General features: G+C 59.8%; 56 protein-coding genes and 3 pseudogenes (1 of these 59 only partly in view). 32 read left to right on the forward strand and 27 right to left on the reverse strand.

Going from position 1 to position 56,016, the window contains the following annotated elements:
- Window positions 1-585 precede the first annotated feature (585 nt).
- Genes PPGU16_RS41110 through PPGU16_RS41175 form a run of 14 tightly spaced genes read left to right on the forward strand, consistent with a single transcriptional unit; the run spans window position 586 to window position 15,420 of the window.
- Window positions 586-1,287 carry a VirB8 family type IV secretion system protein gene (locus PPGU16_RS41110; RefSeq protein ID WP_180727313.1) on the forward strand — a complete coding sequence of 234 codons (702 nt, stop codon included), beginning with the start codon at window positions 586-588 and terminating at the stop codon, window positions 1,285-1,287.
- Entirely contained in the window at window positions 1,284-2,174 is an 891-nt protein-coding gene (locus PPGU16_RS41115; RefSeq protein WP_243460786.1) for a TrbG/VirB9 family P-type conjugative transfer protein, read from the forward strand. Before PPGU16_RS41110 ends, PPGU16_RS41115 begins: the two co-directional genes overlap by 4 nt.
- A gap of 8 nt (window positions 2,175-2,182) precedes the next feature.
- Complete coding sequence (locus PPGU16_RS41120; protein WP_180727314.1) at window positions 2,183-3,478, forward strand: TraB/TrbI/VirB10 family type IV secretion system protein; 1,296 nt, start codon at window positions 2,183-2,185, stop codon at window positions 3,476-3,478.
- On the forward strand, window positions 3,471-4,298 hold the full coding sequence (locus PPGU16_RS41125) for a transglycosylase SLT domain-containing protein (protein WP_180727315.1): 828 nt from the start codon (window positions 3,471-3,473) through the stop codon (window positions 4,296-4,298). The genes PPGU16_RS41120 and PPGU16_RS41125 overlap by 8 nt, the downstream gene beginning before the upstream one ends.
- Window positions 4,295-5,599, forward strand: coding sequence for a TrbG/VirB9 family P-type conjugative transfer protein (locus PPGU16_RS41130; protein ID WP_180727316.1), 1,305 nt, complete (start codon window positions 4,295-4,297; stop codon window positions 5,597-5,599). Before PPGU16_RS41125 ends, PPGU16_RS41130 begins: the two co-directional genes overlap by 4 nt.
- Window positions 5,596-6,027: a lytic transglycosylase domain-containing protein gene (locus PPGU16_RS41135; protein WP_180727317.1), complete on the forward strand. Its 432-nt coding sequence runs from the start codon at window positions 5,596-5,598 to the stop codon at window positions 6,025-6,027. Before PPGU16_RS41130 ends, PPGU16_RS41135 begins: the two co-directional genes overlap by 4 nt.
- A gap of 2 nt (window positions 6,028-6,029) precedes the next feature.
- A complete protein-coding gene (locus tag PPGU16_RS41140) occupies window positions 6,030-6,593 on the forward strand; it encodes a toxin co-regulated pilus biosynthesis Q family protein (RefSeq protein ID WP_180727318.1) in 564 nt (187 codons plus the stop codon).
- A 6-nt stretch (window positions 6,594-6,599) separates the two neighbouring features.
- Window positions 6,600-8,222, forward strand: a complete 1,623-nt coding sequence (locus tag PPGU16_RS41145) for a type II secretory pathway protein (RefSeq protein WP_180727319.1) — start codon at window positions 6,600-6,602, stop codon at window positions 8,220-8,222.
- Window positions 8,223-8,230: 8 nt separating this feature from the next.
- Window positions 8,231-9,550 (forward strand): hypothetical protein, encoded by a 1,320-nt coding sequence (locus PPGU16_RS41150; RefSeq protein WP_180727320.1) that lies wholly within the window; start codon window positions 8,231-8,233, stop codon window positions 9,548-9,550.
- The gene (locus PPGU16_RS41155; RefSeq protein ID WP_180727321.1) at window positions 9,537-10,262 is read left to right on the forward strand and encodes a hypothetical protein; all 726 of its coding nucleotides are present in this window, start codon (window positions 9,537-9,539) and stop codon (window positions 10,260-10,262) included. The genes PPGU16_RS41150 and PPGU16_RS41155 overlap by 14 nt, the downstream gene beginning before the upstream one ends.
- 3 nt (window positions 10,263-10,265) lie before the next feature.
- The gene (locus tag PPGU16_RS41160) at window positions 10,266-12,512 is read left to right on the forward strand and encodes an ATPase, T2SS/T4P/T4SS family (protein WP_180727322.1); all 2,247 of its coding nucleotides are present in this window, start codon (window positions 10,266-10,268) and stop codon (window positions 12,510-12,512) included.
- Window positions 12,509-13,651, forward strand: a complete 1,143-nt coding sequence (locus PPGU16_RS41165; protein ID WP_180727323.1) for a type II secretion system protein — start codon at window positions 12,509-12,511, stop codon at window positions 13,649-13,651. Before PPGU16_RS41160 ends, PPGU16_RS41165 begins: the two co-directional genes overlap by 4 nt.
- Window positions 13,652-13,660: 9 nt before the next feature.
- Window positions 13,661-14,275: a type 4 pilus major pilin gene (locus tag PPGU16_RS41170; protein ID WP_243460787.1), complete on the forward strand. Its 615-nt coding sequence runs from the start codon at window positions 13,661-13,663 to the stop codon at window positions 14,273-14,275.
- Between the two features lie 14 nt (window positions 14,276-14,289).
- The gene (locus PPGU16_RS41175; protein WP_243460788.1) at window positions 14,290-15,420 is read left to right on the forward strand and encodes a hypothetical protein; all 1,131 of its coding nucleotides are present in this window, start codon (window positions 14,290-14,292) and stop codon (window positions 15,418-15,420) included.
- Between the two features lie 714 nt (window positions 15,421-16,134).
- Here the strand turns inward: PPGU16_RS41175 and PPGU16_RS41180 are convergent.
- The 7 genes from PPGU16_RS41180 to PPGU16_RS41210 all read right to left on the reverse strand — a co-directional run bounded on the left by PPGU16_RS41180 (window position 16,135) and on the right by PPGU16_RS41210 (window position 21,742).
- On the reverse strand, window positions 16,135-17,112 hold the full coding sequence (locus PPGU16_RS41180; protein ID WP_180727324.1) for a CAP domain-containing protein: 978 nt from the start codon (window positions 17,110-17,112) through the stop codon (window positions 16,135-16,137).
- A gap of 236 nt (window positions 17,113-17,348) precedes the next feature.
- Entirely contained in the window at window positions 17,349-17,714 is a 366-nt protein-coding gene (locus PPGU16_RS41185; protein ID WP_180727325.1) for a hypothetical protein, read from the reverse strand.
- 14 nt (window positions 17,715-17,728) lie between these two features.
- Window positions 17,729-17,914, reverse strand: coding sequence for a hypothetical protein (locus PPGU16_RS41190; RefSeq protein ID WP_180727326.1), 186 nt, complete (start codon window positions 17,912-17,914; stop codon window positions 17,729-17,731).
- On the reverse strand, window positions 17,904-19,091 hold the full coding sequence (locus tag PPGU16_RS41195) for a FlhC family transcriptional regulator (RefSeq protein WP_180727327.1): 1,188 nt from the start codon (window positions 19,089-19,091) through the stop codon (window positions 17,904-17,906). The genes PPGU16_RS41190 and PPGU16_RS41195 overlap by 11 nt, the downstream gene beginning before the upstream one ends.
- Window positions 19,092-19,130: 39 nt before the next feature.
- The gene (locus PPGU16_RS41200) at window positions 19,131-20,375 is read right to left on the reverse strand and encodes a hypothetical protein (RefSeq protein ID WP_180727328.1); all 1,245 of its coding nucleotides are present in this window, start codon (window positions 20,373-20,375) and stop codon (window positions 19,131-19,133) included.
- Between the two features lie 37 nt (window positions 20,376-20,412).
- On the reverse strand, window positions 20,413-20,808 hold the full coding sequence (locus tag PPGU16_RS41205) for a hypothetical protein (RefSeq protein ID WP_180727329.1): 396 nt from the start codon (window positions 20,806-20,808) through the stop codon (window positions 20,413-20,415).
- 226 nt (window positions 20,809-21,034) lie between these two features.
- Window positions 21,035-21,742, reverse strand: a complete 708-nt coding sequence (locus PPGU16_RS41210; protein WP_180727330.1) for a nuclease-related domain-containing protein — start codon at window positions 21,740-21,742, stop codon at window positions 21,035-21,037.
- A 481-nt stretch (window positions 21,743-22,223) separates the two neighbouring features.
- Between PPGU16_RS41210 and PPGU16_RS41215 the strand changes: the two genes are divergently transcribed.
- The 6 genes from PPGU16_RS41215 to PPGU16_RS41240 all read left to right on the forward strand — a co-directional run bounded on the left by PPGU16_RS41215 (window position 22,224) and on the right by PPGU16_RS41240 (window position 26,303).
- Window positions 22,224-22,583 carry a hypothetical protein gene (locus tag PPGU16_RS41215; RefSeq protein ID WP_180727331.1) on the forward strand — a complete coding sequence of 120 codons (360 nt, stop codon included), beginning with the start codon at window positions 22,224-22,226 and terminating at the stop codon, window positions 22,581-22,583.
- A gap of 126 nt (window positions 22,584-22,709) precedes the next feature.
- On the forward strand, window positions 22,710-23,138 hold the full coding sequence (locus PPGU16_RS41220; protein WP_180727332.1) for a hypothetical protein: 429 nt from the start codon (window positions 22,710-22,712) through the stop codon (window positions 23,136-23,138).
- 9 nt (window positions 23,139-23,147) lie between these two features.
- A complete protein-coding gene (locus PPGU16_RS41225; protein WP_180727333.1) occupies window positions 23,148-23,996 on the forward strand; it encodes a hypothetical protein in 849 nt (282 codons plus the stop codon).
- Between the two features lie 11 nt (window positions 23,997-24,007).
- On the forward strand, window positions 24,008-24,589 hold the full coding sequence (locus tag PPGU16_RS41230) for a single-stranded DNA-binding protein (RefSeq protein ID WP_180727334.1): 582 nt from the start codon (window positions 24,008-24,010) through the stop codon (window positions 24,587-24,589).
- A 240-nt stretch (window positions 24,590-24,829) separates the two neighbouring features.
- The gene (locus PPGU16_RS41235) at window positions 24,830-25,969 is read left to right on the forward strand and encodes a primase-helicase zinc-binding domain-containing protein (RefSeq protein WP_180727335.1); all 1,140 of its coding nucleotides are present in this window, start codon (window positions 24,830-24,832) and stop codon (window positions 25,967-25,969) included.
- 109 nt (window positions 25,970-26,078) lie between these two features.
- On the forward strand, window positions 26,079-26,303 hold the full coding sequence (locus tag PPGU16_RS41240; RefSeq protein WP_180727336.1) for a hypothetical protein: 225 nt from the start codon (window positions 26,079-26,081) through the stop codon (window positions 26,301-26,303).
- A gap of 66 nt (window positions 26,304-26,369) precedes the next feature.
- Here the strand turns inward: PPGU16_RS41240 and PPGU16_RS41245 are convergent, their stop codons facing one another.
- From PPGU16_RS41245 to PPGU16_RS41260, 4 genes are all read right to left on the reverse strand, one after another.
- On the reverse strand, window positions 26,370-26,630 hold the full coding sequence (locus tag PPGU16_RS41245) for a hypothetical protein (RefSeq protein WP_180727337.1): 261 nt from the start codon (window positions 26,628-26,630) through the stop codon (window positions 26,370-26,372).
- Window positions 26,631-26,780, reverse strand: a complete 150-nt coding sequence (locus PPGU16_RS41250) for a hypothetical protein (RefSeq protein ID WP_180727339.1) — start codon at window positions 26,778-26,780, stop codon at window positions 26,631-26,633.
- Window positions 26,781-26,895: 115 nt separating this feature from the next.
- Window positions 26,896-27,264, reverse strand: a complete 369-nt coding sequence (locus PPGU16_RS41255; protein WP_180727341.1) for a hypothetical protein — start codon at window positions 27,262-27,264, stop codon at window positions 26,896-26,898.
- Window positions 27,261-28,277: a PRTRC system protein D gene (locus tag PPGU16_RS41260; protein ID WP_180727342.1), complete on the reverse strand. Its 1,017-nt coding sequence runs from the start codon at window positions 28,275-28,277 to the stop codon at window positions 27,261-27,263. Before PPGU16_RS41260 ends, PPGU16_RS41255 begins: the two co-directional genes overlap by 4 nt.
- Before the next feature lie 1,161 nt (window positions 28,278-29,438).
- Between PPGU16_RS41260 and PPGU16_RS41265 the strand changes: the two genes are divergently transcribed.
- Entirely contained in the window at window positions 29,439-30,575 is a 1,137-nt protein-coding gene (locus tag PPGU16_RS41265) for a phage integrase N-terminal domain-containing protein (protein ID WP_180727343.1), read from the forward strand.
- A gap of 534 nt (window positions 30,576-31,109) precedes the next feature.
- On the opposite strand, the gene PPGU16_RS41270 is transcribed toward PPGU16_RS41265, so the two are convergent.
- Window positions 31,110-31,757 carry a cation efflux transmembrane domain-containing protein gene (locus tag PPGU16_RS41270; RefSeq protein ID WP_180727344.1) on the reverse strand — a complete coding sequence of 216 codons (648 nt, stop codon included), beginning with the start codon at window positions 31,755-31,757 and terminating at the stop codon, window positions 31,110-31,112.
- Window positions 31,758-31,821: 64 nt separating this feature from the next.
- Between PPGU16_RS41270 and PPGU16_RS41275 the strand changes: the two genes are divergently transcribed.
- Both PPGU16_RS41275 and gspG read left to right on the forward strand, forming a co-directional pair.
- Complete coding sequence (locus PPGU16_RS41275; protein WP_180727345.1) at window positions 31,822-32,250, forward strand: MerR family transcriptional regulator; 429 nt, start codon at window positions 31,822-31,824, stop codon at window positions 32,248-32,250.
- Between the two features lie 249 nt (window positions 32,251-32,499).
- Complete coding sequence (gspG, locus tag PPGU16_RS41280; protein ID WP_180727347.1) at window positions 32,500-32,964, forward strand: type II secretion system major pseudopilin GspG; 465 nt, start codon at window positions 32,500-32,502, stop codon at window positions 32,962-32,964.
- Between the two features lie 748 nt (window positions 32,965-33,712).
- Here gspG and PPGU16_RS41285 read toward each other — a convergent pair.
- A complete protein-coding gene (locus PPGU16_RS41285; RefSeq protein WP_180727349.1) occupies window positions 33,713-35,155 on the reverse strand; it encodes a sialidase family protein in 1,443 nt (480 codons plus the stop codon).
- A gap of 1,382 nt (window positions 35,156-36,537) precedes the next feature.
- Between PPGU16_RS41285 and PPGU16_RS41290 the strand changes: the two genes are divergently transcribed.
- The gene (locus tag PPGU16_RS41290) at window positions 36,538-37,710 is read left to right on the forward strand and encodes a DUF4382 domain-containing protein (RefSeq protein ID WP_180727744.1); all 1,173 of its coding nucleotides are present in this window, start codon (window positions 36,538-36,540) and stop codon (window positions 37,708-37,710) included.
- Between the two features lie 294 nt (window positions 37,711-38,004).
- Here the strand turns inward: PPGU16_RS41290 and PPGU16_RS41295 are convergent, their stop codons facing one another.
- Complete coding sequence (locus PPGU16_RS41295) at window positions 38,005-38,409, reverse strand: hypothetical protein (protein ID WP_243460789.1); 405 nt, start codon at window positions 38,407-38,409, stop codon at window positions 38,005-38,007.
- A gap of 511 nt (window positions 38,410-38,920) precedes the next feature.
- Between PPGU16_RS41295 and PPGU16_RS41300 the strand changes: the two genes are divergently transcribed.
- The 3 genes from PPGU16_RS41300 (at window position 38,921) to PPGU16_RS41310 (ending at window position 41,349) form a co-directional block, all read left to right on the forward strand.
- Window positions 38,921-39,463: a TadE/TadG family type IV pilus assembly protein gene (locus PPGU16_RS41300; RefSeq protein ID WP_180727350.1), complete on the forward strand. Its 543-nt coding sequence runs from the start codon at window positions 38,921-38,923 to the stop codon at window positions 39,461-39,463.
- Between the two features lie 10 nt (window positions 39,464-39,473).
- Window positions 39,474-40,589: a TadG family pilus assembly protein gene (locus tag PPGU16_RS41305; RefSeq protein ID WP_180727351.1), complete on the forward strand. Its 1,116-nt coding sequence runs from the start codon at window positions 39,474-39,476 to the stop codon at window positions 40,587-40,589.
- A gap of 568 nt (window positions 40,590-41,157) precedes the next feature.
- Window positions 41,158-41,349, forward strand: coding sequence for a hypothetical protein (locus tag PPGU16_RS41310; protein ID WP_180727353.1), 192 nt, complete (start codon window positions 41,158-41,160; stop codon window positions 41,347-41,349).
- A gap of 609 nt (window positions 41,350-41,958) precedes the next feature.
- Here the strand turns inward: PPGU16_RS41310 and PPGU16_RS41315 are convergent.
- Complete coding sequence (locus tag PPGU16_RS41315; protein ID WP_180727354.1) at window positions 41,959-42,213, reverse strand: hypothetical protein; 255 nt, start codon at window positions 42,211-42,213, stop codon at window positions 41,959-41,961.
- Between the two features lie 1,552 nt (window positions 42,214-43,765).
- Between PPGU16_RS41315 and PPGU16_RS43455 the strand changes: the two are divergent.
- Window positions 43,766-44,157: pseudogene (locus PPGU16_RS43455) on the forward strand (hypothetical protein); the annotation flags it as partial.
- A gap of 75 nt (window positions 44,158-44,232) precedes the next feature.
- Window positions 44,233-44,775: a hypothetical protein gene (locus tag PPGU16_RS41325; protein ID WP_180727356.1), complete on the forward strand. Its 543-nt coding sequence runs from the start codon at window positions 44,233-44,235 to the stop codon at window positions 44,773-44,775.
- Between the two features lie 639 nt (window positions 44,776-45,414).
- Here the strand turns inward: PPGU16_RS41325 and PPGU16_RS41330 are convergent.
- Window positions 45,415-46,581, reverse strand: coding sequence for an IS91 family transposase (locus PPGU16_RS41330; RefSeq protein WP_180727358.1), 1,167 nt, complete (start codon window positions 46,579-46,581; stop codon window positions 45,415-45,417).
- A gap of 20 nt (window positions 46,582-46,601) precedes the next feature.
- A pseudogene (locus PPGU16_RS41335) lies at window positions 46,602-47,108 on the reverse strand (tyrosine-type recombinase/integrase); the annotation flags it as partial.
- A 44-nt stretch (window positions 47,109-47,152) separates the two neighbouring features.
- On the opposite strand from PPGU16_RS41335, the gene tnpA reads away from it, so the two are divergent.
- The 3 genes from tnpA to tnpC are packed head-to-tail and all read left to right on the forward strand — an operon-like array spanning window position 47,153 to window position 49,542.
- The gene (tnpA, locus tag PPGU16_RS41340) at window positions 47,153-47,620 is read left to right on the forward strand and encodes an IS66-like element accessory protein TnpA (RefSeq protein WP_243460538.1); all 468 of its coding nucleotides are present in this window, start codon (window positions 47,153-47,155) and stop codon (window positions 47,618-47,620) included.
- Window positions 47,617-47,961 carry an IS66 family insertion sequence element accessory protein TnpB gene (gene tnpB, locus PPGU16_RS41345; RefSeq protein ID WP_180720033.1) on the forward strand — a complete coding sequence of 115 codons (345 nt, stop codon included), beginning with the start codon at window positions 47,617-47,619 and terminating at the stop codon, window positions 47,959-47,961. The genes tnpA and tnpB overlap by 4 nt, the downstream gene beginning before the upstream one ends.
- Window positions 47,962-47,991: 30 nt before the next feature.
- Window positions 47,992-49,542, forward strand: coding sequence for an IS66 family transposase (gene tnpC / locus PPGU16_RS41350; RefSeq protein WP_180720034.1), 1,551 nt, complete (start codon window positions 47,992-47,994; stop codon window positions 49,540-49,542).
- 19 nt (window positions 49,543-49,561) lie between these two features.
- On the opposite strand, the pseudogene PPGU16_RS41355 reads toward tnpC, so the two are convergent.
- The 10 genes and pseudogenes from PPGU16_RS41355 to PPGU16_RS41400 form a co-directional block, all read right to left on the reverse strand.
- Window positions 49,562-49,996 (reverse strand): annotated as a pseudogene (locus PPGU16_RS41355) (phage integrase N-terminal SAM-like domain-containing protein); the annotation flags it as partial.
- A gap of 366 nt (window positions 49,997-50,362) precedes the next feature.
- A complete protein-coding gene (locus tag PPGU16_RS41360; RefSeq protein ID WP_180727359.1) occupies window positions 50,363-50,665 on the reverse strand; it encodes a cyclic-phosphate processing receiver domain-containing protein in 303 nt (100 codons plus the stop codon).
- A 29-nt stretch (window positions 50,666-50,694) separates the two neighbouring features.
- Window positions 50,695-51,222 carry a phospholipase D-like domain-containing protein gene (locus PPGU16_RS41365; protein WP_180727360.1) on the reverse strand — a complete coding sequence of 176 codons (528 nt, stop codon included), beginning with the start codon at window positions 51,220-51,222 and terminating at the stop codon, window positions 50,695-50,697.
- 484 nt (window positions 51,223-51,706) lie between these two features.
- Window positions 51,707-52,378 (reverse strand): Lar family restriction alleviation protein, encoded by a 672-nt coding sequence (locus PPGU16_RS41370; protein WP_180727361.1) that lies wholly within the window; start codon window positions 52,376-52,378, stop codon window positions 51,707-51,709.
- Window positions 52,379-52,466: 88 nt separating this feature from the next.
- Entirely contained in the window at window positions 52,467-53,165 is a 699-nt protein-coding gene (locus tag PPGU16_RS41375; protein WP_180727363.1) for a DUF5131 family protein, read from the reverse strand.
- 159 nt (window positions 53,166-53,324) lie between these two features.
- Window positions 53,325-53,621 carry a hypothetical protein gene (locus PPGU16_RS41380; protein ID WP_243460790.1) on the reverse strand — a complete coding sequence of 99 codons (297 nt, stop codon included), beginning with the start codon at window positions 53,619-53,621 and terminating at the stop codon, window positions 53,325-53,327.
- 89 nt (window positions 53,622-53,710) lie between these two features.
- Window positions 53,711-53,893, reverse strand: a complete 183-nt coding sequence (locus PPGU16_RS41385; RefSeq protein WP_180727364.1) for a hypothetical protein — start codon at window positions 53,891-53,893, stop codon at window positions 53,711-53,713.
- 15 nt (window positions 53,894-53,908) lie between these two features.
- The gene (locus tag PPGU16_RS41390; protein WP_180727365.1) at window positions 53,909-54,478 is read right to left on the reverse strand and encodes a hypothetical protein; all 570 of its coding nucleotides are present in this window, start codon (window positions 54,476-54,478) and stop codon (window positions 53,909-53,911) included.
- 61 nt (window positions 54,479-54,539) lie between these two features.
- Window positions 54,540-55,760 carry a DUF1173 family protein gene (locus PPGU16_RS41395; protein WP_180727366.1) on the reverse strand — a complete coding sequence of 407 codons (1,221 nt, stop codon included), beginning with the start codon at window positions 55,758-55,760 and terminating at the stop codon, window positions 54,540-54,542.
- Between the two features lie 130 nt (window positions 55,761-55,890).
- Window positions 55,891-56,016: the 3' portion of a hypothetical protein gene (locus PPGU16_RS41400; RefSeq protein ID WP_180727368.1), read on the reverse strand. 204 nt of this gene lie beyond the right edge of the window; only the last 126 of its 330 coding nucleotides appear in the window; its start codon lies off the right edge, out of view — the gene reads right to left on this strand; the stop codon is at window positions 55,891-55,893.

Here is a 56,016-nt window from a genome sequence, read left to right on the forward strand (position 1 = left end):
GCTCGCCCGCTCGCGCGATCTGCAGGGTTTTTTGCATTCTCAAGTAAAAATCCTTGTATATAGGAAAGAAGGTGGCAGCAAGCAGAGATGTAGGCCTCAATGACTTTTATCATTGCAGTTGCAAAAGCTAATGTCACATAGCTTTGCAAGGCAAATTAATACCAAATCTACTCCAATTGCTTCGCGACGGTCCACGACGCAGCATTATCTTTGCAGTTTCGGAAACAGGTACCTTAGCCGGATCAGGTCACTTTTCGACTCGGTTCGAGTCGTTGCAGTTAGCTCGATGGAATTAACCCGTTGAAAAGTCGACGGAACGTGCTGCGGCAATGGGCACTCTCGCCTGTATTCCGCCCGTGAAACCGTGAAATCGATAACCCAGCGAAGTTTAGCCCCGAAGGCAACGACCTTCGGAGCCAAAAGCTCACGAATTTATGCGTCATTCTGGCTTAAGCACCTGAGCCGGCTCGGCCGAGATGCGTGAATCAGGCCCGGCTTAAAAGCAGCTGTAAATCGCATCTCTTTTGCATGACTGGCTTCCCCCAAGGCTGATTGAATTGAGTCGGCCCAAATGGATCGACCGTCATGCGCTTATTCCGCAGCAAAAAGCAGATTGCCCTCTCAACCGCGCCTGGCGGTTACTCGGAAGACGACCCCGAGAAGATCATCTTCGACATGGGCGCGCGTCTTCGCATCGAAGCCAACCACTGGAAGACGTTCTGCTTCATCCTCGCCATCGTAACGGTGGGTGCAGTCTATAGCCGCAATCCACCTCCCTCCGTCGTGAAGGCATACGGGGTGTCCTCGGACGCCAACGGCCACGCCGTGGTGACGCAGCTGGCCGCCTATAAACCGGACGATCAGGCGATCCGCACGTCCCTGCGCGAGACCGTTGAGCGCTGGTTCACGATCGAGCCCGTTCTGACGGACGACATCCAGACTTCTCGCATGGCGCGGAACATCAACGGCGTTAAGGCCATGATGGTGGGGAACGCGCGAAATCAGTTTGGCGACTGGATCAAGGGCGACGCGCCGTTCCAAGCCATTGTGCTTAATCCGAAACTGGTGCGCGAAGTGCGCGTAACAAATGTCGCACTGCTCGAGGACTCTACCGCGGTTGTTGAGTTCACAACGACCGCGACTCAGTCCCCCACGGATCGGCCCGTCGTCCAGAAGTACGCGCTGACCTTCCGCTATCAGATCGTCCCGCCAACCGCCGAAGACGCACTCGGTGCGAATCCGTTCGGGCTGTTCTATCCGCTGTTCTCGATTCAAAAGACCCAATGATGATCGCCTCCCGCACGCTTGCCTCGTGGGTCGCCGCTTTCGCATGCGCGGCCGCCGTTTGCCCGTCCGCGAACGCCGCGAAGAAGGGCACTGCCGCGCCGGCACCATCGTTCGATCTTGCTACCGCGATGAGCGATCCGATGAGCCCGGCGAATCCGTACAACGCTGGCTCGGACCCGGTCACCATGCCCGGCGACGCACGCATGGCAGTGTTCCCATACAGCCGGGACCAGATCTACCGGATCATGACGGCGCCGTTGAAGAACACGACGATCGAGTTGGCGAAGGGCGAGCGCCTCACAACCGACCCCGCGATGGGCGACTCGGTCCAGTGGGTCATCGACACCGATGGCGAAAACCACGTCTTCGTGAAGCCGGTTAAACCCGGCCTCGTCAACACGCTTCACCTGACTACCAATCTGCGCGAGTACGACATGACACTCGTGTCGTCGCCGATGGGCGGTCTGTTCTATCAGACCGTGCGCTTTAACTATCCCGGCTCCGTCATGGCAAAGGTTCGTGCCCGGGAGCAGGCGGGCGGCAGCGCTTCCGGCACCGGACGCAGCGGCGACTCCGACGCGCAAACGGATTCTGGCCCGATTGGCGTCTCGCCCGACAAGCTCAATTTCGACTACACGATCTCAGGATCGGCATCGTTCCGCCCCGAAACGGTGTTCGACGACGGCAAGTCTGTGTGGCTGCGTCTGCCTGCCGACGCGCCGTTCGCCGTGCCTATCGTCAAGGACCACGGAGACGTGGTGAGCCCGAACTTCATCCGACGCGGGCAGTACATCGTTGTGCAGGAGATTGCCAACGAGATTGTGCTGCGCGCGCCAAACGAGGAAGTCACCATCAAACGCCGTCGCCCTGGTCTGTTTGGCTTCTGAGAAACGTCATGAACCAACCGAACGGTCAACAGGACAACCAGCACGCGAGCCTCTTCAAGGGCAAGTCGCCACGCAACGCTCTGTATGCGGTCGGCGGTGTCGCGGCGGTAGTGATCGGCGCGCTCGGCTTTTACTATCAGGTGAAAGAGAGCGCCAAGGTCGACGAACAGGTGGCGCTGCAGAAGAAGGCCAAGGCTGCGGACGTTGTCGACAAATCGCACAACACGCAGGACCTCAATAAAACGATTGAGGACCAGATGAGCGATGCGCGCAAGATGGCGGCCTCTGAGGCGCGGGCCGCGGCTGCCGCGCGCGCTTCGTCGAACGCGGCAACGCCGAACGCTGCGCCGGCGCTGACGGCCGATGGCTTTATCAATGATCAGCAGACAAAGCAGATCAAGGCCGAATCCGATACGGACGCGATCTTCGCGTCTCCGATTTTCAAACCCGGCCTGAAGGTCAAGGATACGGCGCCGACGGCCCCCAATCAGGTGCAGGGCATTCTCACGCCCGCACAGGTCGCAGCCCAGCAGGCGGCAGCCCAACAGGCGGCCGCTGGATCGGTCGGCGATCGCGTCGCATCGGCACTCGCAGCTGCGGGAATGGGCGGACAGCAGCAGGCTCGCGCCTACTCCAGCCAGGACCACGACTCCACGTTCATGAAAAACGTTTCGGCGCAGTCGGGCAGCGACCAGGATTTCCCGCGTGCCGGTTTCGTTGGACAAGCACGGGGATGCGTGTTGTCGCCACCGCACCACATCGGCGTGCTCGCGACCGAGCGGCTCAATTCCGATCGTCCGGGCACCGCCTCGTTGATGGTGGAAAAAGACGTGTACGACAGTATCCGTGGCGACTGCCTGATGATCCCGAAGGGCAGTTTCATTACGGCGCCGTATAGCTCGGACATCCAACCCGGGCAGGAAAGCATTCTGGTTGCAGGGACGGAACTGCGTTTGCCAAACGGCAAGCATGTGCCACTCTTTGGCGCACAGGGCGCGGACGGCGACGGCTCGGCGGGCTTCTCGGGCGACGTCAACAACCACTTCCTGAAGATCTTTGGGACGTCGTTTCTCGTCGCGATCCTGCTGCGCAAATACGACGGTGGCGAAACGTCCACGACGACGGGCCCTCTGGGCGTGACGCAGGTCGGCAGCACGGCAGGGCAGGTTGCTGCGACGACGGCCCAGTCTGTGCTCGAGCGCTACAAAAACATCCCGCCGACGATTACCTCGGACCCGGGCCAGCGCCGGTTCATGCTCAAGGTCAATCGCGACATCGTGCTGGAGCCGTATCGCGATGAATAAGCGAGCCGGAAAGCACCGGATCTTCTGCGTGTTGTTTGCTGCGCTTGCCGCGTGCGGACACGGCGCCGACGCCGCGACGATTGCAGAAGTGATCAGCCCGACGAGCGTGGTTCTCGCTCAGGAAAACGCACGTGCACTGGCGACGCTCGGCGGGAAGCCCGTGTTCTGGTGTGGCCTTCACGCATTTGAAGCGTGGGCGGCTCCGCTTGTGGGTCAGGCCGTTGCAAGCACACCCGATACGGGCATCACGGTTTCGGTCGATTCACGCGACGTGTCGCTCGAGCAACTGCTCATCAGGAAAGGCTGGCTGCAGCCGGCCGTGCTCGATGACGACGCGCAGGCTGCCATCACTGAGGGCCGCGGCGGCTGGGCATGCGCAGGCGCGACTGCGCCGTTCGAACTGATGCACACGAGCGTCGATCCCAAGGTGCTTGCAGGTATCGCGTTAAACGAATCCGGTTTGAACGGACGCGCGTGGCCCTGGACGTTAAACATCGCTGGGCAGGGATTCTTCTTCAAGACCCGCGAGGACGCTTATCGCGTTGTCCAGTCGCTGATCGCGCGCGGTCGCGGCGACTTCGACATCGGCTTAATGCAGATCAACTGGGGCTACCACTCGCGCCGCTTTGCATCGCCGTGGGATGCGCTGGCGCCGGCGACGAGCATTCGCGTCGCTGAGCAGATTCTCTCCGAGAACTACAGCAAGACGCACTCCGTCGCGAAGGCCATCGCCTATTACCACAGCGCCAACCCGGTCCCGGGGCAGGCGTATCTCGCGCGTTTCGCGCGGCATCTCAATCAGATCCAGGCCGGACTATGAAGCACATTGTCTCCCGTGTTGCGCTTGCGTGCGTAGCGTTGCTCAACGCGATGGCCGCGCACGCTGCAAATACCGACCCGTTCGACTTCGACTATGAGATTTCCGGCGGAATTACGGAGCGCCCAGCCCTGATCTTCAACGACGGCTCTAAAACTTATATCCAGCCGCGTGCAGGCCAGGTCATTACGGCAACAGGCGGACACCCGGAAGGTCCGTATGTCGTTGTCGACGGCACGCCAGAGTCGGTCACGTACACCGTCGCTGGTAGAACCGCCGCGGCTCGGTGGACGCGGGCGAACGCATTTATAGGCGTTGGGGCACGCGGCACGCTCGCCTCGCTGCGCGATGATCAGCCGCCCGCATTCGACGGCTTCACCAACCGCCTCGTGCTGATCGGCGCGCATGGAGCCCTCGAGCCCGTGCGCGCGCTGAAGGCGACGATGCCCGTCGCGAACATCGTCAAGGCGCTGGTGCCGCAAGGCTGGACGGGTGCTGCACAAAAAGATGTCGACCTGACCGACGCGAGTTCGTTCGCGACGCGAGCCGGTGAGAACTGGATGCAGGCGCTCGACCGGCTGATGACGCAAAGCGCGCTGTATGCGGACATTGATTTCACGACGCGTCATATCCGCTTGCATCGCGAAGCGCCGAAATCGGGTGCGCTGAACTACGCCGCCGGTGAAAAATTGCAACCCGACGCAATCGCGCAGACTGTGGCTGCGAAAGAGGATGCGGCAAAAGCCGACGCCCCGACGCCGCGTGGCTCGTTGCTGGCCGAATACTTCGGCGCGCAGGCGATCCGTGATGGTGACGACACCCACACACAGATCCGCTTTGCGTCGAAGCCGGTCCGCGAGCTGACCTTCAAGACGCCCGAAGGACGCTCACTGCATCCGAAATGGAACAGCGACACGAACGTCATGACCGTGGAACGCGCCGAGCGCATTGTCGTGTCGGACGGCTCGCAAGCGGTCGAGGTGGGGCGATCGGCGGGCACAGTCTATGACTTCGATCAGACGAACCCCGCTCACCTGCTGGCGGTGTTCGACAACGATGGGCACACCTATTTCAAGTTCGCCGATTCGGTCATTCAGGTCCACGTCGCAGATGTGAAGTACCTTGGCTCGGGCGAGCAGAAGGGCCGCTACTACATGTTTAACGGCACGTCCGAACAGTTCATCGTGACGGCCGACGGCAACACCGTGAACGTTACGCGGCGTCACGACGTGAAGTACTTCGAGCGCCCGGCACCGGGCTCTACCGCGACGCAACCTGCGGCAACGGCGGTGGCGAAATCATGATGAATCTGACTCTCATCGTTGCTGGCGCTATCGCAGGTCTGTGCTGTGTGAGCGTCGCTCGCGCAGATTGCCTCGATGACGCTGCCGCCTATCAGCACGTCAATAGCCAGCTGGTGCGCGCGATCGCGCAACAGGAGTCCGGCATGCGCGCAAACGCAATGAACGTCAACCGTGACGGCAGCGAAGACATCGGCCTGATGCAGATCAATTCATCGTGGCTGCCGAAGCTCGCGCGGTACGGCGTGCGCCGGGACCACCTATTCAACGCGTGCGTGAACGCATACGTAGGGGCGTGGATTCTTGCTTCGAACATCAAGCAATTCGGGCCGACGTGGAAAGCCGTCGGCGCTTACAACGCCGTCTCGTCGCAAAAACAACTGATCTACGCGAACGCAATTTATCGCCGCCTGCAGCGGCAGGGGCATTGACCATGAATCTGACCATCCAACACAACAAGTGCATCCGTGTGGTTGCGCGTATGTTGCCCGCCCTCGTGCTTGCCGGCGTATCCGGCTGGTCGCACGCGGCAGTCGATCCCGACCAGTCGCGCGTGCCCACGCCCGCCGGTGACGGCTGGCAGATTCTCTCGGGCGCGTCAGGTGCGAAGCCTGCTCCGACCGCCTCCGTCGCTGCTGCACAGATCGTCTCGACCACACCTGCGCCCGCGCCGACGATTCCGACTTCGACCGCAGTGACGCCCGTCGTCCTGCCCGGCAATCCAACGCCTTCCGTCCTGACATTTTCGGTGTCCCCTCAAGACGTGAATTTGCGCAACGCGCTCGATCGCTGGTTGCAGACGCAAGGCTGGCAACTCGCGTGGAAGGTCGATGACGATCTGCCGCTCGAGTTCAACGCGACTTTCTCGGGCGACTTCACTTCGGTCCTCGTGCAGGTGATGAAGGCAACCAATCACATGCGCGTGCCTACGCGCGTCTGCCGCCATACGAACAACGTGATCCGCGTCGTTGCGCGCGCGGCAAACTGCCAGGAATAAAACGACATGCGCCTGTCCTTCATCCGAACCGCCATCGCCGCTGCTTCGCTTCTAGCCGTCGCCGGTTGTGCTGTCACACAGAGCGACATCAACGCTGCCTATGACGCGGCGAACAAGACAGGGATCGATGCGCTCGACGGCGTGCCGGGTTCCATGTCGCTTGTCGAGGATGTGCCGAGTGCGTTCCTGGGCGACCGGATGGTGCCGGTGGCGTACGAGGCGACGCTGCCAGCGGTTTTCCGCGAAAAGCACGTGACCATGCCAGCAAACACGGACATCAATCAGATCGCATCGTTGATCTCGACCGCGACGGGCTACCCGGTTCACCTGAGTCCCGATGTCTTCGTGCCGCGTAGCTCGCTCGTGCCGCGCGAATCGGCATCGGGTGATGGCAAAACCGCGGCGGCACCGGTAGCGTCTGGCGCGAAATCGTACGAAAAGCCGGTCTACACCCAGCCGTTCACCGGCACGGCCGGCTCCTACATGCGGGCGATGACCGACGATCTCGGCCTCGACTGGTCATTCGACGGTTCCACCATCAACGTTAGCCGCTTCGTCACGCGCATCTTCCAGATCGCGGCCATTCCGGGCAAGGTCAAGATCAAGTCGGTCATGTCGAAGGGCATGGATACGACGACGGGCAACCAGTCCAACGGGACGGGCGGATCAACGGGCGACACAGGGTCTTTCTCAGCGCAAACGTCGACCGGCCGCGACGGCGAGTTCGATCAGATCCAGTCGATCAGGGACGCGCTGGACAAGCTGCGCTCGCCGATGGGACGCGTGAACGTCAACCCGCAAAGCCGCCTCGTGATGGTCTACGACACACGTGAAGCGGCTGACCGGATGGGCAAGATGCTGGCTGGCGAGAACGCCGTGTCCACGCGCCAGGTCGCGATTCGTATCCGCACGCTGCAGATCGCGCTCAATCGCGGCAGTCAGGCAGGCGCCAACGCAGACGTGGTCTTTAACGCGATCGAGGGCGGCCTCGCCAAATACGCGATCAGCTTCACATCGCCGACTTCATTGTCCACGGGTGGCGGTTCCGTTGGCCTGTCGGTGTTGCGTCCGAACGCGCCGTTCTCCGGCACGAACGCCGTCATCAACGCGCTGAACCAGTACGGCAGAACAGTACAGGACAACACGCAGACAAAGCTCACACTCAATGGCCTGCCGGTGTCCATTGCGTCATTCCAGAGCGACGACTACCTGCGTTCGACGAGTTCCTCCGCGGGCAGCCTCACGGCGACCTCGGGCGGCGTACCTGGCCTCAATCCAGGTACGGTTACGACAGGTGATTTTGTGAATATCCTTCCGTCTGTCAACGACCATAACCAGATCGTTCTCGCTTACTGGAGCGACAGTTCGAAGCTGAACGGCCCCTTCACCGAGAAATCGGTTGGCTCCGGACAGACGACGCAGACAATCCAGCTTGCCCACACGATCGGGCAAAAGGATGACCAGACGGTGGCGCTCTCCGACGGCCAGACGGTGGTGCTGTACGGCGAGATGACGGATCACTCGGACAGCACGACGAATGGCGGCCTCGCGGGTATTACCGGTCTCTGGAACAAGAGCCGGACGTTCCAGGTGATCATGCTGACGGCCACTGTCGTTCCCTCGATGTGAGTCGCAGCATGCATATCACTGATCCGCTGCCGCGCGAGAAGCATGCGCGCCTCGTTTTCGGACTCGACTGGCGAGCTTATCCGGCGAAGCAGGCGAGGGCGGAACGTCGCCGCTATGCCGACGATTTCAGCGCAACACACTATGCCGAGTACAAGGTCGGGAAGGAATCGATAGGCGGATTCTGCTCGCCCGTCCTCGTCGACATGAAAGGGGCGAAGCTGTTCTCCGGTGCAACGCGCATCGCCTTGCATGAACGCGTCAAATCGAAGCCTGCTGTCCTGGTCCTGATCCAGGATGACCAGCGCGTCTACGCGGTGTTCGTCGTGCGTGGCGCTGTGCGCAGCGACGAAGTGCTGAGCGTGCCGCAGGCGTTCACCCGCCGCGCGGAGATCGAGAAGGAGTGCGAGCGGCTGAACCTGAAGCTGACCACGCTCGGTACAGGTGGGGCGCTTGGCGATGTCGACGAGTCGTTCGGCGCGGCCGCGCTCCTCGACCAGCGCAATGTCGGCCGCGTCGCAAAGCTGCCGGTCAGTGTTCCGACGCTTGTTCCCGTCGTTGTCTTCGTTGGTGCCGTCACATTGGGCGCGATGAAGGTCTTCGGTGCCTTCGATTCGACGGGGACCGCGCAACACGTACCCACCGTTGAAGAGATATACGCGCAGGCTGTGCAGAAGGCTTTTTCCGGTGCAACGCCTCGCGCCAACGAACTGGGCCCCGCGATCCTGTCGACGTTGGGCCTCGAGGAGACCGTGCGAAGGGGCTGGTTGTTCGAAGACGCGACGTGTCCGGCCCGCGGCACCTGCACGCTCACATTTCGACGCTATGGCGGCAGCTTCGAAGACTTTGCGCGCAATGCGCCCGCATCGATGCATCCGCTTCGATTCGATGCGGATGGGCTTCACGCGGGCGGCCGGGGACCGGCGGTGCCGAAGGTTAATGCGGTGACCGTCCGCGATTCGAAGGCGTGGCCGAATGAGCAGACCTTCATCGAGATGGTCCAGACCCCGCCACAGAAGCTGTCGAAAAAGACCTTCGAGATCGACAGCTACGGCTATCAGGTGAGGATCGATCCGTCGAGACCACTCGTCACGATCGCGCCGGGGACGCCCGGACAGAAGCCGGCTCACATGATCCGCATGGGAACGTGGGAGATCCATGGCTACCGCTGGCAAGCGCCGCTCCTTTCGCGCCTCCCGTCGAACATGGGCCTGGACAGCATCGACGTCAAGCTGAAGCTCAAGGATCAGGCCAAGAAGAACAACAGCGATGCTGACGTACAGGCTGGCATCCAATTCATTGCGAAGGGGAAATACTATGTTCTCGATTAACCGGCTGATGGCACTGACATGTGCCGTCGCGTTGACGGGCGTTGCCCACGCACAGGCCAAACCGGCGGGCGCATCGCATGTCCAGCCCGTCAGCGCCCACGTGCCGACGGCGGACTTCGACGTGGGCATGTCACCCCGGTCGACCGCCGTTGCTTCGGCCGTTGTGGCTGCCTCGGCCGTCACTCCGGCAGCATCTGTCCCGGCTCCCGCTGCGCCGCCTTCCCGACTGTCGATCGACGAAATCGACGAGAAGATCCGCGCCCAGGTCTCCCGCCAACTATCCGGCGACGGAGACGCAGCGAAGAGCATCGGGCTGAACACACCCGCACCGCAAGCGGCACCCGCACCGGTAGTCGTAATCAAGCCGCCAGCCCCCCAGCCTGTCCGCGCACGCACAGAGGCCGTGAAGTTTGTTGGCGCATTCAACGATGCGACGGGATCGTCGGTCCTTTACGAATTCCGCGGTGCCTTTTACCCCGCGCATGTTGGCGAAAAGCTGCTCAACGGCTGGCGTGTATCGAAGATCAGCGGCTTTCTCGTGACGGTCACCGATGGCGAGGGAAAGAAGCCCCGCACGTGGACGGAACCTATCGCCGGTGGGGTGGCAACCGCTGATCCGCAGGACAACAACGCACCGGCGCGAACGCTGAACGACCTGTCGGGCGGGTTGCCGCCGCCGCTGCCCGCCCCTCTCACCCCGACCGGAGGTTGAAGCATGAGCATGTTTTCTGGAATCGAGAAGGACGAACCGTCGTCGCGCGGCCTGCTCGGTCGCTTCCGCGCGCTGCGATCGAGCTTCACCGAAGAGTCTCCTTCGTCGATGCCGATCGCTGGCTCGGACGGCAAGCCTGAGTCCGACCGTGAGCCCAAACTGAGGTCGAAGAGCAAGCCCCTGAAAGCGGAACCGGTGGAAATGACGCCGGGGCAACCGATGACGCTCGGCATGCGGCTTCGCATGGGTGACGTATCCGACGTCGAAGCATTTGACGACGTTCCGGCCGGAGATGCGGACCGTCACACGCCGGCGGTGACGGCCAATGAAGCCGACTCCCGTCCCCGTGACCTGGCTGCGGACGTGCAACCGGAGCAGGCGATCGTCGAACATCTGCCGCTTGTAGAGCCGCTGGCAAAGCCGCAAGCAGTTGAGCGTCCGCTTCATGCGGAGCACAACACCGCGTTGGGCGATCGAGACGACGTGGAAACAGTCCAGTCGCCGGTTTCCGATGCTGCCCGCGCCGCGGCCGATGACGTGCACGAGGTTCGCGCACAGGCCGATATCGCCAAACGCGCGCCGGATTTCACGGCCCGCGGCCTGCCCGACTTGGCGGCCGCCGATGCACTGACGTTCAAGCGCATCCTGAGCGGCCGCGGACCCGACGCGGCGCTGCGGATCAATGACACTGCGCGCCGTGAGTTCATTGCCGTCGAGATTCAGGCGGGCATGTCGATCGTCGTGACCACCCGCAGCTTTCACGAGTCCGCGCTCTACGCGACCTATGTGATGGATCTCGAACGCGCCGACATCAAGGTGCATGAGGAGCTGCTGGCGAGCGCCGACGTCATCGCTGCGATTTACGCGATGGAGCGCAATCGATCTGCCGCGATCGTGCCGGAGTCGTCGCGCGCGATCGGCACGTTCCGGGATGTGATCGAAGCGGCCCATAGCTACGGCGCGAGCGACGTGCATTGGGAAGATCGCGATTTCTCGTCGGAAGTGGAGGTCCGTTTTCGCGTCGACGGCGATCTCTACACATTCCGCCGGCTGAGCAAGGAGATGGTGCGCAAGTCGCTTGCCGCTGCGTATCAGGATCTCGTCCAGCGCAACACGAACTCGGGCGAGACATTCCAGCCGACTGCACCGCAGTCCGCGATGATTCCGCTCGTTGTAGCCGCAGACCCGCTTAACCTGCGTTGGCAAAGTTCGCCGCTCGTTGGCGGTTACGACGTGGCCCTGCGGATGCTCGACGGTAACTTCAAAAACCCGAAGGTGCTGCTGCCGGAGCAGATGGGCCTGGAAGAGAGCCAGCTGGCGATCATCGAGGCACTCGGGCGCGTGAGCGGAGGCGCATCGTTCGCCACCGGAGAGACCGGCTCTGCAAAGAGCACGCTGCTACGCGCGATGTCGTTCCGCATTGATCGGCGCGATCTGCGCAAGCAGTTCGCCGTGAGCGAGCCGTCGGAATACCCGATGCCATGGCTCTCGGATATCTCGATTACGCGCCGTCCGGATGAGACAGACGAAGAGGCAAGCCGGAAGTACGCCGAGGTGATCCGTACGTTGATGCGTATGGACCCTTGCGACGTGACCGTGAACGAGATCCGGGACCATGTGGTTGCCGCGCTTGTGGTCGAGCTTGCCCTGACGGGACACCCGATCCGCTCGTCGCTGCATGCTGACAGTCTGATCGGCGCGGTCATGCGCCTGGTCGGCGGTCGGCTGCAGTTGCCCGTCGACGAGGTTGCATCCGAGAAATTCCTGAACGCGGTCAGCAACCAGAAGCTGATTCCGCTGTTGTGTCCGCGTTGCAAGGTTCCGGCCGCCGAGGTGATGGAGAAAGCGCAACTTGAACTGTTGCGATCGAAGTTTGGGCTCGACACCCGCGCCATGGCATGTCGCAACTTCGATGGTTGCGAACACTGCCGACGCAAGGGTCTTTTCACCCGTGCTGGAAAGGTCGCTGCGGGCGCGAAGGGGCAGACGCTCGCGATGGAGATCTATCGCCCGACGCCTGAGTTTCTCGACCGCGTTCTCGTCCGCGACTGGCGCGGAGCGGAGAAGGTCTGGCGCAATGAGCGCAGGACAGGTTTCGACGATCCAGACATGACAGGCAAGACGATCTATGAGCACGCGCTGTACAAGGCGTCGCAGGGGATTATCGATCCGCGCTTCATCGACGAGAGCATGCGTACGTTCGAGAGCTACCGCGTGTTCCCGGACCACGCTGGAGCGATGCCGTCATGATCCGTCGTCTGATCTATTCCATGCTGATGGCGCTGCCACGCGATTACCGTCTCGCGTTCGCGAAAGCCCGCTTCCGGAAAGCGCGCGAGACCTTTTATGAAGAGACGAAGCTCGACGTCGCAACGAAGGGTCTGCGCAATCGCGAGACGTTGCTTGAGCGTCTCCGTACGCTCGAGAAGCGCCACCGCGAGCGTAGCCAGATCGTGTGGATCGTCTACCACGAGATTGGTCGTCGTATGGTCGCGGGGGAGCCTTTCGCACGGGCGATGAAGCCGTTCATTCCACTCGACGAGTTCGCGCTGCTGGATCTGGCGGGCAAGTCCACGAAGGAGGACGCCGCCGAGCGCGGTCTCGACCTCGCGGGCATGGCGGCCAACGCGAAGCGGATTCTCTCCGACTCGACCTCCATGCAGATGGCGTACCCGGCGTTCCTGCTCGTCTATCTGTACGGTCTGTGCATGATCTTCGGCGGCGCTGTCTTCCCGCAGATTCTGGAAGTCAAACCGCTCAACGACTGGATGCCCTATGGCCGGATGCTGTATGCGATCGATACGTTCTGCTACGACTACTGGTGGCTCTCGGGCTCGGTCGTCGGGCTTGCCGTGTTTGCGTACTTCGCGACGATCCGCCGCTGGACGGGCGAGCTGCGCAACCGCGTCGACAACGCGCCGCTCATGTGGCGCAACCGCCGCGATCTGCGTGGCGCGCTGCTGATCGTTTCGCTCGCAGGCCTGTTCGATTCGAATCTCACGTTGCGCGCGGCGATCGATCAACTGATGGAGAACGCAGACCCGTGGCTGCGATGGCACCTTGAGCGCATGAGCCGTCGCCTGACTGCGACGCCTCACCAGCCGATGCGCGCACTGGATACGGGGATATTTTCGGAAATCATCGTCGACAAGATCACCGACGCGGCTGGCCGTGACCAGTTCATCGACGCGATCAAATCTCTCGGGCGCACCTCGTTGTCTCGCGTCGTCGAGGCCGTGCGTCGCAACGCCCGGATCACGCACTACATCCTGATGGGCATCGCGGTCGCCGTGTTTGTCGGAGTCGGGGTCGGCTCTTATGTGGCCACGGGTGCGGCGAGCTTCGACATACCTACGCCGTCCGTGAACGGTTCATCCATTTCAGAATAAGGAAAACACATGCAAAGCGAAAAGAATACGCCGGCAGTCACTCCGAACAAGGACGCGAAGGTGGCGCGGCCGATGCTGCTTCGGATGGCGCGACGCCGCCGCCAGTCGGGCGAACTGTCGATGATCGAAGGCGCGGGCATCATGGCCGCAGCTGCGGTGCTCGCGATCGCTGCGATCGCAGGCGGCAAGTACGTCTATGACCGCGTGCAGGCTGGCCGCTTCAAGGCAGAAGCGCAATTCTTCCATTCCGGTGTGCTGGATGCCACCGCGAACGACGTCGACTATTCGACCGAGTCGCTCACTTCACTTGCGCAGAACCACGCGTTCGATGCAGCGGGATCGCGCGTGGCATCGGATCATTCGACGGTGCGAGGCCTCTTTGGCGGCAACGTGACGGTGAGCCTTGGCTCGATGAGCGCAACCGATGACTCGGTGATCATCAACTATCCGGTGCCGAACACGATCTGCACGCTCGCCATGCCCGCTGTCGTGGCGGCGTATCCGATGGTCACCGTCAACGGAACGACGGTCTCCGGACCGTCGACCACCTTCGACGGTTCGACGGCGGGCGCAGCGTGCGGTACTGGAACGGCGACCGTCGCCATGTACGTGACCAAGAACTGAACGGGTAGCCGAACGTGAGCATCATCGAGATGGCCATTGTGCTGCTGGCGGCCGCGATCATGACTGTGGTCGGGATCAAGCAGGATGTCGCGAAGCAGCGCGCCGGCCTGCTGGCGGCCGAGGGGCAGAGCGAGGCCAGGATTAACGTCGCGCTTTCGAAGTGGTCGACGGACAACTTCTCGACCTTGCTGGCGCAGTACGCGTCGAGCGGCTCAGCGACGCTTACTGCACCGTCGATCGACGACCTGCACACGCAAGGCTATCTCAAGACTGCCTTTCGCGATGGCCCGTTTTGGGGCGGCACGTATCAGATTGACATGACGATGGTGCCCGCCGGATGCACCGCGGACGCCGGCAATTGTCACGTGTCATACCGCATGTACACGTCGCAACCCGTCACCCACTACGGGCAGCCGGATAGCGACGCGGCATCCCAGATCGCTCAGGCGGGCGGCAGCGACTTCGGCTATTCGAAGCTTCCGAGCCCGGCAAACATCGTCGGCCTGCTCGGAAAGTGGACGGCGGCGAATCCGGTCGGCGGTTCACCCGCCGGTGTCGTTCTCGCGACCAACGGGGATGGCGGTGACGGCGACGCTATCTACATCCGTCGCGACGGCTCACTCACGTGGACAGGCGATCAGAACGTCAATCACGTCAGCCTGCATAACGTTCATAACCTCGACGCGGAAGGGACGATCAGCGCAGCGAATGTAGGCGCCACGGGCGCAATCGCTGCGAGCGGCGCGGTAGCAGCTGGGACGACTGTTTCGACGGGCAACATCGGATGGCCGCGCACGGCTTGTCCGAGCGCCAACGCGATGACGGGGGCGAGTGACAACTCGGGCCTGATGCTGTCGTGCCAAGACGTCTCAGGTGTACTGCAGTGGATGCCGGTTGGCGGGCAGAAGCTGTGGTACGGCTATACAGGGATACCAAATGGGAACGGCACTTTCGTGCCCAACCCGAACTGCCCAGGGGGGGGTACTCCGGGGATAACTGTCTCCGGCCAAAGCCTATACACGGACCCTACGGCCGCGATCAATTACCCGACGGTGGGCACGGGACCGTGGACCGTCTATATCACCGACGGCAGCGGGTCGATCATCCCGGGCAGTGCTGTCGCATCGACGTTTTGCTCTTACTAGAAGGCTGGGTAATGACTCTAATTCTAATCAGAATAGCAATCAGGATCGGCGTGGTTGCCTGCATGCTGTTGGGTGGAAGTTCCGCGATCGCCGGGCCAGTGCGGTGCTCAGTCAACAATCAGGATTCGACGTGTGTTGGGCACATCACGACGGCATGGCAAACGCCTCCGACTTGCCCGACGGCGGCTGGGTGGACGATGATCGCGCCGGCTAGTTGGATAGGGTCACAATACTCTGCTCCGCAATGCAGTTATCAAGCTCCGCCCACTTGCCCCGGCGGCTTTCACGAGACAGTTCCACCTTCATGGGATGGAGCGAACTGGGTTGGGCAACAGTGTCAACCGAACGCGACGCAGGCGACAGCTCTGAACGCATGTACGGCACAGGTCTCAGCGGCATATGTCGCTACGTCCGACTGGGGCCAGGTTACCGACCCGACGGTCCTGAACTCGGCGGCGACATACGCTGCGGCGAACGGCATCCCGAGTTGGACAGCCCTTTTCACACGCGGGTACGACGGCCCCACTTACTCATTGCCATGCTTTGATAGAAACGACTACAGAGCCGCGTGCTATGTAAACGGTACGACAGCCGTTGGCCTGATTATTGGTCAAGCGTCGTCCGCATCGAGTGGAGCCTGCAATCACTGACTGACCTCTTTCCTCGCCCCAAAAAAACGCCCCATAAGGGGCGCTTTGTTTTTGGCGTTTTCGACTATCCAACGATGTTTCCAGTTGTAAAGGAGAAGGTGCGTGAGAAGGCTACACCGTTAATTGTGCCCGTAAGCGAGACCGTGTACTGCGAGTTCGGGGACAAAGGCGTTGTCGGATACGCGACGCCCATCCAGGACGGCAGGATCTTGTTAGGGTCTTTAGCCGAATCCAGCACCTGTAGCGTGATAACGTGAGAGGAGGAGTCGGTCATCGTAGCGGTCTGCATCACGATCGTATCAGTCTGATTCCCGGCGACCGCAACCGGCGTGCCCCAGTTGCCCGAAGTTGCTGGCGGCGTTGGAATTTCTCCGCCCGCCGAGTATGCGACACCGGTCGTTCCTTGGCAGGGGAACGTCAGCGGTGCATTCGTGATCACCGGCTTGTAATCCGCCAAGGTCATGGAGTACCACTCTTGCGGAAAGCCGTTGAAGGTTGTGGCAACCTTGCCAATACCTACTGCCGTTGTCGGCGCGACAGCGATGTCAATGTGATACACGCCGGAAATCAGGCCATACACGCTTTGTTGACCGTACTGCGCTTCCGTCCACGTTGCATTCGTATAGAAGCCACCGGAAACACCGACGAATCCGACATTCTGCGTGTAGCCGAAGTGAGCGGCCCGATCGACGTAGGTCGTGCCTGTAAAACCGGCGGCTCCCGTCGTTTCGGTATCGCTGACCACATTATTCGTAGCCTGATATTGCGCATGAGCGGCGGCAGCCTGGTCGAGCGCGGCATTTTCCTGCAATGCCGGAAACCCGCACTGCTGACGTTGCTGGTTGAGCAGATTGAATGCGGTCAGCTGGAAGCTGTCGGCAGCGTATTGCGGAGCGGTCAGGTTTGCGGGATTTGTCGTCGCCGTTGTCGTGCTTGCACCCGATGCTGGCGCTGCGCCCCCATTGCCGCCACCACCACCGCAAGCCGCAAGAGTGATGGCAGCTGCAAAAGAAACGGCGGTCAGTGCGGAAATCTTCTTCATGTCCTAAACCTCGGTGTTGTTATTGGCTGTGCCCCTTGCACAACCTTGATTCCAGTTTATCGAGCGGGTATCAAAGTCAAGTCACCGCCGATCGCGCTCCCTCTCTCGTCGGGCTGTCGCGTTGATGCCGAATAGCGGGCGTCATTCTATTGCTATCGGAAATTTTGGGTAAGGCTTGAGAGAAAACGTTTGATGCCAAAAGGAAAAAGCCCGTCCAGAGGGCGGGCGTATCGGGGTTATCGACGTTTGCGGTTGCGTCGGTGGAAAACTCGAAGGCCGATGAAAGCAGCTACCAGGGCGATGCCAGTAACGGCGGGCCCCACCTTCGCGAGCTGTGGAACGACTCTCGTGCCCATATACAGGGCAAATAGCGCGATTGCGACTCGCCCGACCCACGGCGCGTTCAGAAACGACAGGAGAGGCGAAGGCTGGCTGCCCACATACTCACCATATCCCTCGTTGGCCTTCTCCAGATCGAAGCCGGCGGCATCTACGGCGCGCTCGCTCTGGTAGAACTTCTCGTAGCGCTCAAACCGTCCGTCGCCGCGGCCCGCAAGCCACGCCGCATTGCTCTCTCGCGCCAGATACGCAAAGTCTTCCATCGTTGTGCGCCTCGTCAGTGGATGCGTCCCGCATGCCAGGCGATTGCACCGATCGCGTTGGCAATGATGCTGCCATCGGCCTCAGCGTAAAACGCGCCGGTTTCAGGATTCTGCCAACCAAACTGGGCTCGACCATCGCTGCCGAAGATGACGAGTCCAGCTGGCAATTCCTGCGGAATGGTGCTGGTGTCAGGCGTCATTGCTCGGCCTCCTCGCAGCACGCTTTTTCGCACCGAGTTGCTGGTTGCAAGCCGGGCACGTGAAGCGGCTGTGCATTTCGATCTTCGTGTCGTTGTTCGACACGACGTAGTGCGTGCTGCACGTGCGGCAAGGCGCAACGGTCAGCCGAGCATCGGCAGCCATCGAGCGGATAAGGTTCCAGCCGCGATCCGGCATGATGACCCGGTTGCCGCCGAAGAGGCGGTCATAGACGTCGTTGGTGGCAATCAGTGCCTCGGCCGGATTCGCACCCATTGCGGTCGCCGACCGATACAGCCATGCGTAGACCGTGGCGTGCAGTCGATGCACTGGCGTCTCGACAAACCATGAGAGCGACGTCGCAGTGTTGCCGCAGGGCGAACTCTTTCCGTGGATCTCGCTGTACCGAATGCGCATGGAGTGCTGGTTCATGCCGAACAGGTTTGACGCCGTGGAAGCGCGCAGGCCATAAGCCATCATGGCGCTGGCATAGGCCTCATTTTTCAGTCGGCCAAGCCGAAGGTCACCCCATTGAGCGGCGTAGGGCAACTCGCCAACACGCGAGGGTGACGTCAACATGATCTGATGGGCGATTGTCTCGTCCGTCAGCGTGCTGCCGGCGAATTCCCACCAGAAGGTCGGGCTATTGAAACGCCAGCGGAACAGCGGCAGTTCCTTCATCCGGCCGACTGCAACGTGAAGCTTGTGGTGCGGGACCGACATCAGATACTTTGCAACCTCGGTCGAAATCCCGAGTAGCGGCGCACTCATCACGCTGACGTTGAGAACCTGCGTGATCAGCGACACAAAGGTCGAATTCTGCTGGTTCACGGCATAGGCCATCAGCGAGTCGAGTTGCGGCGTCTTGCGTCGGAGCACGTCGACCGCGACGGTTGTCGCTGTGTTATCGACGAAGCATCGCCAGTCCTCAACGGTCCGCAGTGTCGGCTCGACCATCAGGAACGGCGCGCGTAGCAGATTGCGAAGCGACGACTGGTTGAGCTGGAGCTGCTCGATCTCCTTGCGCTCGACGTTGAAGACCTCGTTGAAGCGGCTGTCCTGCTTGAGCAGCCATTTCATGTGGTCGACGAGACTGAAGTTTGCCACCTGGATCTGGCCCGTGAGCCACTCCGGCACGTAGAACCGGTCAATGGCGCGATAGCTTTCTTTATTGTTCACTGCTTTTTTCCTTGTGTTCTCTCAAACAAGCCTGCGGCGTCAGGCTGCCCGGACTGCTGCTTGCAATTCCCCGTGAAACTTCCCCGTGAGGTCAGCCAGGCCTGTCAGCAGGCCCTTGAATCGACCAATTGAACCGTCCGCCGTGACCAGCAGTTGCACGCTGTGATATTCCTGGACGAACGAACCGAAGCGCTCGACCAGACCGGCAACACGCTGCTCAACGGCTTCTTTCTGCTCGATTTCCGCTTCCTGCTTTTTCTTGAGTTCGGTCAGTTCTTCGAGGCGCTTTTTCGCTGCATCACATTCAGCTGTCAGCCTGCTGAGTTCCTCGAATCGGCCTTTTGTGACGCTTTCCAGGTTGCGTAAATGCTCGGGCGTGACCTCGACTTCGACTTCCTTGATCGTGACCTTTGCCTGGGCGTCGGCAAGCTCGCGGCTCCTGGCTGTGACCTCACGCTCCAGATCGGCAATGGTGCTTTGCAGACCGCTTGCCGTCTGCTCGGCCGATGCGAGGTCGACCAGCGTCTTCTTGAGCTTTTCGCGGTCGGCCTGGACGTCCAGATTGAGGCGCTTCGCTTCCTCGGCGAGACGCTGATTCTCGTTTTTCGCATCGTCCAGCCGACCGTAGATGTCGGAGAGTTGGCTGGTGGCGATTTCGAGGGCGCTATCCTTTTCCAGGAGGCGTTGCTCGTATTCGTCGATGATCTGCTTGAGCTCGCGCTTGCCCATCTCGGGCTTTTCGCGCTTGGCATCGAGGACTTTCGCCACGACTTCGTCGCTCTTGTTGACCAGCAACTGCATATCGCTGATCGAGAGCATTTCGACAGCGCCGCTGTTCGTGCTAAACCGCTCGTAGCAACGCATGTAGAGGCGCACCGAATCGCGCTTTTTGCGAAAGGTCGATTCGAGGAAGTCATAGACGACCTGCGCGGCTCGTTTGCGGATTTGTGTCGTGTCGCCGAAGGTGCTCACGTATTGAGCCTCGACCCGCGTCCGGATGTGATAGAAGGAGCCGCCGATGCGCATATGTTCCAGAAGGATCTTTCTGGTCGAGTGCGCGACTTCTTCCGCTTCCTCAGCGATCGAAGCGCGGAGTGCGTCGGAAATTTCGGTGCCGCCGAAAAACTCCGAAACCTTCTGACTGATCTCAGCGTCCGACGGCACATGAGCAAAGGCGAGGGGCAGTTCGCGTTCAAGCGAATTGTCGCTGTCGTTGCCCTCGGGCTGGGTCGGGTCGAACTCGTCGTCGGCCTCGGCGACAGGGGGGGAGTTTCGTTTGATCATGGTGCTCTCTAGATTGTTCTTTCGTTGTTCAATGGCATCAAGCTGCGCCGGCAGGTTTTACATCACTCAAGCGCAACACCATGTCGCGAAACGTGAGTTTCGAGAATTCCGCGCCATCGCCGAAGCGCTGGTAGCAGCGGATGTACAGGAGCACCACAGCGCGGGTGCGGCCGAATTCCTTCTCGATATAGCGATAGATGGCGTTCGCTACGTGCTGGCGGTTCTGCCGCGAATCTCCGTGCTCTGCCGTGTAGCGCGCGATAGCCTTTTCCATCATTTGGGAAAAGAGCATGCCGATTCGCAGATGCCCGGAGAGGCCATCGGCTAAAGCAGCGCGGACGGCGTCCCGGTCAGACAGGGCAATCAGATCGTCCTCACGACGGGCCAGGTCGGCTTTGGGACGCAGTGCGGATGACTTTTTTTCGTTTTTCATTACACAAACTCCGACTATCTTTGGATCTTGTTCGGGCGCTTTGGTCGAAGCGCCAGATGCTCGGCGGCGTGTGCAACCTGTTTTCCCCGGGCTACACCCGCCCAGAATACGCGTCGTTTCGTCGCCGCCATCCCGCTAAGAAGCTCAAATTCATATAGCTTTCACGGGTTTCGGCTAAGGAAATCCGCCGAGGAAAACGTTTCAATCGGCAACACCTACTGAAACTTTAGGGAAGACTCGGTAATTTTTTAGGGTTTTCCCTCAGTGTCGCCCTGTGCATTTCTATGGCAAGCGACCCTGTTTCGGCGACGGCGAGGATCGCCCGCCGAGCCTGCACGACATCGACCGGCAGACTGCCTCTGGCGTCGTGCCACGATTTACGGTCACGAAGCCACTGACGCAGATCGGTGGCGCGCATCAGATTGAGAGGCAGCGCCGAGGACAGGTTGCAGTGCGCGTGAGGGAACGCTGCAATGCCTTCGACCGGCCAGCATCCCGGCAGCACCGAGCGAAGGAAAGCGACCTTCGAGCGGTTCTGCTGCGTCGGCGAGCGCCGCATTTCGCGCCGGCCGTCCACGCCGATGCGTACGACACTCTGTAAATCCGGCCCGGGTTCGATCCGACCAGCCCAGTTCTTCGTCTCGACTACGAAGATGCCGAACGGCGTGACGGCAAGGTGATCGACTTCGGCCGTCGGGAAGGCCGAACCGGGCGCGTGATTGAGCAGCAGCGTGCCCGGGTGCAGGTAAAAGTCATCGCCGCACAGCCATTGAAGTGCCGCACGCAGTTCGGCCTGAACAACAGCTTCACCTTCCTCACCACTTCGCTGGCTGCGTGGGACGGGTACACGCGATCCTGTCGAATCGCTCGGGCGCCGTTTGTGGCGCTTCGCCGCAATAAAAATCACCGCGGCGGCAACGAGAAACCAGTACATGAACGTCGCTCCTTTTAGGTAGACGAGTTCAGTCTGCCAGGCTTTTGTCGAAGTCAAGTGCAGCGGGCGAGAGGTGAATGTCTTTCGGGACACTTTCACGCAGCCGTGGAAAGCTACATGGTTTAGTCGAGCTTTCCGGGTTAGACGGCCGAGCCGGCTCAGGTGACTCTCGCGCCTCGGGGTGTTCGGCTTCGAGCCATCAAAGCTGTATGACATTGGCCAGCATTCGTGGCTTGCAGCGAGCGCTCGCGCGCTAAGCTTGCTCTATCCAATGGCGTCTTACGACGCATCGAACTGCCGCGAGTGATCGCGCGCGTCTTCTGTTTCCTTTCCCGTTGTCCTGTTCAGCCTGTGCTTTCGTGCGCGCCTCGCGTGGACACGCACGAAAGCGCTCAGCGCCGAGTTTCCTTGCTCATCGAGCATCGAAACCACCGGACAAGGGTCCGGACATTCCCTGTTGAAAATTTTTCTGGAGAGAAAAATGCTGACCGTCCTGTTCACAGACGCTATCAAGTCCCCGCGCAAAGTGCTGGCACTGTGTTTCATCGCCTATTTCGCGACCATCTCGTTCGTCGTTTCGACCTTCCTCTTTTTGCTGGCCGCTCACTGGGTAGTCAAGGAAATGAAGAAGAAAGGCAAGGCCATCCTTGCAGCAGAAGCAGAAGCCGAAGCTGCTCGTATCGAGACTGAAAAACCCGCTGCACGAGCTGCCGCTGACGCGAAAGCGGAAGTGGCATCCGCTGCAGGCGTTGCCGCCAACGACAGCAATGCAAAACCGGCACCGATGAAGCAGTACGCAAAATCGGCTGTCATTCTTCCTTTCAAGACCGGCACCCGTTAATCGAGCGCCGTTACTACCTACCGTCGCCCTGGGCTTTTCGCCCACGGTGACGGCACCCTTAACCCTACCGGGAATCCCATTCCCGGACACGGGCCATGAGATTGCCGGTACCACCGGAGCAATCCCATGGAAACGCATGTGGCTGCCTGGCAGCTGGACATGTTCGGCGAATCATCGCCGGTTCACATCACCCCTCCCAAGCCCGACCCGCTGCCCGATCCTCATCTGTGGAGCGAGTCGGTGCGCGCGAAGATGGTCGACGCGCTGATCTCGCTCGCCAGCGACAGCCGTCGCGGCGACAGCATGCCCGAGTCGCTGATGGATTGCGCCGACCTGCTGTCTGAACGCCTGCGCAATCGCAAAATCGACGTTGACGACTACCGCGCGACCCTCGGCTGGATCATGGGCTACTGGGATGGCGCACTTCCCTATATCTACGTGTGCAGGGTTAACGGAGTCGATCCGGAGATTCTGCAGGACGTGATATTGAGCACGCCGCTTCTGGAGCGGGATCTGCGCGAGGTTCAACGGGTGTGTTTCGGCACGCTGCTGTAGGAGCGGATCATGCGCAACGCAGCAACGCTTTTCGCCCGCGTCATGGCGGAGGTCTTCTCTGGCAAGCCGGCCGCCAAGGCATCGCAGGCTTCCACTGTCGGCAACGCAAACACTGCCGAAGAGGCCCCATGCTCTCCAAACGCCGCACCCGCGGACACCCGATCTCCCACGTCCCACGTTGTAGGGCAGGGCGCGTCGAACGAAACGATCGTGACGATCGGCGACATCCCCCATCTGTTCGTCGACGAAGGCGACCACATCGTTCAGTTCACTCCGGCCTTCGACGACCATGCCGAAGAAACTGAGTTCGGATTGAAGATCGTCCCCGATCTCGTTCCACACTGGTCGCAACGTGCTGTTCATCGTTGTGCGCTGAAGGAGGCGGTAGCCCTTGCCATCCGTCAGGACGGTAAGCCTCAGTCTGTCGCGCCGTTGCAGCAAGGAAAGCGGGCTGGCAACGATGTGAAGCCAGCCTCACCGGTTGCGACTGAAGAGGCATTCGAACCAGAAGCCAGTGCGCCTCATCGACCGCGCCGCACCCACAACATCGACGCATCTAACGTGGTCGGTCGCATCGTTTCATGGGGCGAAGAGAAGTTTCCGGACCGCAAGCGGCCGGGACGGCACTACATCTCGTTCGCGATGCATATCGACACCAGTTCAGGTGAGCGAACCCTGCAGGGCGAAGGCCTGAAGGAAGCGATCGCTGAATGTCGCTGTGTGGTCGGTGACGTTGTATCTGTGCGGCGCACTGGCAAAGTCAAGGTGCCCGCCATCCGACAGACGGACGGCACACCGATCATGAAGGACGGCAAGCCGCTCATGTGGGACAAGTGGCTCTGGTCAATATCTAAATAGAGGAAACTCAAATGGCATCTGTCAACAAGGTGATTCTCGTCGGTAATCTCGGCGCTGATCCCGAAGTGCGTTATCTGCCCAGCGGCGACGCTGTGGCGAATATTCGACTCGCAACAACCGACCGTTACAAGGACAAGCAGTCGGGCGAATACAAGGAAATGACGGAATGGCACCGCGTGTCGTTCTTCGGTCGTCTCGCCGAGATCGTCTCCGAGTATCTGAAGAAGGGTTCGTCGGTCTACATCGAAGGTCGCATCCGGACGCGCAAGTATCAGGCGCAGGACGGTACGGACCGCTACTCGACGGAGATCGTGGCGGACCAGATGCAGATGCTAGGCGGCCGTCGCAACGATGATGAAGGCGACAACGGCTTCGAGCAGCGTGGTAGCGGTCGTGCTCAACGTCCGGCATCGGCGTCGTCTGCGAATACATCACGCAGTGCCGACAATGTCGGGACTCGGGCCCATCCCCCTCAACCCTCGCACGGCGGTGGTGGTGGCATGCGAGCACCTGCCGGCGGTGGCTTCGATGACATGGATGACGACATCCCCTTCCGCCCATACCTGAGCCGGGCGGAATGGTCTGCGATCTGATCCCGAACGTTCTCACCATTAGCTAACTTCTTCTCCCGTATCACCTCACCATCGCAACGGCACACCTAAAGGTGTGTCGTGCGGCGGTTCTTCAAACCGGCCCTCAGCGCCAGCGTTCCATATCCAACACTCCGTCTGCTGAAAAAAGCCGCCCGCCCGCGCGGACTGCTTTTTTCAGCACGCGTTTTCACGCCTGTCTCAGGCACCGACCAAACCCACTCACTTCAAGGAGAGTGACTCATGACTGTAAGAGGAAGAGAGCTGTCGCCCGAGCAGTACGCGTGGCTTCAGCAGAAGCTCGCCAGCTTCGAGCGTTCCCCGGAGCAATGGATTTCGCTTCTTGTGAGCTATGGCGTGCCTGCAGACCGTCTTACTGGCGACGCATGCGCATGCCCTGTATGCGGCGGAGACGATCGCTTCACCTACGACAACAAGCGTGGGCGCGGAGATTGGGTTTGCCGTCAATGCAACTCCGGAAAACCCATGGCGGGTGACGGCCTCCAGCTGATCACGCGCGTGAGCAAGCTCGGACTGTACCGCCTGATGCGTCAACTGGATGGTGGCCCTGCACCGCGTGCGATCAAAAGCGCTGGGGCGGCCAAGGTACCAAAGCCGAAGCGCAAGGCGGACAAGAAGTTCATAGCAAACCGGCTTGACTCGATGTGGGCTTCTGCAAAGCCCGTGTCGAGCGGCGATCTCGTGATGCGTTATCTGGGTGCACGCGTGCCCGGACTTCGTGTAGCGCCGTCGCGCGCACTTCGGCTCGGCATGCTCGAGTACCGGCATGAAAAGAAGGTCATCGGCAGCTGGCCGGGCATCCTCGCCCGGTTCGAATTGCCTGATGGCCGTCTCGGAACGCTACACCGCACATACCTTGAGCGATCGGCGCCCTCAAAAGCAACGATCATCTCTGGCGACGGCGAAGTCCTTAACCCCAAACTGAACGACATGACGCTGAATCCGCTGCAGGGCGGCGCAGTACGCCTGATGGAGCCGGTAGATGGTGAGATCGGTGTGGCGGAAGGTCTGGAGTCGGCTTGTGGTGCGTATATGGAGTCCGGTGTGCCGATGTGGTACTGCCTGAATATCGGCCTGCTGCGCCAGTTTGTTGTTCCAGAGGGCTTGGGCATCCGCGTGGTGCACATCTTCGTTGACTTCGACGAGATAGACCCGAAGACGGGTCAATCTGTCGGCGTCGCGGGCGGTCTCGAACTGGCCAAGCGGCTCAAGGCGGAAGGTTTCACCGTCTTTGTTCACCGGCCTCGCGTGCGGGGAACCGACTTTGCAGACCAGTGGTGCGCGCGTTTCGGCAACGACGTTCCGGCAGTGAACGCAACCCGTGTCTTGCCATCTGCTGTACCGCAACTCGCTGCTGCGTAAGCGGCATCGACTTTCTATCGCGGCGACAACCGCACATTCGTTAACTTGCCCGGTGGGGATATTCCCCATCGGGGGATGTCTCGTCGGGCCAATTTCTATGGAGTAGAAAATGGCTTCGTTTCAGGTTCTCGTGGGTGGCTTTGCTATCGTCGCAACCAACGGCGCCGAAGGTGGCCGTCAACGGGTAGGCAAGTCAGAGGCGGTTGCGTTCGACGTGATCGATCGGACCGCCAGCGGCAACACGGCATACGCTTGCCGCGACAAATCGTTTGTGGATGCGTGGGATTTTTGCGCGCATCGTCTTCTTGTTACCGCGACCCCTCGGCCGCACTGATCCGCTAAAGCGAAACGGCTCCCCCAGATATTGGGGGAGCCGTTTTTTTTCGTCCGCGCGTTCCGTTCATCGCATGATCGCCAGGCAAACTGCAATGACGACCGCGAAAACTTTCCACATACGCCACAGCCCGCTGGACCATATAGCGCCGGCGGCGCCAGCGAAGAGGAGCACGACGCACAGGTTGTTATTGACATGCATGCTTGAGAGCATTGCACCGAACCACCAGAGCGCGAGCGAAGCGCCAAAGATGATAGCCCGGCGCGTGAAGACCGGTAGCGCCATGAACTTCGTATAGTACCTGGTCAGTCGATCGGAAGCGTTCAATTACTCCTCCTTGTTCTTTGCGAAGTGTTCCACGACATTCAGGCTCTTCCAGCCCGCAACGCCGGCCGCGATGACGGTCGAAATAAAGAGCCACGAGCGCGGCTCGGTCAGTGGCAGACCATGGCGCACGATTTCGAAAAACTCCAGCATATTCATCCCCTCGGTGGTGATTGACGCATCGATGCACCGCGCGTCGCGCGATGAACATCGAAGTCATGAACCATCTTCGCATCTCTGTAGCGAAGTCAAGTCGCCCGCCGCGCATTCAGAAGTAGCTGCCGAAAGCATCGACGAGCTGGTCGACGTCGTGCGCAGAGCGCTCGTCGCTCTCGTTGACCAGGGCAATGTTGTTGATCCTCGGAGCTTCCGGCTCATCAATACGCGTCGGCGTTTCGGGTTGACTCCGGGAAGTCGGCGAAGCGGCAAGGCGGTTGTCTCGCGCGGCGGGGTAAATCGTGCCCGCGTCGGCCTGCTGCGCCGTTGCTACGACAGCAGCCCCCCGAAGCGCTGCTTCGGCGAGTGATCGAAGCAGCGCCGCGCGGACCCTGGCCGAGCCAGCCTGACTGAGCTTCTCGTACAGGAGAGGCGTGGTCACCGCGTCGATGACCAGCTTCATGTCGAACTTGTCGTTCATGCTTTCGCGGCCGCGCGCTCGCGGGTCAGGCCCGCCTCGCCGACGATCAGGAAGCCCTTTGCATTGGCCGTGCAGGGCGAGTCGATGACTTCGAGCGTCACGCGCGGGAACGCCTTGCGGATGGCGGCCGCATACAGTGCGCCGCCGCCGCCCGACAGGATGATCGAGCGCACGTTCGTGAGCAGGCCGACGCTGTTTTGCATTTCCTTGACCACACCGGCGATAACAGGCTGTGAGCGTTCGAGGTAGGGATCGAGGTCGATATCGTTGCCGTAGAAGAAGAATGGCTTGCGCTCACGAAGCGCCTTGTCGATCAGTTCGATATCTTCGACCTGCTCGTCCTCGTCTTTCTTGATAAGTCCGGCGATGTGTTGATAGATCTGTGAAGCGCCACCCGGAAGGCCGTGACTGCGCTTGTCGTCCATCGTGAACCCGTTGGCATAAACCCAGTCGGTCGTGAAATAGCCCACGTCGATCACCAGATGCGCGCTATCGCGACCGAACTCGCTCTGCCGGTTCGCGGACGCGGCGACGAGCGAGCCAAGCGGCTGCGGAATCACCACAACCTTGTCGATCGAGATGCGACCCGGGCCGTAGTCGAACGTGCCAGTAAAGCGGTCGCGCAACGCCCCCGAGTACTTCTTCATGTTGTGGACGGGCAGGCCCAGCACCAGTCGCTCGATCTGGGTGACGCCCGCGAAGTGGATCGCGCCGAAGAGCAGGGCGGCGTAGTTATCGGACAAAACAAAATCGTTGGACAGCGCGCGTCCTGTTTTGCCATACGCGGCCGTGAGCGAGACGTCGGGGCCCACCTCGTATTCGATCTGCTCGATGACGATCGTTGCGACCTTGCGTGCGGCGAGCACGCTATCGCCATAGCCGGACAGAGCGTGACTGGCAGCGAGCGGCGCAAGCGAAGGAAACATGCCGGTGGCGATGGTGCCGCTTGCCGCACGGTGCGCATATTTGGTGTTGCCGTAACCGACGTCGATTGCGAAGACCGAAGTTTTCAAGATGACTCCATGCGTTAGGTGAGCCGCGCACCGAAGTGTCAGAAAACTGATAGAAAACTATCAGTTTGAATCGCCTCAGTCACGCGGGGCCGACGAACTATCAGATATCTGACAGATAAGTGTCAGTTCGAATGTTGCGTCGGATCTGTCGGAGCAAACTGACACTTTTCTGTCAGTTCTACCTGGTTTCAGTCTAGCGAGCGCGAAGCGAAGTCAAGTCAACGAAAGCCGACCGGTTCTGCCCATCTTTTGACGTGCGCCGCTTGCGCACGTGGGCTTATTCTCGGCGTACCTACCGCGTCCCTGACGCATCGAATGCGAGTGCAAGGCACACGCACGTCTAGACCCTTTGCCCGCAACGGGCCAGCAGTACCCCACTGACCGGGCCGCACAGTGATGCGGCCTTTTTCTGAAGTAAATCAAGTGCCAGTCGATCCACGTTGAGGACCACTGGACAGTGCGATATCCATACGATTGGCGGCGGTTTGCCGCGTTGTGGCGCGTTGAGGACATGTGGAGAGGCCGGACACCGGACACTTTCCATGCCTCAGCAGCGTCTGTACACGCCCTTACAGCTACGGCTGGGTGCGCTCACGAAGCCCCAAACACGGCGGCGGAGATGAGCGGGCTTGGGGGCGGGGGAAGCCTTGCGGACCGGCAGAAACCGGATCAACCGCGATTCCCTGACGGAAGAGGACACGGCGCGCGCGGCCGTACACAAAACGCGTACAGGTATTACCCGGCATTTAGCACCGGTCGGAGATCCGCGAAGCGGAACACGGCTCGGAGGCGCGAAAGCGTCGTGCTGGCAGGGTAGCCACGAAGCTGCATCGCGTGGGTAGTGCACCGCGCAGCGCGAAGGCAGAGATGCCCCGCGTGGAATACGTCAGTGGTGGATTGCGCGAAGCGCGATTCGGACTGGCAGGCAGCAGGTTGGACAGTCGGATTGCATGTTCTTCCCATGCAAACTGGCCGATCGGATGGAATCGCTAAAGGATCGGAAGGCAGGACCCAAGCGACGGGGATACGGCGCAGCCGCACAGTAGCGGCGAACCGCAGGCCCGGGAGGTCGAGTGACGGTATCAGGTAGGGTTGCCGCGATCGACGGGCGACAACGAAACAACGAGGCATCGCGGCGCGGGGCCGCGGCGGAGGTATCGGATGGCCGCAATATTGAATGTGCGCGCAATAGTCAATGGATACAGGTTTGGACCTGAATTCAGGGATGCGCTGCTCAAACTTTTCGATGAGAACGTCTCACGCGTCCACAGCACTACACGGATAAGCAACCGCGCTTTGTCCATCAAGACACAGGAGTATCGCGCGGCGAAACTGTGCAAAGCTTTCAAGGAACTGCGCGAGGGCGGGTTCGCGCTTCAGTCGCCGTGGTCGCTCAAGCACAAGCACGTGCAACATCTGGTCGATACGTGGATCGCTGCGGGACAGAGCGGGGGCACGATCGAGAACAAGCTGACGTATCTTCGCGCGCTCGCGCAGTGGATGGGCAAGACGAACCTGATCGGCTCGCTTGACGACTATGCGGACCGGGAAGCGCTCGGCCTGAAGCGAAGTTATGTAGCAACAGAAGATAAATCGTGGGCGGCGCACGGTGTCGACGCGGTGGCGAAGATCGAGGAGATCGCGCAAACGTGTCCGTATACAGCCGTGCAACTGAAACTGCAGGCGGCGTTTGGTTTGCGCATCGAAGAGAGTTTTATGCTTCGACCGGCGGAAGCAGCGCGTAACCCAAGGATGCTGGCGGTGACGCGTGGCACGAAGGGAGGCAGGCCGCGTGAGGTGCCCGTCGAGACGAAGATTGGAATACTGGAAGAAGCGGCGAGGCTCAGTAACGGGTTGACGGGATCGACGGTTCCGGCCGATCGGACGATAAGCCAATGGCGTGACTGGTACTACTACGTACTTGGAAAGCACGGCGTCACCAAAAGAGGCATGGGCATCACGAGTCACGGTCTTCGGCATGAGTATCTGCAGACGCTCTATAAGGAGACGACAGGCGTGGAGGCTCCAATCAAGCGAGCTGGTGAGCGCCCAGACCCGCAACTTCACGAAGAGGCAATGCGCCGCGTTGTAGAAGCCGCGGGTCACTCGCGTCTGACGAAGTCGGGTGCATACCTTTCGACATTCGCGATGCAGGACCGGATGCAACGGAAGCTGCCGACGGTCGACGAAGCGCGGGACGCTTTGAAGGCAGCGGCTGGCAACAAGAGTCACGCGGCGAAGGCTCTGGGCATTTCCCGGCAGGGACTGTACCGGATTCTTGGCGCGGGCGAAAAGTGAGGCTAAGATTCGTCCTTCCCGTGGAATGGACCGCGATATTGTGTGTCATACGCCCCACTGAGAGAGCTGGCGTTGCCGCACAATGAATTGTCTCTCAGGTTCTGACATCGGCCCTCGGAATGTGTCAGGACTTTTTGAAGCCGGCTCTTTGCAGCCGGCTTTTTTTTGCGCTTTTTCCGTCGCTCATCGGCCAGTCTGGCACGGACGATCCCTGGTCGGCCATGAACGGACGGCCGGGGTGTTCGTCCAGTTTTGTTGGCGAACCTCCGATGCGCCCCGCTCAACGACCGGTTTGCAGCGAGCGAATTGCGCTTGGCACTGCCTCGACCCGGCCAGAAAGAGCCACCCGTGTCAATGACGAACGCCTCGCTTGGAGGTCGCTTTACGGATGGATAGCGGTCAGAGAGAACACTTCAATAGTTCGCGCGGCGCTATCCGATACAGGAATCCGTAGATTCGATCCATACGCGAGCGGTCTTGGCTTCTTGCGCAAGTAGGGGAGGGCTCGCGAGATCGTGGCGGCTGAGCGTGACGTCAAAGCCTGGCAGCATTTCGCTGTTCCCTTGCGTGAATGCGCAATTCTGTACTGGATTGGCGAAGGATATGTAGTGCGGACGTCAACGCAAGCGCCGACATGATCGCTGCAACGGCGAGGTCGGGCCAGGCAGATCCGGTCCCGAAAACTCCGAGCGTAGCCAACAGAACCGCGACGTTCCCAAACACATCATTACGGGTGCACAGCCAGACACTGCGCATGTTGCTATCTCCTTCACGGTAGCGGAACAGTAGTCCTGCTACGGCAGCATTGGCGAGAAGTGCGCACGTTCCGACAATCCCCATGGTAGGCACGCTCGGCACCGGGTCTGTGAAGAGATGCCAGGCCGCCAGACCCAGAACCCAGACCCCGAATACCAGCATCGATACCGCCTTGAGTCGGGACGCGTGCGCGCGAGCGCCGAGGCTCAATTCCAGCACGGCGAGGCTGATACCGTAATTGGCCGCGTCGCCGAGAAAGTCAAGTGAATCCGCCAGCAGCGACACTGATCTGCCACCGAGGCCCGACAAGACTTCGACGCCGAACATGATGCAATTGATAACCAGCGCGACCCAGAGCAATCTGCGATAGCCTTCGCGTTGCTGGTCGTGCCCGTTGTCACACTGATGACAGCATTGGCCCGGCATGGTGGTCTCCCGACGAATCCCGAATAGCGTATCCTGAATCCTGTAGTCACTACAGGGTCAAGCCATGACCACCATCTATTCGATCGGAGCGTTGAGCCAACTCTCGGGCGTCAACATTGAAACGATCCGCTACTACGAGAAGGTCGATCTGTTATCCGCCACTCGTCGCGACAGCAACGGGTATCGTCAATACGACGATGCCTCTATGGCGCGCCTGGCATTCATTCGGCGTGGCCGCGAGCTCGGCTTCACTATCGATGAGATCCGTGATCTGGTCGCACTTGCGCACCACGCCGAGCGGCCTTGCGCGGATGCCGATCGTATGACTCGCGCCCATCTCGATGACATAGACGGCAAGATCCGTGACCTTCAGCGGATGCGGCGCGTGCTCCGGCAGGTCGCGGATTGCAAAGGTCGGACAGCGGAGCACTGCGATCTACTCAGGGCACTCGCCGGGCCGGCAGTGCACTCCAGATCATCGAAGCGTGTCTGATTGACCGCTTGCGTTTAACGCACGACAGCGCAACGGGCTGGAGGCGATCTCGGTCGACCGCGTCCGGCATTAGCGCTGCAAGGAATGCACTTTCGCTCATCAATCGTTCCGAAGGCAGAACCCGCTCCGCACGACGCAGCCGTTACTTCACATCAAGACATTAGAATGAATGTCCGGGCTTCCGACCGTTGTCTATGCACCCGACACCGCGTTATGAATGCGAAATCCTCCTGAACGGGTTGTCAAGTTATGCAAGCAGGAAACGAACGACGCAGGGGGCCGGCAGTGCTGCACAGCCTTGCTCAACGAGGGGGCACACGGATTCGCATCATGTTCGGGGTCGCGATCCTGTCTCTTTCGAGCGCGCTGATCATCTCAAAGATCATGACGAGACCCGATGAGGCCGGACGCATCGCGGCAAAACAGGATATTGGCGAGCTGATGGACGCTCTGAATAGCTACCGTCGCGACAATGGCCGTTACCCGAGCGAGGCGCAAGGCCTGCATGCGCTGATTGAAAAGCCGCACACCGAGCCGGTGCCGCATAACTGGAAGGAAGACGGCTATCTCGAGCGCTTACCGAACGATCCTTGGGGCAATGCATATCAGTATCTCAATCCGGGTGTGCATGGTGAGATCGACGTGTTAACCTATGGCAAGGACGCCAGGCAAGGCGGCGAAGGCGACGATGCCGATATAGGCTCATGGGAATAGTCCATCGACATCCCCTCAGGGAACAGATCGGTGGTGTTCGCCGACTAATGTGCTAGCCATATCCCGTGGCGCTCGCCACAGGAGAGCGCTTGGCAGGCCGAAGCCGCTGGACTCCACACGACATGACTGGCCGGCTGGCAGACACTGCTATGGCCCGCCGGCGATTCGAACTTTGCCGGAGCGCACATTCAATCGCATCTCGAGTCGGTCAAAATTTGTATACTGCGTATCAGGCAGCAAGGTGTCTCAACAGGCACGGTATGCTCTTGTGTTACTTCGTTTTGAGCCAGCGCCATTCCGGGATTACGACTGGTCGTGAATTAATATTCTCAGCCAATGCCTTCGCATCGCAAGGTTAGACTGAAGGCTTTGAGGTGGAAGATTGCCATAACTGCCGCAATGATACGTCTCGTCAAGCCGGAGCAAGGTGGAGCGGGCGATGGCATCCTTTTTGGGCTTGTATCGATGTCCGCGTCGTACCCGCTTACACAACACTGGTCAGCTCGCCTGACATGGAATCGTGTTATGACTCGCTATAGTCGTGATGCCGTTGTGATTCTCGGAGGCATTCGCCACTGCTTCTAACTCACGGACAGTGCACTTATAGCCGCGGCCAATTCCCTCTTCAGTCGTTCCGAACTGTTACATGAGGGGGTATCGTCCGCATAGTGATATATGTGAAATCGGACCGTTCCTACATGCTCGGTTGCGTCTGCAGTTCACGACAGTCCCGCACGCTGTTTTACGGCTAAGGCTGAGCAAACACGTCAGTGCGATTACCCAGATTTCCGGAGTTCGTTTGCACGAAGAATGGTACGAACGTCGAGCCGAACGTGGCCAATCCCTGATAGTCTCCGACAAAGAAGCCCTCGGCGTTCGGCGCGGTCTTGAGGTCGAATGAGCCGGCTAGATGTACCTCATTGGAGAACGTCAATCCCTTGTCCGTCGATGTCGTTTGCCAGATATCCGTGGGTAGAGTCGCGATGTTGCCGCTCGCCAGATTGCGGAAATCGTAGTACGTCACTGCGACGGTTCCCGACGTATTGACATTAATGCTCGGATTGAATGCCGGCCGTCCCGTGGGCGTATTGATGCGGATCGGTGCGCTCCAGGTCAAGCCACCGTCGTTTGATGTGGAAAGCGCGATCTCATCGAAGTGGCCGCCATTGAAGCGTGAATCCTGCCAGACGACATAGAGTTGCCCTGTCTTCGGATCGATCGCGGGCTCGGGAATGATGTCTCCTGAACGCACAGCTTCGCCGGTGTTCGGATCAAACACCGATACGGTCTGCAAACCTGAGATGACTTTCGGCTTCGTCCACGTTGCGCCGTCATCGGTCGATTTTATGAATGCCACCTGGCCGGCCGCTTTGGAGAATGGCGGAGAGATCAGATCGAAGAAGTCATAGAGCGTTCCGTTCTGCGAGTTGACCAGGATCTGGTTGCCGATGGTCTGCTGCCTGGAGGGCAGCGTTACGATTTGGGATGGCTGACTCCATGTCTTGCCGCCGTCTGATGTCTTCGAGAACATCGATGGTCCACGGAACGCGGCCGTGTGTCGGTTGGCGTAGGGATTGGCGTTCGGCAATTCCAGCCGGTCCCACACTGCATAGGCGACGCCTGCGTTGCTCGGATTGGCCGTCACCGATTCCTTGTCGTTGAAGAATTGCAACGTCGGTTCGTTGTTGGCGATGATGATGCTCGGCTTTGCCCACGTCAGGCCACCGTCCTTTGAAACGGAAGCGAGCACCGCATTGCTATTGTTGGATTGATTGAAGGAGATCGACACGGCGTACGCAGTGCCATCGGGGCCGATCGACACCCATGGGTCGGATGCACGCTCGTAGTCAGTCCCGCCCGCGCACGCGCTAAAAGGCAGTGGCGCTGCGGTGCGCCACGTCAGACCGCCATCGGAAGACGAGCGAGCGACCAGGCCGCGGGCCCCGCCGTTGTCCCATCGGTCCTGCTGCCAAACGCCGATAAGGTTCGATGGATTATTCGGGTTCGTGGCGATCCATGGTTCGACCTCGGCGTTCAAATAGTTCGTGCCGGGGCCGCCTATGTTGCACGAGGCAAACGGACTAGGATCGGAGACAAGGACGGGCGCAGCTAGACTGGCCGGATTGATTGCGGCGAGTGCAACAGCGAGCGGAATGCCGTTCAACAGTACACGAGGCTTGTCGTAACGCATGGAAGACTCCTTTCCATTGCGGCCTGTACCTACAGCACAAAGCAGCCTGCTGGCAGTTGCGAACGAAGTGGCATGATCGCGCCTTTGCAGAAAATTCTAACGATGGCATCATCGCCGGCGCGTGTTGTTTCCGTCATCGTTCGCTCGCCATATTGGCGACCACTTCGACCGTCGTAGATAGCGAGCGCTGCTCACCGCTAACGCTTGGGTCAGGACTGTACAGCCCTCACGCACCAGAAGCTAGCTTCGCCTCACGATGATTGGACTCTTGCCAGGACCATCATTTGTCAGATGCATCGAATGGAATTTAGATTGTGGCGAAAGACCTTGCGAGAATTTTTTGTAACAATCGAAAATGATACACACTCCTATCCGTCGAGCCATAGTGGCCACCGTTCCGAAATCCACTGTACACGCGACATGGAGATCCACCGCATGTACCCAAATTCGCACTGCCTGATCTCGCGACCGCGGGGCTGAGTTCAACGAGCGCATCCGATCGAGGCGCCCGTATCGCGACGGCGACATGGCAGCACGATGAGGCTCAGCGCAGTAGCCTTCATCAGGCTGCCCAGGATCACGATGATCCATCGACCCTTCGTTCTCGTGTCCGGTCACACCACTTGTCACAGTAAAAGCAGCAATGACATGGTAAGTGTGCTCAGGACGGCGGTCATCAGGATCGGCATGATCCGCCTGGATGCGCCTGAGAATCGACGGCTGAACGACGGTGGTCAGACTGCCGCTGACCGCATTGGGACAGAAGACGGCTACGTCCCGTCATTGCTTGATGATCGACGACGAAGCATCAGATGGCTACGTTGTCGCCGACTGGGGCCTTCGAGCGGGTGTTGTCTCTAGTCGCTATTCGATATGCAAAGGCCGTTGGGTGCCGCGCCTGGGAGCCATCGATAGGCGAACCACGCCGTCAGCGCAATTGACGCCATCCAAATGGCGGCGAGTACACGGGCCGTGGTACGGTTCTCCGGCGGTTGCGCGGAGCTCAAGTGTCAGAGGGGAACCAGTCTCACGACTATCCAGATGGTCATAGTGCGCTAAATTGCTCGTCGACAGAATTGCGGGCAGCTTTGTCCGCCTTCCGTTCATTGCCCGTCATGTTACGCTCAGTCGACATTCCGAATACTGCGCGCGCGCGAGAAACGAGTACGTCAAGGCATGCTAGGGGAAGTGACCGACACCACTCACTGATTCAGCGGCGTACGATCGGATTAATGATGGTGATTTCTATCCGCACCTCGAATTCGGACGCGCGCCGAGGGGTCCATGGTGGCTGTTACAGACAATTTCAATTTTGCCGCGCAAAGTTACTGCCTGTTTTCGTAAGCTTCTGTCCACACAAAAACGATCATCAGGGACGAGTTATGAGAACGAGAATAACGCTGCTTTGCGTAGCGGCGATTCCATTTGCGCTGGCCGCATGCGGAGGAGGCGGTGGCGGCAATAGTAGCGGTGCAACTGGCACACTGCACGTGGCAATGACGGACGCGCCGTCTTGCGGTTTCGATCATGTCTACGTGACCGTCAACAAGGTACGCGTCAACGCAAGTTCTTCTGCAAGCGATACAGACGGCGGATGGACCGATATCGCACTGCCTTCACCTCAGAAGATCGATCTTCTTTCACTGACGAATGGCGTTCTGAGCGATCTCGGTCGGGCACCGCTTGCTGCGGGCCAATACCAGCAGATCAGACTCGTACTCGCGCAGAATCAGGGAAACACGGTTGCCAATTCGGTTGTCGTGAGTGGTACGACGGCTGAGCAGCCGCTTGCAACGCCGAGTGCCACACAGAGCGGATACAAGATCATTCAGCCGTTCACGGTTCAGGCCAATACGCTTGTGGATCTCGTACTCGACTTCAATGCATGCAAGTCGGTTGTACAGCGCGGTAACGGCACCTATAGCCTGAAGCCGGTCGTAACGGCCACGCCAACCGTAGTAAGTGGCAGCATCGCGGGATATGTCGCGACGGCCGAAGCCGGGGCGACCGTCTACGCGGAACAGAATGGCCAGGTGATCCGTGGCACGGTCGCTGACAGTAATGGCCAATTCATTCTGAGCCCGCTGGTTCAGAGTTCATCGAACGGCAATTACGATGTCGTGATCGTGGATAACCGGCAACCCAACGGACACGCGAACGGCGTTATTCACGCAGTGCCCGTCACGGCAAGCGCCACGACGACGATCGCGACATCGGCGGCACCGATCACGTTGCCGTCGTCCGCCGTCAATACGATTGCGGGCACGGTAACGGCATCTGCCCAGGCCACGATGCGCGCGCTGCAAAACGACGGCGCGGGATCGTATGAGGTGACATCGACGAACGCCAATCTCGACACAGGCACATACACGCTCGCCGTGCCGGCCGCTGCAACGTTGACGGGCACATACAAGGGGGCCGTGCCAGTCACGCTGTCGCAGGCTGCCGCGGCCGGAAGCTATACAGTCGAAGCCGATAGTGCGAGCGGCGCCACGCAATTTGCGGGCGCCAATGTATCGAGCGGCAGCCAGTCGGGAATCAATTTCAACTTTTAAACTGGGAGCGTGGGAGAGGCCGCAACGTCTTTCCCAATTCATGCCATGAAAATATTCATGATTATGCTGACAACAGCAGCAGCCGGATTGTCTGGCTGTGCAGTGTATTTGCCCGATGAACCTCACGCAGTCGTCGCACCGCAAGGCAAGCCTCAAGGCGGGCCAGGAAACGGATATTGCCCGCCAGGCCAGGCCAAAAAGGGAAATTGCCAGTAAGCGGGCACTTCAATGAACTACGTCGCGCGTGTGAAGTAGATCCGCCTCATACGCGTTTGCCGCGCGAAATGCTTCATGCTATTTCGACGGCGCCTGTCCGTTCTGTTCGGCGGTTTCTTCGGATGGCGTATGCGATGTACATGCCTGAAGCGCGGCCATCGCTTTTCGTGCGACGGCCAGCGTTTCCTCACACGCATTCGGCTCTTCAGCCTTGGGACATCCGCCTGCTGCTGTCACTTGTGCAAGTGCGGCCTGGATCTTCCTCAGTGCAAGTTCGGGTGAACCCGTGTCCGCAATCAGGCGCGCGAGATTGAAAGCACTGCCTGTCGGCAGCGCCACATAAGCGGGACAAACCGATTCAGCGCGCGCATCCACCGAAGACAACAACAAAACGAAAACCACGCTGACTGGTCTTTGATAACTGAAACCGCTGCGAATGACTTGCATTCCCGGCTCCTTGCGCTGCACGAGGAACATGGACATGTTTCGTGTCCGTTACCCATAGCGACATTGTCGTCGTCTCTGAGAATGCGACGCAGTAGAACGCGCCTTCGCCGAAACCCACTGTTCTGAAGAATGATTGTGCACGGCAAGGCTGATCTTGAAGTGGTTATAGCCGGGAATCCTTAAGGCTTGCTTAAGCGAACGCGTCTGCGCGTTTCACAACGATTCGCCGCGCTGTCTCAAGCCTGATACGGTTTGGGCGTGCACCGTTCCCTTAGCGGATTGAGCGCCTCCAAAGATACAAAAGCCTCACCGGGTACCTCACGCTTCGATCATGCGTGTCTGAGTTGAAACATCCGCGGTACACCCGCGTCTCCAATTGGTTCCGACTGCCGCATTTCCTCACAGCCTGCGCGGTGTGCCCGACATTGGCATGGCATTTGCGAAATTGCGTGCGCTTCGCGTCGACTAACTTCGAACAGATATACGGCGCGCATGACGGAAGCTGGTTTTGTCCGGCAACACATGAAGCGACTACGGGGGAGAAATCATGAAGCGAGACTCTGACAGCCGGGTGTCTGTCGACATCGAACATTCGAGCCTGCGGGCCAGCCTGATCGACGCGATTCGACGCGTTGGCCTGTGTGAAGACGTGCCGGCAGCGAGCCGACGTCGCCGGAGGAGTAGCAGAGCGCAACGCGGCGTAGCGGCAGTGGAATTCGCTATCGTGCTGCCGCTTCTGCTTCTGGTCTTATTCGGCATCGTCGAGTTCGGCGTAGCGCTGTACGACAAGGCGATGATCACTAACGCCAGTCGCGAAGGCGCGCGTGCTGGGGTCGTGCTGCGCACTCCGAAACCGGGCGCACAGGACATCACTAACGTGGTGCTCGCCTATAGCCGAAACTATCTGATTACCTTTGGCTCGAGCAACACACCGACGGTCAGTGTTCCTTCCGGCATTGGCGGTACGTTCGGCACACCGCTCACAGTCACTGTTTCGTACCAGTACGCAGGGTTAGGCCTGGGTGCCATGCTGTCCGCGTTCACGGGGCCGATCGTCATGACGGCCACGACGATCATGAACAACGAGTGAGGCGGCCATCATGCACGGGAAAAACAAGGCAAGGCAGCGAGGCTCCGTTGCCGTGATCACGGCAGTGAGTCTGGCTGCGCTGTTGGGGTTTGCGGCGCTGGCAATCGATATCGGCAACCTGCTGGTCGCGCGAAACGAATTGCAGAATGCCGCCGACGCTGCAGCGCTTGCGGGCGCGCCGTGTCTGTTCCAGCGTACGCAATGCAGCAACACCACGGCGACGGCGCCGGACTGGATCACGGCGACACAGAAGGCGTCGAGCTTCGCGACGGCCACGATTTCGAACAAGGTCCAGGGCGCCGCGATCAAGGTCGCGCAGGTCGCCTCGGGCTACTGGAACGTGACGGGGACGCCGGGCACGCTGGAGGCAGTGCCATTTACGCCTGGCGCGAACGATCTCCCCGCCATCCGTGTGACGATGACAAAGAGCACGGCGAACGCGAACGGCAGCATACCCGTCTATCTGGCAAGTGTTCTTGGCGTGTCGTCGCTGTCGGCCGCCGCCACCGCGACAGCGGCCGTGTCGAGACCGGGGTACGTCGGACCCGGCGGTCTCTTTCCCGTCGCGATTTCGAAATGCCTCTACGACAACTACTGGAACGCGTCGACGAATTCACCGAAGCTGGCAACGAGCGCTGCACCCATCAGCGGACAGACGGTGAATCAGACGCCCAATACGCCGTATGCCTTCCAGATTTCGTCGTCGTATCAGGCAAACGGCTGCGAAGCGGGGCAGTGGACGACACTGACCAGTCAGCAAAACGATGTGCCGTTCGTGAGAGGACTGATCGCGGGTCAGAATACCGATTCGCTCGGCATAGGCTCACAACCAGGCACGTACATCCAGCCTGGTGAGAAGAACACGCTCTTCACATCGATCGATAACTGCAGCGCCAACGGAGACCATTCGTGCGAGTACGAAACGGTGCCGGTCGTCAACAGTGTCGGGACGGGCTATCAGCCCGTGGTCGCGTTTGCCTGTGTGCGCGTCCTCAAGGCGGACAATGGATCGAAGCCGTACATACTCGTGCAGATGAGCAACCAGCCGGATAAGTGCCAGGCGTTGAACTCCGGCGGTGTGGGGCCGAATTACGGTTCCATCACGCCGCCGCGCCTCGTTCAGTAGCAAGCCACCTTCATCCGTCGTGGTGAAGGTCGCTGTGCTCGGCCACAGTTTTGGATTGCGCTTCACCGTATCAACGAGCTTTCTCACAAATGCCTCATATAGCCCGATCTTCGACGGAGTCGGATGCCCATCGAGCTGGTCGCCCGGCTTGACCATCGACGCAGCAGGCAGATTACTGATCGCATGAGCTACCGGCTATGCGACCGTTCGACCTTCGCATCGGATGGATAGTGCAATATGCGTGGCAAACGAGCGCCACGAACCATGCCCGCCACCGTCTGGTTTTGCACGCCATGGTGTGTCCGAGCCAGATCCAGTTATTGATAAGGTGTGCATATAAGAGCGGGCGCAATCATTTCCATCGGGCTGTTGCCGCCGACTCCGTTTTGTTCGAATGTCAAGATTGGTGCTAAGCACTTCGATGTCGACCTCAGCGCGAAACGGGCGGCATAGGTAAACTCGCAACCCGATCCCGGGCGTGTCGGCAACCCGTTCACCTTATCATCGGAGGCAACAATCGTTTCGACCTGCTAGACTGAAAGTTCCCCTGCAAGCCATGGAGGGAGACATGACGACTGTCTACGTCGTGAAGACTGGAGAGAAATTCCTCTGCACCGCAGAGGATGGCGATATCGGCATGGCGCCAGAGATTAAGGAAGCCACGTCCTTTCTCTCGTATGAGGAAGCGAACAAAGTCGCAAACGAGCACGCCGACCCCGGATACGAAATCGTGGCCGTCAACCGTACGAGACCCGGATGAGGAGTCTGTTCCGCGGCGCTCAGTAAAGGAATACTGGCGATCGAAAATGCGCCGTGCGATACCGTGCTACGGTCGGCCGCGTCCCAAAATACCTGAGAACGGACGGCACTACACGTCGCGATTCGCACGACGCGGTCGATACGCATATTGAACGATCGCATGCGATGCATTTTGGGGGCGGCAAGTTCGGGTCGCCCACCTTCATCGGCACACGCAACGGCATTGAAAGCGTTGTGTCTCCGGTCACGAGGACCGGCCTCCGGCGTCAGTCTCGAAATGCTGATCGAGTCACTGGACGATGACTTGGATTGGACGCGCTCGCCGCGTAATGGGCACCCCCGACCCTGTCGATACACGAGCGCGACCCAAGGTCCCCGCCGTCGGACTTGGAAGCAGCGACAGCGGCGCCCGCAAGCGACCGGACAACGGCAGATTCCGGTCCCACTTGATGAGCCGGCGTAACCAGATCCGCCGAAACACTGACGCATTCGTGAGTCCACGTTCGAGACCAGGTGTGCTCGGGTACTTCGTCGCAATGCACGGCAACTTTGCATCCGGCACGTGGGTCCGTTCGAGTGCAGATCGAGGCGGGGCGGGCTGAAGACGGCCCTATTCCGGTCGCTCCAAGACGAGCGCCGCAGCACTGCGCTCATCAGCTGTCTTCAAAAGATCAAGCAGCTGCTCGCAGTCGCTCGGAAACAGGCAGGCAAGCGCGAATTCGCTAATAGTTATGACCTGACCTCGCGGCAGCAAATCCAGAATGCCTGGAAATTTCACGCGAATGATAAATCCAAGGCAGGACAACGCAGACAACACGACGGCAGAAAACGCCACCTTTTCGAGAACTCGAAAATTCAATTCCATGATTGCACCCGTCGTATCTGTTGCGTCAAATCCGTCAAGCCACGCTTTGACCGGTCTTTCGTATATCGCGATGATGAAATGGGGTACCCAGATGTTGCCCGATCTGCCACACCGTATTGAGGAGCAGTGTGCATGGGACGCTTAATCCGGAAACATAACAGCTATGCCAAGGATAGACGCTTACATTACAATATACTTTCAATAAATCATCGAACGCAAATGGTTCTATGTCACCGCGGTGCCGCGATCTGGGCACCAAGTGTCAATGTCGATTGAATTCCGATGAATCTGAGGATGATTCATCCGGCGGCGATATTTGTGAATCGGTTGGGCGGCGGGGCGTTCCTTGGTCGGCAGCAAGATGATCGACTCGATGCAAAGGGACTCGGTGGAAGCCGAAAACATCCACGCAAAGTGGCTGGTCTGGCAGGGCAAGGGCAGGAGGGTGTTGGAACTGATCGAGGCACCGGACAGTAGGCTCGTAGTGGGAGGGATACGAGTTCAATACGTCCAGCGGAATCTGAACAGTGCGTCCAGTTATCTGAAGAAGAATGCGGGCACGTTTGGTCAACTACAGTGCATGGCATCGCAAGGGTTTGCCGATAGGGGTTAGGGCAAATGCGTCGAGCAACTGGATGGAACAAGGCGAGCAGGTGCAATGTCTTTTGCAATTGACCCGCTGTCGCCGAGATAGTGGTATCAGCCCTTGAGGCAGCCCGCGGCCCAGTTGCCGCCGCTCGTCACGTGCGCGACTGCTCCGTCCCAACTCCGGTCATTCGCGAACCTCTTTGCGGGGTCATTCCAACGTCGGCTTTCTAGCAAGCGGCCGTTCAACTGGCGGTCACCGACGTCGCATTCCGACCTGTGCTGCGGCGTTTAGCCAACTGAATACCGCACGATCAGCCCGCATCCATTATTCACGAAAGAGGAACGCTGGCGACGATTCTGAATGGTCCGGACTGCCTTAATGGGTAGGGACGTAAAGCCGAGGGTAAACAATGGCGGTGCCACGAAATTGCTGACCTAGTATGCAGAAGTTGCTATACGTTTGCAGGGTGACCTGCGTTTTGTCTCGGCGGCTCAGTTCGATAAGCCCGACGCAGTTTAGTGCTGGGCTAGACTGCACTGGGTTGGGAATTGCTCATGTAGAAGGACTTGGCTTGACATGGCACAGTCGGTGAATACCTAGAACTCGGAATGCTCGCTACGGTAGTCGGCGACCGGCGTTCTTGCTGTCATTCCCGTCCCGGAATGCTCCGCCTTTGGACTTGGGAGCCTGAACGATATGGCAGACGACGCGCAGGAAATCATCGGCAAGTGGACTGTCAGAATCAAAGATTGGGTTTGGGAGTATGAATTTTTGCCTGACGGAAAAGTTACATGGCAGGACACGCGCAGCAGTGAAAAGGGCGTGGGTCGATGGTCGCTTTTGTCAAAGTTTATCAACATATCGTGGATCGACTCTTCGACCAAGGAAAGCTGGTACCGGCCTATAACGCCTCTGAAACAACAAGGGTGGTATAGCTCGACCTACTACACCGGCAAGTTTGAGATGCAGAAGGTCATCGCCCCACCTCCCGGAGACACTGACCTCACTTGGTTCGAGTTCGAGCCGGACGACCCTGCAAGGCCTGGTCAGATCAACATCCTCGTTTCATCGCCAAGGAACGATGCCCAATATATCGACCGAGTCGTCACCGCAGTTGGATTCGGCATTTACTTGGGCGGCTACCACGTCTTTTGTGAAGGCGTTGACGTACCTGTCTTCGTGCCCGAGCAAATGGTCGACTTTGCAATTGGAGTTGTGGCCGAGGCTTCCAATGAGATTTTCAATACCATCGATGAAGCCAAGTCCGCTGCCGCCAGCAACCCACGGCAACCGTCGATCGCGTATTTTCGGGGAGCGGGGGAGCCGTCGTCGCACCAACCGTAATATGTCCGGCAAGCGCGCCACAACTCGTAGCCACGATGCTGGAGGCGCGGCGCGAGTTAGGCAAGGCAGTTGCAGACGAGCTGACAATGCTGGCGATTTCACTGGTCGGCAGCATGATCTTTAGCGCCCTTGTATCGCGGATTGTCGGTGTTAAACGTGGTGGAAAAGTGCCACCCAACAAGACTCCCAAGTTACCAAAGATTCGGGCGAAAAATGACCAGATCAACATTGCTGGCGGGTTGGAGCCGGGCAGTGATCAGTTCACCAACTTAAACCCCACCAATCCGCAGAGTGGCGGCCCGGGACGGGGCATTCCAAATCACGTCAACGGCTCGTTTGAACAGATCGCGGACTTCTTTCAACCCGGCACGGTTAAACACATCATCTCAAACAGGCTTCGCTTTTGGGACGTGAAGGACTGGAGCGCGGCAGCCAAGGGCGCCTTTAGTGTCTTGCGGTCAGGTGGACGCCTCGGGACTGGGCACCCAATGAGTGGGTTGAACGTGTGGGCCTATGAGGAGGACGTTCCTGTGATGCTCAAAGCGTTCAACGATGCTGGATTCAAGGAGGTTAGAAACGTGGGCCAAAAATCGGGATCTGGGGTGGTAATTTCCGCGGTTAAGCCATAGTCGTTCTTACGTGTTGGCACGCTCCCTTGAAATGCGGCAAGAACGACCGCTGGACTTCGCGCGGTCGCCGAATCGGCACCTTATCGTCGACTGTCGGCTCAGGCCGAACTCCCGTCTTCGAATGCGACTAAACGGACGTCCGTTGTACCTTGAAAGTCGCCTTATATGTCGCGTTGGATCGACCGGCCGCAGTGGGTCGGGAGTGCGCGTTGACGATCGGCCGCTTTCGGGAACCGAAATACCAATGACCGCTTTGCGGCGATGAGTTCGAAGCGCGGATGGACTCAGGCCGTTTAGGTTTGTTCGACGCCTGCCCTCGAGTACGAGCTCATGAGTCAAGGACAACGCGTGCGGGCAGGCGTTGAATAAACCTCGAGGAAGGAAACCGCGGAGTGGTCCGATGGGGCCAGCGTCTTCGCTATGGCGATTGATCAATCCGAGCGGTCTGTGTTGCGGGTGGACGGCGGGCGATGCGAACACCCCCAGAGGCGTGGATGGGGCAATTGAGGCGTTGGGGCGTGCGGTTCCGAGTCCGGAATACGGCTGTGCAACCGTGCATGACACCGAAGGCACAACCGTCCACTCTTCGGCCGCGATGACGCAAAGCCGACGGTTGAACTGCAGATCGACGGGAGGCGCTCATCGCTGTGCTGCCTTTGGTGGTGCGCGAATCGGTACGGTCCGCGTCAGAATGTCGATGACGTGCATCGGCGCGCCGCAATGGCGACAGAAGAAGGTCGGTCGATCGCCGGTGATCGCATCGTTCGGTGATGGGCAGAGCTTGGGCGCAACGCCGAGCAGCGTACGAATCCTGGCCAGGTTTGTACGGCGCACCGGGTTGGCGAGCAAGCCATAGTGGCGGATTCGATGGAAGCCGGCGGGCAACACATGGAGCAGGAAGCGGCGCATGAACTCGCTGGATTCGAGCGTCATCGCTTTATAGCGGGTACGGCCCTTCTCCCGGTAGTCTTTCCAGCGGAAGCTCACGCTCCGCCCATCGAAGGCGAGCAGGCGCTGGTTGGAGATGGCGACGCGATGGGTATAACGTGAGAGGTAGGCGAGCACTGCGTCAGGGCCCGCGAACGGACGCTTGGCATACACGAACCATTCGGACGCACGCAGCGGCGCGAGCCACTGCGCGAAGACCGCTCGGTCAGCAAGCTGCGCATACTCGCCGAAGAACTGAAGCCGACCGCGCTGATGAGCATCAGTGAGCGCTTCGAGGAAGAGCCTGCGAAACAGCCGTGAGAGCACACGCACTGGCAGGAAGAAACCGGGCCGACAGGCGATCCAGCGACCGCCGTTTGCTGACAGGCCACCGCCAGGGACAATGCCGTGCACATGCGGATGATGCGTGAGCGCTGAGCCCCAGGTATGCAGCACGAGCGTGGCGCCAATGTCGGCGCCCAGATGCCTGGGGTCCGCCGCGATGGTGCGCAGCGTCTCCGCGGCGATGTCGAACAGTAGCCCGTAGATGACGCGCCTGTTGTACCAGGCGATCGCACTGATCGCTGCGGGAAGCGTAAAGACGACGTGGTAATACTCGACCGGCAGCAGATCGGCCTCGCGGGCTTCGAGCCAGCGGCGCGCGGCACTTGCCTGACACTTCGGGCAATGGCGATTGCGGCAGGAGTTATAGGCGATCTCGGTTCGTGAGCAGCCTGAACAGCGCAGCACATGACCGCCCAGCGCCGCGCTGCGGCACTGTTCAATGGCCGACATCACCTTCAGCTGCCCGAGGCTCAGTGCTACCGTGCTTCGCCACGTGGGCCCGCAGGCGCGGAAGATGTCCGCGACCTCCAGCATTGGATCGGTCCGCGCGTGCGTTATTCGAGGCGCAGGCGCTCCAGGGGACTGACGACTTCATGCAGCAAGTCGGTGGCGACCTGTGCGTAGAGCGCTGTTGCTTCGAGCTTCTTGTGGCCAAGCAGCACCTGGATCACGCGAATATCCACCTTCTGCTCGAGCAGGTGCGTCGCGAAGCTGTGGCGCAGCGTATGCATCGATATGCGTTTGTCGATCTGTGCGGCTTCGGCAGCGGCGCGGATCGCGCGATTGAGTTGACGCGGAGTCAGTGGGTCGACAGGATCGAGCCCTGGAAACAACCAGCCGCCGCCGGGCATCTTGCCCTGGGCACGGGCCACGCGCCACCAGACCCGCAGGCGTTCGAGCAGCACCGGCGAGAGCATCGCATAGCGATCCTTGCGACCCTTGCCCTGTTCGACGCGCAGTGTCATGCGCTGGCTATCGATGTCGCCCACCTTCAGCGCGACCACTTCGCTGGCACGCAACCCCGTGCCGTAGGCTAGCGACAACGCTGTCTGATGCTTCAGGGTAAGCGGCTCACGAGGGCCGTTCTGGCATAGCGATTGAGGTTTTGGATAGTTTGGTATCCACCAAATTTATGGTGGGAACCAAAGTGGACAAGACGTGGGATGAGCGCTCCGCAGGCAGCGCATATAAACGGCCGAACTTTCCGACCGAATTCAAGCGGCAACTCGTCGAACAATCGTTCGAGCCGGGTGCGTCGGTAGCGTTGATCGCGCGCAGCAACGATATCAACGCGAACCTGCTGTTCAAATGGCGGCGGCTCTATCTGGCAGGAGAGTATGGTTTGCCAACGCTCCCGGAGGGCGCGGCGCCGAAACCGACACAGCAGGCACCTTCGCTGTTGTCTGTGGATGTCGTCGCTGAAGCAGCCAGCCATACGCCACCGACGGCAGTCACGACAGTACGGTCTCCAGAGGATCTTTGTGAGATCGAGTTCGACCGTGCGCGCCTGAGAGTTCGCGGCAACGTGTCACCGGATATGCTGCGCCTGCTGATTCGGGAGCTTACCCGATGATCGGCCTGCCGGCTGGCACTCGCATCTGGATCGCTGCCGGCGTCACCGACATGCGCGCCGGTTTTCAGGGGCTGGCGGCGAAGGTGCAGACCGCGCTCGAGGAGAATCCGCTGGGCGGCAACGTCTTCATTTTTCGCGGGCGGCGCGGCGACCTGATCAAGATCTTGTGGGCCACAGAGGACGGGCTTTGGCTCCTTGCGAAGCGGCTCGAACGAGGGCGTTTTATCTGGCCGCAGGCTGACGGTGGCAAGGTCCATCTGACCCATGCACAACTGTCGATGTTGCTCGAAGGCATCGACTGGCGTCAGCCGCGTCGAACGGCGGCGCTATCGGTGTTGTAAACGGCCTGGCGCACGCGTAAACTCCGGCGCATGACCGATGATGTCCCACTGCCGGATGACGTCGATGCGCTCAAAGCCTTGCTGATCGAGGCCCGCGCCCAGCTTGCCGAACGTGATATCGAGATCGAGCAGCTTAAGGCTCAGATCGACAAGCTCAGGCGGATGCAGTTCGGCCGCAAATCCGAGCAATTGGACCGCCAGATCGAGCGGCTCGAAACCAAACTGGAGGATCTGACGGGTGGGCGTGGTGCCGCCGATGTTCGCCGTGCCCGCGCGTCGGGTACGAGCGCGCCAGTCGGTACGACGGCCCCGAAGGAGGCGTTGCCGCCGCATCTGCTGCGCGAAGAGCACGTGCTTGACACTGGTTCGAACTGCCCGAACTGCGGCAACGCCATGCAACCACTTGGCGAAGACGTGTCTGAGCAACTCGCCCGTGTCGCCGCCGCGTTCAAGGTGATTCGCACAATCCGGCGCAAGGCAGTCTGCCCCTGCTGTCATCACTTCTCCCAGCCGCCAATGCCGGTGCTACCGATCGAGCGCAGCATTGCGCATCCGAGCCTACTGGCAGATATCCTCGTTTCGAAGTTTGCAGATCATCAACCGCTGTACCGGCTATCGGAGATTGCTGCGCGTGACGGCGTCACGCTCGATCGCGCCAGCATGGGGCGCTGGGTCGGTCAGTGCGAGGAGCTCTGTCGTCCGCTGACCGAGGCGCTGCGTCGCTACGTGATGGCGAGTTTCAAGCTGCATGCGGACGACACGCCAATTCCTGTGCTGGCGCCCGGCAACAGGAAGACCCGCACGGGCCGACTGTGGGTCTATGTTCGCGATGACAGTCGCTCGGGATCAACGGAGCCGGCGGCGGTCTGGTTTGCATACTCGCCCGACCGCAAAGGCATTCACCCGCAGAGCCATCTCGCCGGATTTGAGGGCATCCTGCAGGCCGACGCATACGGGGGCTTCAACGAGCTGTATGAAGGCGGCAGGATCCGTGAAGCGGCATGTTGGGATCACGCCAGGCGATATCTGTACGATGTTCATGTGCGTACACCCACCGAAGCGACAAGGCATGTGCTCGAGCTGATTGGCGAACTTTACGGAATCGAGGCCCATATTCGCGGCGCACCGCCAGGCGAGAGGCGGCAGGTACGACAGCACAAGAGCATACCGGTGTTAGCGGCCATCAATGCATGGATGACACACAAGCGCGCGACACTGTCAGCAAAGTCGGAACTGACCAAAGCGATCAACTATTCACTCAATCAATGGGACGCGCTCGTTCTGTACTGTGACGACGGTCGCGTCGAAATAAGCAACGCGCTGGCCGAAAACGCCTTGCGCTGCGTAAGCCTGGGGAGGAAGAACTTCCTCTTCGCAGGCTCCGACAGTGGAGGGGAAAGGGCTGCGGCAATGTACGGCCTGATCGGGTCATGCAAGCTCAATGGGATCAACCCCCTCAGCTACCTTGAATATCTCCTGACCCACATCGCCGATCACAAGATCAATCGCATCGGTGAACTCCTGCCATGGAATGTGGCAGACAGACTGCCCGTCCTGTCACCTCCACCGATCTCCCTCTGATCATTACCCTTCGGTCCAGTATCACTATCATCCCTCGCGCGCGCGAGTTCCATCGAACGGCCCTCGCGAGCCGCTTACGCTTCAGGTTACCTGTTGCCGCAATCAGTCGCCGGACCTCGTCAGGGCTAAGGACGACCGGCAATATGCGCGGCACCCGCACGGGCTGCATCCGGGCCATCAATTCCGGCTTCTGGAGCGTGATCTCGAAGAAGAACTTCAGCCCGGTGATCGCGGCATTAAGGGAGACGGGAGACGTTCCGCGGTCGACCAGATACAGCTGGTAGTTTCGCAGGTCTTCGACAGTCGCCGTGTCGGGTGAGCGTTTAAGATATCTGGCGAATTCACGCACAATGCGCAGATAGCCCGCCTGAGTCTTGGGAGAAAGCTGGCGCATGCGCATGTCGTCAGTCATACGCTGACGCAATGGGCTGGCGCCCGGTTGATTGGAGGTCATGATGCAGCTCCGTTTGAAGAACGAGGCGGATTGCCTCGACCTCCAACATACGGAACTGCGCTGCGGACCTCTCTGAACCCCGTACGCCTGGTCGGAGCCCCCTACCGCGCGAGCGGTTTCGTTCATCGACCCACAAGGGACAGTCGGCTTTCTCTCTAGAGCGGTCATTCGGTTCTGGCTTGGGTCTCGAGCCATCGTGTCTCCACGCGCGTTGGTCGCCCCCACTGCCGCGCTTTCGTTAACATTCTCCGCATTCGCCGGTGCAGATCGGGAGTTCGGCAGCGATTCCTTTGACGATCAACGCTTTTTCAAGTCGCCCAGTGCCGGGTCAACACGGCATCCTCTCCACCTGAGTTGAGACAGATTTTATATACCCTGTCGTCCTGCCAACGATTTAATCGCTTCAATCCCTGCCGTCATTCGCGCCCGTGCTGCGGAGTTCGCAGAATGGACGACAATTCTCGGCGGCTTGAACCCCCGGAGCGCAACAGCCTTCTCCATCCAGACAATCACGTCGTAGCCGGTCCCGCGCTCGTCATTACCTAGATCGTGGTCAAGACTGATCTCTTCTACACCCCCCGCTTCGAGAAGACGGATGGCCTCGTCGGGCCAGTACACCCTAATCCAGCCTGGCGGTGTCTCTCTCAGATCGTCGAGATAAACTTTCAATCGTCCCCCAGGATGGCCGATCGTGTCCTCTACAGAGTCACTGCTTCCGCTGTGGACTCTTCCGGGCCGACAGCGCGGCTCCCACAAAGGCCATCTACGTGACGCAGGTACTCAGCGATTTCAGAGTGCTTCTCGTCCCCGACTTCGCCGTCGATCGGCGCAGACAGCTCTTCATTTACGCGCAGCCCACCCTCGGTCATGTTTGCAGACCCGATAAGCGCATGGTATTTGCCTTTCGACTCGAAGTACCACAGTTTTGAATGTAGGAATTTCTTCGTCGTGGCGATCACGTTGACGCCCAGCTCTACAAGCAGATCTACTGCAGCTTGTTGCACTTCGGTCTTCTTCTCGTCTTTTCTTGGGCGATTCGAATAAACGGTGACTGCCACGCCGCGCGCTACTGCCCCGGCGATCGAGTCTTTCAGCAAGCCGACACCATCGAGCTTGATCCAGCCCGAGCAGATAACAACGCGGTCGGCGTCAGAAAGCAGCTTCTCAATCGTTGCCAAGTGATTCCGCTTTTGTTTTTTTGGTACGTTATAGAGAAGTGCTGGCACGGCAGGCCTTTATGAGAGTGACAGGCGGAAGCTTACAGCAACGCCGCCTGCACCCGAAGTCAGACAGAGGGCCCTTTCGCAGATCGAGACGGCGTTTTCGCCGTCGGCTTGGAGGCCACGCTCTTGCCGACGCGGACCGCTTCGACACCAGCGCGATGGAAAGGTGTGCCCGAGTTGTCGCGGGGCATTTCCTTGAGGAGCGCCCGACGTTGCAAGCGCTCTGGTGCTCGACGAGGCGGCCCACAAATAACGCTGTGTCCCAGGCGCACTTCATCTGCAGTCGCCGCGTTACGCGCAACGCAAGCGTGGGTAGTCGATTGTTGACGTTTCGGATGCTCTCGTCGAATGGCTGTTCCTGGCCGACTAGGTGAGGTCGCCAACGGCCGCTAACCGGCATTCCAGTTCTCGAGATGTGAATTTCGATGACTGACCGGTTTGGGCAGCGCTGTCTGACCGGGAACATCGAGCACAATCGACAGCATGGTCACCAGCGGTCCCGATCCGGCATGCCGTCGATTGCCACCGCAATCCGGTCCTCGAACATCAGGTCGGAGTGCTCCTGCGGTGTTGGAATTGTCGGAAACTGGATATAGCGATTGCCGTCAACGTCGAGCCACTTCACGAGTTGAACCAGCTTCCGGTAACGAGCGGCGTCGCGCAGTACCGGTTCGATCGGCCAACTGTCGATGGTCGAAACCGAGGCGTCGACGAGACGCTGGGCGAGTATCCTGAACAACGGCCCACGAGTTTCCCAGTCCTCGTCGTTGCGGGAGAGCATGTCGATGACCATCTGAGCGTCACACGCACCAAGCTCTTTTTCGATGAGGTCGCGCAGATCGCCTTCGGTAACCTCGGGCCGGGTCAAGCGTCGATTCCAGACGGGCGCCGCCTCTTTCAGGGCGTCCGCCTCGTTTTCGGCATAAGGAAACCACGGCGTCGACATGCCGCAGTCCGCGCAATAGATGCAGGCGAGGCGCTCTGTTTGAGGAGCGTACGGCGGGCGTCTGAGGGTATCGCCGATCTTGGGCGGCCCGGCATGCCGCCCAAATTGGCCGTAGTCGAAGCCGGTCTCGCCGATCTCCGCGACGACACGTTGGGAAAGGCCGACGGTAGCCCGGCCGCCGCAGTGGTCGCACGGATAGAGTTGTTCGTACATTTGGAGAATCCCGCGTTCCGTTATCTATCCTGGATTATCGTTGGACAATGGAAACGCGAAAAGGCTGATTTACATCTAGAAAGGTTCTTTATTCAGCGTCGGACAACAGAGGCACGGTAAGCCGAGGAAAGTCGTCATGAATACGGCCGTCAAGCTCGCGCCCGGCGGCCTTTTTACCGATTCTGTCCATAGTCTGGCAAAACGGATCTGGACCGAGGGGATTCCAATTTTCGTTGTAGTCAAAAAATCCGCTTTGGATTTTACCTCTATCGCGTTCGATTAAATCGCTACCGGGAAACAGGTTGCCCGGTGCCCATTCTCCCCACTGCTTGAAGTGATAGGCGACCCCGGCGGCGGTGCACTGGTCGCGCAACGACCTTGCCCATGATGGATGCATCGGGCGAGCGCCCCGGCCGCTCTCACCGCCGACGAAGATTCCGTCGATCATCGGAGGAGCCTGCAATTCATTCGGCGTTCCCCACGGGCCAATCCAGTCGTACAGATTGACGGGACCGAGCAACGGCTCCATCGACAGGAAGCGGGTGTTGACGGGCGCGTCTATCAGTTTATCAATGCGCGCGGCCGATTCATTCCATCGCGCCGGCTTTGCCCAATGCGCGTCGCTGTATATGCGTCGCTGTGCGCCGGGCCCCCAGTTCTCCCCGCGGCGCAGCCAGTGGTTCATCGACTCCGCGTAACAGTGGTCACAACACGGGCCGACTTTCTGGCAGCCTTCCCACGGCGACCAGGTCATGTCCGTCCATTCGATTGCGGTAAGCGCACCCATGGCGATCCTCCTACGCTTCGAGTTCGAGCTGGACGGCCAGCGATCCGCGCAGCCGCGCCCGCGCTTCAATACTTCCGAGCCAAACCCTAAAGGTGACTGCGTCGAGCGAAGTGCTTTGCATCGGTACGATCGCGTGGTCAAGCCGCAAGCCAGTGACGTTCAGGCGATCGAGTGTCTGCGGATCAGGTACACCCAGAAATACCAGCGCTGGACGAAGTACCACCACGTTTTGGCGCGGTCGAGCTCGGCCCATGTCGCGGTGAAGTCGAGCACTGAGCCGACAGCGCTGAAAAAGACGCAGCGGATTCCGTCGGGTGTGAGGGCGGCGGCCACGACCTGTCGGCCGTTGGAAATGGACTGTGGATCGTGCGCTGCACAGCCGAGCGCCGGATAGCGACCAGCCCAGTCGAGCGCACGTGAGATTGCACGCTCCAAAAAAAACGATTTGCCTTGCATGGATGCCTCGTTGGTTGGTGCCGCTCGAAGAGGGCATAGAGGCATCATGGCGTGCGGTATGGAAAGTCAAGATGGCGCGCGCGACGTTGTCAGGCCACCGTCGGCTGGGGGCGCTTGAGGTTCGCGATCGTTTCGAGGATGAGGGCGAGCCCGCCAACGATCCCGGTCTCGTCGTTGGGGATGTTCAGCGCCTGCCGGATTCTCGAAAGGTCGCGTGCGGCATCGCGATAGAGGTATTTGTACTCGTCTGCCTCTTCCGCATGGTTAAACAATTCCTCGACTGCCTCTCACGCCGAGTTGGGGATGTCGCGCGGCGACTGTACGGGGAACACGTGGTACTTCAGGAACACGTCGCGGATCATGGTGCGGTTTACATCGAGGTACCTGAACCCGCGACCGGCCGGCAGCGCCTGCAGAAACTCGTGCACGGATCGGGTCCACTCGGCGTTTTTGTCGTCCGACAGGACCAGCTTGCGCAATGCCTCGAGCGTGAGTCGCTCAAACTGTGTCCCTGAGGAGATGCGTGGTGAATCGGGATGCGCGGTCCTGAGACGCTGACCATCGCGCCAGGCCAGGCGAAGTGCTGCCTGGGTCGATGCCGTCTCGTTCGGATAGTGGCGCCTGACCCATTCGTGGCTCAATACGCGCTCTTCGTCGGTCCATGTGTCGCCATCGGGAAGATGTGAGACGGCTTCAATCGCGCGGTCTACCTTCGCGATGAGACACGCCAGCTGCTCCCTGAGTGCCTCAAGCCAAAGACTGATGGAGTCAGGTCTCGCATTGAGAACAAAAGGCGATGCGGCATATCTCGTGAAGTTCAGGGTATCTTGCAGAATCTCGGCGAGTTGCGGTGACATGAGTCGCGGTCTCCTGTTCAGCTTATTGCAGGTAAGTTATTCGGGCTTGGGTACTTTCAAGTCATTGACTGATGGCGGAAGGGATCAGGACGTGCTCCAAGGCCTCTCGATCGACATTCCATTCAACGGCAGGAATTCGGCGTGCGACTCGCAGAGCCTGCTTTTCTCTCTTACGTGCCTCATATGAAGCGACGCCGTTCATCCCGTAGACCTCGATGTGAGTGGCCGTGCCGGTGTCGCGCAGGATGAAATCGGGAAGCATGTCGTCTGCTTCGGACAGGCGCATGGGTTTGACAAAATTGCGGCGCGCGGCAACGAGCCGGTTAGCCATCGCAACCTCGTGAATCGAGTCGCAGGGCACGAACGTCTGGGAGCAAAGCATCGCTGCAAGATCGACGACTCTCAGATGACCCTTGGACGTCCGCTCAACGAGGAGGAGGGCGACGACGCGCGCGCTTCGATCGCCGAACGCACGCCACGCATGGGCATACGTGCGCTGCGCGTGCTCGATGAGGTTGCTGCTGGCGTAGTACTTGCGCGCGCTCTGACGCAGACTGATGGCGTGGCCGTACTGCGTCGGTGCGATTTCGCCGACCTCCCCGATGATGAGCGCTCGCCGGGTAGTTGTGCCCTTCTCAGTCGAAAGCCGCGCTACGAACGTGTCGAACTCGGCGTTGATCGCGGCACGATCCGCTTCATCGAACCGACGCATGATGTGCAGGACATCCTGTGCGTCGGCGCCATTGATCAGCGCGGTGCCGACTTCGGCGAGTAACTGGCTGTTGCAATGTCCCCAATGGCGCCACGTGGCGGTACCCAACCATTGATTGAGGCCAGCTTCGGCCCACAATGTCTGGAGGAACGCCAGCAGGGTCGCGGAGCGCCGGCTCTGGCGGGTGGAAGTGTGTGCGGCCGAACCGCGTGATCCGGTGACTGTCTCGCGCAGCGTTAGGGACGCGTCCAGCTTGACGTTCAGGCCTGCGGGAGTCGCGAGAATCGCGGCCGTTGAGTCGCCACCCCCGGCGGGCTTTGCGACGTTCGGGTCTTTGAAGAAGTCGCAATCGCTTTTATGACGATGACCGTCTTCTGGCCAGCCAGCGAGGTGAAGCAACGAGCCATATCGGCGGATCACGAGCTGTAGCGGTGTTGTGCCCGTTGAGCACAGGCAGACTGCATAGCCTGGCGTGACCTTCGCGCGCTCAAGGCGCTTCACATAGCGCGCCGGGTTTTCCTGCACGTCGCTGAGCGGTACGGTCTCGCCGTCGAAGGATACGTCGTACATGTCTGGTCTCCATAGAAAATGGCCGCGCTGGCGGCCACAGGCTTGAAGTGATGTCGTCGGTTCAGGCTCGCCGATGGCCATATGGGCGAAATCTGGCGACATGATGGCGGCGGCGAAAAAAACGAGGGGATCAGCGGTGGTCGTGGTTAATTCGAAACTCGCGTCCGGTCGCCTTATCGGTGAGGAACCACTTCCCGCGGAAGTCGGGTGACATGGCATTGGGATATCGCTGCTCCATTGCCGCCCGCTTGCGGCG

It is taken from the genome of Paraburkholderia largidicola, from assembly GCF_013426895.1.
Lineage (GTDB): Bacteria > Pseudomonadota > Gammaproteobacteria > Burkholderiales > Burkholderiaceae > Paraburkholderia > Paraburkholderia largidicola.

Coding starts and splice junctions, on each gene's coding strand:
- PPGU16_RS41110 (WP_180727313.1), top strand. CDS start 586: ATGCGCTTATTCCGCAGCAAAAAGCAGATTGCCCTCTCAACCGCGCCT.
- PPGU16_RS41115 (WP_243460786.1), top strand. CDS start 1,284: ATGATGATCGCCTCCCGCACGCTTGCCTCGTGGGTCGCCGCTTTCGCA.
- PPGU16_RS41120 (WP_180727314.1), top strand. CDS start 2,183: ATGAACCAACCGAACGGTCAACAGGACAACCAGCACGCGAGCCTCTTC.
- PPGU16_RS41125 (WP_180727315.1), top strand. CDS start 3,471: ATGAATAAGCGAGCCGGAAAGCACCGGATCTTCTGCGTGTTGTTTGCT.
- PPGU16_RS41130 (WP_180727316.1), top strand. CDS start 4,295: ATGAAGCACATTGTCTCCCGTGTTGCGCTTGCGTGCGTAGCGTTGCTC.
- PPGU16_RS41135 (WP_180727317.1), top strand. CDS start 5,596: ATGATGAATCTGACTCTCATCGTTGCTGGCGCTATCGCAGGTCTGTGC.
- PPGU16_RS41140 (WP_180727318.1), top strand. CDS start 6,030: ATGAATCTGACCATCCAACACAACAAGTGCATCCGTGTGGTTGCGCGT.
- PPGU16_RS41145 (WP_180727319.1), top strand. CDS start 6,600: ATGCGCCTGTCCTTCATCCGAACCGCCATCGCCGCTGCTTCGCTTCTA.
- PPGU16_RS41150 (WP_180727320.1), top strand. CDS start 8,231: ATGCATATCACTGATCCGCTGCCGCGCGAGAAGCATGCGCGCCTCGTT.
- PPGU16_RS41155 (WP_180727321.1), top strand. CDS start 9,537: ATGTTCTCGATTAACCGGCTGATGGCACTGACATGTGCCGTCGCGTTG.
- PPGU16_RS41160 (WP_180727322.1), top strand. CDS start 10,266: ATGAGCATGTTTTCTGGAATCGAGAAGGACGAACCGTCGTCGCGCGGC.
- PPGU16_RS41165 (WP_180727323.1), top strand. CDS start 12,509: ATGATCCGTCGTCTGATCTATTCCATGCTGATGGCGCTGCCACGCGAT.
- PPGU16_RS41170 (WP_243460787.1), top strand. CDS start 13,661: ATGCAAAGCGAAAAGAATACGCCGGCAGTCACTCCGAACAAGGACGCG.
- PPGU16_RS41180 (WP_180727324.1), bottom strand. CDS start 17,112: ATGAAGAAGATTTCCGCACTGACCGCCGTTTCTTTTGCAGCTGCCATC.
- PPGU16_RS41185 (WP_180727325.1), bottom strand. CDS start 17,714: ATGGAAGACTTTGCGTATCTGGCGCGAGAGAGCAATGCGGCGTGGCTT.
- PPGU16_RS41190 (WP_180727326.1), bottom strand. CDS start 17,914: ATGACGCCTGACACCAGCACCATTCCGCAGGAATTGCCAGCTGGACTC.
- PPGU16_RS41200 (WP_180727328.1), bottom strand. CDS start 20,375: ATGATCAAACGAAACTCCCCCCCTGTCGCCGAGGCCGACGACGAGTTC.
- PPGU16_RS41205 (WP_180727329.1), bottom strand. CDS start 20,808: ATGAAAAACGAAAAAAAGTCATCCGCACTGCGTCCCAAAGCCGACCTG.
- PPGU16_RS41210 (WP_180727330.1), bottom strand. CDS start 21,742: ATGTACTGGTTTCTCGTTGCCGCCGCGGTGATTTTTATTGCGGCGAAG.
- PPGU16_RS41215 (WP_180727331.1), top strand. CDS start 22,224: ATGCTGACCGTCCTGTTCACAGACGCTATCAAGTCCCCGCGCAAAGTG.
- PPGU16_RS41220 (WP_180727332.1), top strand. CDS start 22,710: ATGGAAACGCATGTGGCTGCCTGGCAGCTGGACATGTTCGGCGAATCA.
- PPGU16_RS41225 (WP_180727333.1), top strand. CDS start 23,148: ATGCGCAACGCAGCAACGCTTTTCGCCCGCGTCATGGCGGAGGTCTTC.
- PPGU16_RS41230 (WP_180727334.1), top strand. CDS start 24,008: ATGGCATCTGTCAACAAGGTGATTCTCGTCGGTAATCTCGGCGCTGAT.
- PPGU16_RS41235 (WP_180727335.1), top strand. CDS start 24,830: ATGACTGTAAGAGGAAGAGAGCTGTCGCCCGAGCAGTACGCGTGGCTT.
- PPGU16_RS41240 (WP_180727336.1), top strand. CDS start 26,079: ATGGCTTCGTTTCAGGTTCTCGTGGGTGGCTTTGCTATCGTCGCAACC.
- PPGU16_RS41250 (WP_180727339.1), bottom strand. CDS start 26,780: ATGCTGGAGTTTTTCGAAATCGTGCGCCATGGTCTGCCACTGACCGAG.
- PPGU16_RS41255 (WP_180727341.1), bottom strand. CDS start 27,264: ATGAACGACAAGTTCGACATGAAGCTGGTCATCGACGCGGTGACCACG.
- PPGU16_RS41265 (WP_180727343.1), top strand. CDS start 29,439: ATGGCCGCAATATTGAATGTGCGCGCAATAGTCAATGGATACAGGTTT.
- PPGU16_RS41270 (WP_180727344.1), bottom strand. CDS start 31,757: ATGCCGGGCCAATGCTGTCATCAGTGTGACAACGGGCACGACCAGCAA.
- PPGU16_RS41275 (WP_180727345.1), top strand. CDS start 31,822: ATGACCACCATCTATTCGATCGGAGCGTTGAGCCAACTCTCGGGCGTC.
- gspG (WP_180727347.1), top strand. CDS start 32,500: ATGCAAGCAGGAAACGAACGACGCAGGGGGCCGGCAGTGCTGCACAGC.
- PPGU16_RS41285 (WP_180727349.1), bottom strand. CDS start 35,155: ATGCGTTACGACAAGCCTCGTGTACTGTTGAACGGCATTCCGCTCGCT.
- PPGU16_RS41290 (WP_180727744.1), top strand. CDS start 36,538: ATGAGAACGAGAATAACGCTGCTTTGCGTAGCGGCGATTCCATTTGCG.
- PPGU16_RS41295 (WP_243460789.1), bottom strand. CDS start 38,409: ATGTCCATGTTCCTCGTGCAGCGCAAGGAGCCGGGAATGCAAGTCATT.
- PPGU16_RS41300 (WP_180727350.1), top strand. CDS start 38,921: ATGAAGCGAGACTCTGACAGCCGGGTGTCTGTCGACATCGAACATTCG.
- PPGU16_RS41305 (WP_180727351.1), top strand. CDS start 39,474: ATGCACGGGAAAAACAAGGCAAGGCAGCGAGGCTCCGTTGCCGTGATC.
- PPGU16_RS41310 (WP_180727353.1), top strand. CDS start 41,158: ATGACGACTGTCTACGTCGTGAAGACTGGAGAGAAATTCCTCTGCACC.
- PPGU16_RS41315 (WP_180727354.1), bottom strand. CDS start 42,213: ATGGAATTGAATTTTCGAGTTCTCGAAAAGGTGGCGTTTTCTGCCGTC.
- PPGU16_RS41325 (WP_180727356.1), top strand. CDS start 44,233: ATGCTGGCGATTTCACTGGTCGGCAGCATGATCTTTAGCGCCCTTGTA.
- PPGU16_RS41330 (WP_180727358.1), bottom strand. CDS start 46,581: ATGCTGGAGGTCGCGGACATCTTCCGCGCCTGCGGGCCCACGTGGCGA.
- tnpB (WP_180720033.1), top strand. CDS start 47,617: ATGATCGGCCTGCCGGCTGGCACTCGCATCTGGATCGCTGCCGGCGTC.
- tnpC (WP_180720034.1), top strand. CDS start 47,992: ATGACCGATGATGTCCCACTGCCGGATGACGTCGATGCGCTCAAAGCC.
- PPGU16_RS41370 (WP_180727361.1), bottom strand. CDS start 52,378: ATGTACGAACAACTCTATCCGTGCGACCACTGCGGCGGCCGGGCTACC.
- PPGU16_RS41375 (WP_180727363.1), bottom strand. CDS start 53,165: ATGGGTGCGCTTACCGCAATCGAATGGACGGACATGACCTGGTCGCCG.
- PPGU16_RS41380 (WP_243460790.1), bottom strand. CDS start 53,621: ATGCAAGGCAAATCGTTTTTTTTGGAGCGTGCAATCTCACGTGCGCTC.
- PPGU16_RS41390 (WP_180727365.1), bottom strand. CDS start 54,478: ATGTCACCGCAACTCGCCGAGATTCTGCAAGATACCCTGAACTTCACG.
- PPGU16_RS41395 (WP_180727366.1), bottom strand. CDS start 55,760: ATGTACGACGTATCCTTCGACGGCGAGACCGTACCGCTCAGCGACGTG.